This window comes from Haemophilus influenzae, from assembly GCF_900475755.1.
Taxonomy (GTDB): domain Bacteria; phylum Pseudomonadota; class Gammaproteobacteria; order Enterobacterales; family Pasteurellaceae; genus Haemophilus; species Haemophilus influenzae_D.
In genome coordinates, this window is record NZ_LS483411.1 from 288,357 (window position 1) to 346,027 (window position 57,671).

Sequence of the window (57,671 nt, forward strand, 5' to 3'; positions counted from 1 at the left end):
TGAATGCGACTTTCTCGTCAAGTTTAAAACGTATGGAGAAATTTTATGAAATAAAAAAACCGCACTTTCAAAAAGTGCGGTTTAAAATCTATCAATTCTTTAAATTATAAAGAAGCTTGATCAACAGCAACACCTGCCCCCATAGTGGTAGAGATGCTTACTTTCTTGATGAAGATACCTTTTGCAGTAGTTGGTTTTGCTTTGTTTAAAGCAGCCAATAATGCTTGAAGGTTTTCTTTTAATTGAACTTCAGAGAAGTTTGCTTTACCGATAGTGGTGTGGATGATACCGTTTTTATCATTACGATAACGGATCTGACCAGATTTAGCATTTTTAACTGCTTCAGCAACGTTTGGAGTTACAGTACCAACTTTAGGGTTTGGCATTAAACCACGTGGGCCTAATACTTGACCTAATTGACCAACAACACGCATTGCATCAGGAGAAGCGATAACAACATCAAAGTTCATTTCGCCTTTTTTGATTTGCTCTGCTAAATCTTCCATACCGACTAAATCAGCACCAGCTTCTTTAGCTGCATCTGCGTTAGCACCTTGAGTGAACACAGCTACGCGTACTTCGCGACCAGTACCGTGTGGTAACACAGTTGCACCACGCACGTTTTGGTCAGATTTACGAGGATCGATACCTAAGTTTACTGCAACATCAACGCTTTCTACGAATTTAGCCGTTGCGAATTGTTTTAATACCGCAATCGCTTCGTTAATTTCGTATGCTTTAGTAGAATCTACGCCAGCTTTGATTGCTTTCATTTTTTTAGTCAATTTAGCCATCGTATTATTCCTCCACCACTAAGCCCATTGAACGAGCAGTACCAGCGATTGATTTCATTTTAGTTTCGATAGTCGCGCCAGTCATATCTGCTGCTTTAGTTTCAGCAATTTGACGAACTTGATCTAAAGTTACTTTACCCACTTTATCTTTGTTCGGTTTACCAGAACCAGATTTGATACCAGCAGCTTTTTTCAATAATACTGCTGCTGGTGGAGTTTTAGTGACGAAAGTGAATGAACGGTCTGCATATACAGTGATAACAACTGGAATTGGTAAACCTTTTTCTAAGCTCTCAGTACGAGCGTTGAATGCTTTACAGAATTCCATGATGTTCACACCTTGTTGACCTAATGCAGGACCAACTGGTGGTGATGGGTTTGCCATACCAGCTGCAACTTGCAACTTAACGTAGGCTTGGACTTTTTTTGCCATTTTAGTTTTCCTCTAATTGGGTAATAACGCTATTAAATAGCTCCCCGATAATTTTCAGTGCAACATATTGCACCACACAAAAATATGAGCCGCGAACGGCTCATAATGGGTGCGGATTATATAAAAAGTGCGGTTGTTTTTCAAGCACTTCTTAAATCCACTAGAAGATATTATTGCGCATCACCAATTAACACTGAATCTAACGCAATTTCAATCATATCATTGAATGTTAATTGACGTTCTTCTGCCGTGGTTTGTTCGTGAGTACGAATGTGGTCAGAGACGGTACAAATCGTTAATGCTTTCACACCATATTCTGCAGCCACACCATAAATTCCAGCAGCTTCCATTTCCACGCCTAGAATGCCGTATTTTTCCATTACATCGAACATTTCTACATCAGGTGTATAGAATAAATCCGCCGAGAATAAGTTACCAACACGAACGGCTTTGCCTTTTGCTTTTGCAGCTTGAACAGCGGCTTGTGCCATATCGAAGTCGGCAATAGCTGCAAAGTCGTTATCTTTGAAACGAATACGGTTTACTTTTGAATCAGTACATGCACCTAAACCGATAATCACATCGCGCACTTTTACGTCCATACGAACAGCACCACAAGACCCTACACGGATGATTTTTTTCACGCCATATTCAGTGATTAATTCTTTCGCGTAAATAGAGCAAGATGGAATCCCCATACCGTGTCCCATAATAGAAATTTTACGACCTTTGTAAGTTCCAGTAAAACCAAGCATATTACGAACATTCGTTACTTCAACTACATCTTGTAAAAAAGTTTCTGCAATGTATTTTGCACGAAGTGGATCGCCAGGCATTAAAACAACATCAGCAAATGCACCTTCAGGCGCGTTAATATGTGGAGTCATAATTTTTCCTTAATTTTTGATAATGAATAAAAATGAATAAAGTGCGGTCATTTTTACCGCACTTTTTAATTGATTAAGATAAATTAAAGTGCTGCAGCACCTAAGCCGATAAATAAACCAGCAATAGTTGCACTCATTAAGTTAGCGAGAGTACCAGCGATAACGGCTTTGATACCTAAACGAGCAACATCACTACGACGGCTTGGTGCCATACCACCTAAACCACCAATTAAGATTGCAATTGAGCTGAAGTTAGCAAAACCACAAAGTGCGAAAGTAATAATCGCTTTGGTTTTTTCAGTTAATACAATCGCAGAATCTGGTTGTAAGTATTTTGCAAATTCAAGATAACCCACAAATTCATTAACCGCTAATTTCATCCCGATCATTTGTCCTGCGATACCTGCTTCAGCACCATCTGTTACACCGATTAAGTATGCTAATGGTTTGAAAATTAAACCAAAGATAGATTGTAACGTTAAGTCGCCATGGCCAAACCAGCCGCCAACGCCGCTTAAAATACCATTAATTAATGCAATTAAACCAACGAATGCAATAAGCATTGCACCTACGTTTAATGCAAGTTGCATACCAGCACTCGCGCCACCCGCCATTGCTTCAAGTACGTTAGTTGGTTTTTCTGAATCATTGTCTTCTGGTTGTTTATCTGTAAATTGTTCAGTTTGTGGGAACATTAATTTCGCAAATAATAAACCTGCTGGTGCTGCCATAAATGATGCTGCGATTAAGTATGTCAATGGCACGCCCATTCCTGCGTAACCCGCCATTACTGAACCCGCGATAGAGGCTGTTCCACCTACCATAATGGCAAATAATTCAGATTGGGTCATATTTTTAATGTAAGGACGAACAACTAGTGGTGCTTCAGTTTGACCAACGAAAATATTCGCCGCCGCTGACATTGATTCTGCTTTTGACGTACCCAATGCTTTTTGCAATGCACCACCTAATACTTTAATCACGACTTGCATAATGCCGAGATAGTAAAGCACAGAAATTAAGCCAGAGAAGAACACGATAATCGGTAATACTTTCACTGCAAAAATGAAACCTGATGGTTTACTTGGATCTGCTAATCCGCCGAAAACGAAATTAATCCCGTCGTTACCATAGGCAATAACGTTAGATACCATATCCGCAGCGGCACCCAACGCCTGTTTACCTGCTGGCACATATAAAATAAGGGCGGCAAATCCTACTTGGATTGCTAACGCCCCCATTACGGTTCGAATACTAATCGCTTTACGATTATTGGACAGTAACACGGCAATAGCGATTAATACGACCATTCCCAAAATGCTGCTTAACACACTCATTTTTGATTCCCCTAGATTAGTTAAGTTAATAAAATTCGGCTTATTCTACTTGTTTTCTTATGAAAAGTCGGCGAATTTTCACCGCACTTTTTGTAAACGTCTATAAAATAGTCAAAACCTTGTTAATTCCACATTGACGTGCATAAGCAGCTAGGGCATTAGTTTCTTCCACACTTGGAATATATGCTGATAACCCTGATTCATCACGCGCACCTTTACTATGCATACGGATAATTTTTAATGCCACGTCTGGATAATTTCGTAGTAGTTGAGCAACTTTGCTCACTAAATGTTCCGCATCAAAAAAATGCTTTAAAAAAACCAACCGCACTTCTTCCACTTTGTTTAATGGCAATAAGGTAGCTAAATTTTGCAAATTCCGCTCCAGTTTGTCGTTTTTTATATGTAAACGTTCTGGCATCACTTGCTGTGGTACGATTCCTGCTTGATTTTTCCGATCGAAACAAAGTGTTTGCAAGCCAACCCCCTCTCCTTTCAGATCGAATAAAAATTTGTCAGTAACATCTATTAACGAACGAATACGATCAAATTCAAAAAAGCCACTACTATCCAAATAACACGTCAATCCTTGCGAACGTAAAGCCTTAAAGAGTGGCACAAGTTTTTTGTGATGAATAGTGGGTTCTCCACCAGAAACCGTTACACCTCGAATAAAGGGCGTAGCTTCCATCACTTGATCACATAAGTACTGCAAACTGACTAATTTTGCACTTTCCGTATAACGTGGAATGGTTTCTGGATTATGGCAATACAAGCAATTTAGTTTACAGCCTTGTAAAAAAATACTGGTACGATTGCCTTGCCCTTCTACATTTGAAAACGGAATAATCCGATGCAACGGCACAAAAATCTCAGAAAGTGCGGTCATTTTTTCAATTATTTTTCAGCAGTGACATCTTTTTCATCGCGTAATTGGCGATCAAACACGTTGGCACATTCATCCGTACCTGAGCCATACCAAGTTGTATCGCGTAATGCGACTTCGCCTTTGCGATATTTTTCAACTTCGCTTTTCTTCACTAAATAACCTGTAACACGAATTAAATCTGTATTTTTCAAATAGGTGGTAATGTAGCGATAACCTAAGGAAAATGCACCATCAATAATATCTACCACCGCATCGCAGTGATCTACATAGGTTTGATCAAAGGCGAATAAATCCCCTGTACCAGATGGGAAATATTTATGGAACGGTGCAGACTGTTTCAAATGCGCAAGTAAAGTCGGTTCTTCGCCTACACGAATACGATGCGCTGGTGCGTTGCGTTTGTCTTCTTCGTGGTTGCTTGCGCCCACTTGTGCATGTAATAAATAACGATTGCCAGTGCGTTCGGCATAAACTCCTTCGTGCGCATCAGTAATTTCTTTCAATTTATCCATAATCGCTGTGGCAATGTCATCGCCACGAACGCTCTCACCAAAGGTTTCATTTAAGCCTTCACATTGCAATAAGTGATTTGTGGCATCAGCCAAGCCTACAATTGCGAACATCCCCGTAAAATTAGTACGTTTGATAAAGCCTTCTTTTTCGAGGAATGAACTGTTAAAGAAATTACTTTCTTCCACTACAAACTTATGGCGTTTATCCATCGTCGAAAGAGCACATTTTGCCACACGTGGTAATAATTCGTTTACCATTTCATCCGCACTTTTACAGGTGCGAGCAATTGTCCCTAGACGTAAACGCGTTAATGTATAAGCACCGCCACATTCAGGCAGTGCGTTATAGCAACTTGCTACGCCATATTCTTCACCAAGATCGGAAATATAGTAAGCATCGTTCGCAAAAGATGGTTTAGAAACTAATAAACAGGCTTTTGCTGCAAGTTCAGCAAACTCACGGCTCGTTTTGGATTTATCATAACGAATAGTCATATTCGGTGTTGGCGCTTCAAGCTCAATCACCGCGCGTAAAATCAAGCGACCCGCTTTCGTATCATAAGGTCCAATATTGGCATGACAGAATGAATCAGGCACAGTTTTGTCGATATGATTTAAGAAACGTTTAATTTTGATGTAGTCTTTTTCTTCATCAGTAATGAACGGTTCGAGCAATACATCAAGACGACCAACATAAACAGGATAAGTTGTAATGGATGGCACGTGGGAGTAAAGAATCAATAATCCATCAAGTGCCTCATCAAGATCTTTTGGTGGCGGCAGCTCTAAAAATTCGCAGCCTTTTTGGATATATACATTATAATCAGGCAGGATATAGCGAGGGCGATAAATCGCGTAACCTTCACATAAATCACAAATCATCTGATTCTGTAAAAAGCTCCATTCTTCATCGGTATAGCCAAGCAAATCGCGAGGATCAAATAAACGCTCAGCAATATTGCCTAATGTCATTAATTTTTGATGATAAGTCAGATTATTGGCTTTAACCGTATCGAGAATATCTTGAAGTGAAGCTAACATAACGTCCCCTTTAAAAATGGTTTTGTATTGTACGCAATGGTAACAAAATAGACAATTTTGAAAACGTGAGGAAGATCACAGTTTTAGAAAATAAACATTATGCAAACGGTTACTCAAAATAAATAATATGTTTTTGATATAAATGAACTGACAAAATTATTTCTGTTTTTGCGTCTTTCCTTTTATGATAAAACGGAACATAAAAGGTAATAAATATGAAGAAAAAAGCACGCGTTATCCCCCACACATCTTGGGCAGCCACATCATTATGGACAGTGCAATATAAAACCATTTCAATCTTACTTTTTGCTCTTTCTATTTTAGGTATTGGAGATGGGCTTATTGTATTATCAGGTTTAGGATCGACACCTTGGACTGTACTTTCACAAGGTATAGCAATACAGACAAATTTTGACATTGGCTGGTCATCTTTTTTAATTAGTTGCGCAGTAATGTTGGTATGGAAACCACTCAAATTACGCCTTGGGCTTGGGACATTATTAAATATTATCATTATTGCTCTATTTCTAGGGATCACAACAAAAATACTGACGCCGCCAACCGCACTTTTTTCACGAATGATCTTCTGTCTGATCGGTATATTACTCTATGGTTTTGGAACTGCGTTATATCTCACTTGTTACTTAGGTGCAGGCCCTCGAGACGGATTGATGGTTGGTATTTGCCAACGTTTTCATTTAAGCATCAACGTGGTACGCTCAAGCCTTGAAATCTCGGTTTGTTTACTTGGTTTTTTACTTGGTGGTGTCGTTGGATTGGGTACTGTCCTTTTCGCCACCAGCATAGGCAGCGTTGTTCAATTCTTCTTAAATATTATTGCTCGTTTGCCACATATTCCGTATGAAAAGTGATATTTCAGCTAACGCATTGTCTATTGAAATTAACTCTAAATTCATTTGAGTCTCTTTTCCCGCAGGTGGGCAAAATGCAAGATGCTTATCTGCATCATTAATAGGCTTCCAACGTCTCGGCTGAGAAGAACGGCTATTTGGATAAAACCCAATGGTCGGAATATTAAAAGCGCTACTTAAATGCAATGGGCCTGTAGAACCTGCAATAAATAAATCCGCACAAGCCAAAGAATGAGCAAAATCCACTAAACCTTTATTCTTATCGTAAACAACTACGCGTAAATCATTCACAAGAGCTGCCAATTTATGGGCGTTTTCACTTTCGCCAGGCCCTGCTGTCAGCACAACATTGCAATCAAATTCAGCCAATAAGCCTTTAATTAAATCCGCATATTGCGCTAAAGAAAGATTCGTTGCTGAACCACCGGAACCACTATGCACAAAGATCCATTTTTTATTTGCGGAAAGCCCTAAACTCTCTTGCAAGAAAACACGCTGATTTTCCACCGCACTTTTCCCGAAAGTTAAATAAGGCGGTTTAGGTTCAACAATTGACATATTATGCTTTTGCAAAAAAGCCCGAACTAAGTCTTGATTGTATTCAGCCTCCGATTTTTCAGAACGAGAACGGCGTTGTGTTAAGCGGTGATTATAGAGAATTTGAACCCATTTAGTCGCAGGTGCAAGGCGATATTTAATCCCACTTTTCCAAGCAAGTTTTCCATTATGGGTATTAGAAAAGAAACTAATCATTCCATCAAACTGCTGCGCTTTGATTTCCTGCACAAGACGATTGAAATCCGTTTTATCATTTTTTTTGCTATCAATAATAACATCATCAATAAACGGACAAACTTCCGCTAGAGGTGCAGTGTAACTCGGCACAAGTGCGGTTAATTTTAAAGAAGGATTTGATAACTTCAACATTGCAAAAGCAGGCCATGCTTGCATAAAATCGCCTAATTTATCGTTACGAATAACTAAGATCTTTTCCATAATTTCTCCGCTAAAATAAAAAACCGCACTAATAAAGTGCGGTCGTATTTTATGTTATTTTTGTAGATTATAAAACATCAACACAGTTTAAGTCTTCGAAAGATTGTTCTAAGCGTTTAGACATAGATTCTTCCATTTTACGTAACCAAACACGTGGGTCGTAATATTTTTTGTTTGGTGCATCTGGGCCTTCAGGATTACCTAATTGACCTTGAAGATATGCTTCATTTGCTTTGTAGAAGTTCAAAATACCATTCCAAGACGCCCATTGCGTATCAGTATCAATGTTCATTTTGATTGCACCGTAGCCAATTGCTTCGCGGATTTCTTCGCGGCTAGAACCAGAACCACCGTGGAATACGAAATTAATTGGTTTCGCAGGAAGATTGCGTTCTTTCGCAACGAACTCTTGTGATGCACCTAAAATAGATGGTTTTAATTTTACGTTACCTGGTTTGTAAACACCGTGTACGTTACCGAATGCTGCAGCAACGGTAAAGTTAGGGCTTACTGGGCGTAATTGGTCATAAACATAAAGTACGTCAGAGGGTTGTGTATATAAACGTGATTCATCAACATCAGAATTATCTACGCCATCTTCTTCTCCACCAGTAATACCAATTTCGATTTCAAGGGTCATCCCCATTTTATCCATACGCGCAAGATATTCACGGCAAATCGCCATATTTTCTTCCATTGGCTCTTCAGATAAATCGATCATATGTGAAGAGAAAAGTGGACGACCGGTTTCTGCGAAATGTTTTTCGCCTGCATCTAATAAACCGTCGATCCAAGGTAATAATTTTTTCGCTGCGTGATCAGTATGAAGAATAACAGGCACACCGTATTCTTTCGCTAAAGTATGAACCTGTTTCGCACCAGCGATTGCACCAAGTACATCAGGACGAGTACCACTCGTTGGTTTGATACCTTTACCTGCATAGAAAGCTGCGCCACCATTTGAGAATTGAATAATCACTGGCGCTTTTACGCGAGCAGCAGTTTCTAACACAGCATTAACAGAGTCAGAACCCACACAGTTTACCGCAGGAATAGCAAAGTTATGCTCTTTTGCATAAGCAAAAACTTTTTGCACATCTTCGCCTGTTACAACACCGGGTTTCACGATATCTAATAATTTAGCCATACTTGTGTTTCCTTTTTTATGTTTAGCGAGACAAGCCCGCAATTTGAAGAATTTGTATTGATGATGGCATTTTTGATGCCACCATCAATATGTTATAGAGGAAAAGTGCGGTTAGTTTTTCGCACGTTTTTCAAGAATCTCTACTGCAGGTAATACTTTGCCTTCTACAAATTCTAAGAACGCACCGCCACCCGTTGAAATGTAAGAGATCTTGTCAGCAATACCGAATAAATCAATAGCCGCTAAGGTATCTCCGCCACCAGCGATAGAGAATGCATCGCTGTTTGCAATGGCGTGAGAAATAATTTCAGTCCCTTTACGGAAGTTAGGGAACTCAAACACGCCAACTGGGCCATTCCATAAAACAGTTTTTGCATTTTTGATAATTTCAGCCAATTGTTCTGCTGATTTATCGCCAATATCAAAAATAGATTCATCATCTTTCACTTCATTTACCGCTTTTTCTGTTGCTGCTGCCGTTTCAGAGAACTCTAAACCTACACGAACATCAACTGGCACAGGAATATCAGTGCTTTCTGCTAATTCTTTCGCAACTGGGATTAAATCAGCTTCATATAAAGATTTACCTACATTATGGCCTGCTGCCGCAATGAAAGTATTTGCAATACCACCGCCCACAATAATTTGGTCAGCGATTTTTGAAAGAGAATTTAATACTTCTAATTTAGTTGAAACTTTAGAACCACCAACAATAGCCACCATTGGACGAGCAGGTTCTTTTAATGCTTTACCTAATGCATCTAATTCAGCAGCTAATAATGGGCCTGCACAAGCAATTGGTGCAAATTCTGCAACGCCGTAAGTGGAAGCTTGAGCACGGTGTGCAGTACCAAACGCATCCATTACAAATACGTCACAAAGCGCGGCATATTTTTTACCTAATTCAGGATCGTTTTTCTTTTCGCCTTTGTTTACGCGTACGTTTTCTAAAACAACGATTTCGCCTTCTTTAACCTCTACGCCGTTTAAATAATCTTGTTCTAAACGCACATTGAAGCCTGCGTTTTTTAAGTAATCAACAACTGGCTGTAAAGAATCTTCTGGTTTGAATTCTCCTTCAGTTGGACGACCTAAGTGAGAAGTTACCATCACTTTTGCGCCTTTTTCTAAGGCTAATTTTAAAGTGGGAATGGTCGCACGAATACGCGCATCTGAGGTCACTTTGCCATCTTTTACTGGCACATTAAGATCTGCACGGATAAATACACGTTTACCCGCTAAATCTAAATCGGTCATTTTGATTACTGACATAATCTATCCTCTTGTTAAGTTAAAATTAAAATTGAAAACTTTTCGTATTATACCTACTTCGTGCTAGGTTGTAACGATTTAGATCAAAGAAATTCTTATTTGCTTTGGCAATTCATTACCTGCCATTTTTTATCATAACAAATAAATAATTCATTTCGACTTGCCTTCAAATACGCATTTTTTAATTGTGGATTATGTTGTTTCATCCAACCAAAAAGTTCATTACGGCTTAATTTTTGATTCGGTAATTTTAATGCGTTAAATAATTCCTGCTCCTTAGCAAAATATTGCTGGGCAGAATCAAAAGCACAACTACCGTGTTTTTCCCACTCGCCTTGCAATAATTGCTCGCTCGGAGAAATTGCCAAATATTGTGCTAATAAACCTTTTGGCAAAGCAAGTAAATCGCCTTTGCAAAAACGAGGATGATCTGAAACAACGCGAGCATTTGCATTTTGAGGCCATAGCCCATGTACAACCCAACCAAAAGTGCGGTTATTTCCACATTGATATTGGGAGGATGCAGGCAACTGATCGCCATATTTTTCACGCTGAATATCACAAAATCCGGGCGACCAAGATAATGCCAACATATAATAATCAACAGGTGCCTTTGCATTTTGCCCAATATGATCATTGCGCATAATCACATCATAGTTTGCAAAAACATCTGGATTTTTTACCGCACTTTTTTCAATATCTGTCCGCTTTGTCTCAAATTGAGGCTCTAATTTAGGTTCAGGTGCTTTTGTTTGCTTAGCCTGTTCGATTACGGGAGAAGACGATTGATGTTTAGCTTTGGTTGGATTAGTAAAATATTGCCAAATTGCTAATACAACAAGGATAATAAGAGAAAGAATGGAAGTAAGTTTTTTCATAAATTTTGTTTAGTTTTTGTCAATCAAGTTTTTGTCAGCTATAATTCGCCGCTTTCAACTTCTATTAAGGATCACAATGGCATTACTCATCACTAGCAAATGTACCAACTGCGATATGTGCTTACCAGAATGCCCAAACGAAGCCATTTCAATTGGCGATGAAATTTATGTGATCGATCCTGTGCTTTGCACGGAATGTGTCGGTCATTACGACACCCCAACCTGTCAAAAAGTTTGCCCAATCAGTAACTGCATTAAGCCCGATCCTGAACATCAAGAAACCGAAGAACAGCTTTGGGAACGCTTTGTAATGATTCATCATTCCGATAAGTTGTAGAAAATAACTTGCCTTCCCCTACTTGTGGGGGAAGGTGCCCGAAGGGCGGAAGGGGGCTTTCTATATATCTCCTCAACCTTCGGCAGCTCCCCTGCAAACAGAGGGAGAAAAGTGTTTTCTCTAGGGAAAAATCAAATATTACCCCACTACGGCTGGTAAATATCCCCATTGAATTAAAAATGGAATAATCATAATCACGATGCCAATCAATAACGCAATCACCAAAGCAAAATTACCGCCAGCGACTCGATATGGTAATGTTGGATTTTCAATACGTGTACGCCACGCCAAACCAATTGGTAAAATTAAGCAATAGAACGCACACAATAAACCTGCGTAACTTAATGCAGTAATAAATCCTTCGGGATAAAACAATGCGAACACAAGTGGTGGTAAAAATGCGGCAATGGTTAAAACAAAGCGATTATTTGGCAAATGATAACGCTTGAATAAATCCCCCAATCCCTCAAATACACCAAGCATTACGCCTAAGAAAGAAGTGATCAGTGCAAGTGATGAAAACGCACGCACAACCTCTCCCATAAAATGCGAACCTGTGATTTCACGTGTTGCATTCACTAAGCCATTTAGCGTTGGATCAGCTTGTAAAATACGCACAAACTCGCTTTGACTTAATACACCGTGGGTTGCTAACTGCCATACAAAGTAAGCAGCTAATGGAATCGCAGTACCAATCAAAATGGCACGACGAAATTTATCAACACTTCCACCTAAGTAGCTATTTACACTCGCCATAATGACGTGGAAACCGAAAGAAGTAAAAAATATTGGTGCCGCAGAAACCACAAAAGCATAATCCAAAGGCAATGCCATTAAATTATCTGTTGCTACTTTTGGAAGCATCATAAACAGCACAAAAGCAAAGGCGATTAACTTACCAATAAATAATACGCGAGTTAAGCCATCCACGCCTTTCGTTCCTACAACCACAAAAGAACCTAATACCACAGTAAAGATAACAATCGCAGTTTTAAGCGACATAGCTTCCATACCAAAAGCAGTTGGCAAGCCTGAAAGTAAAGAGCCGCCACCCGTAATATAAGCGGCTGAAAGTGCATAAAGTAAAACTAACAAACTCAACGTTGCTAGAATACGTCCTGAAACCCCAAAATATTTTTCAGCGAGCGTGGCGACACCGTCATCCAACTGATCCGCTGTTTGATACACTTCTACAAACAACAATCCGCTGTAAACCAACAAAACCCACAAGCCCACGAGCAATAACACGGTGTAACCAAAACCCATGCCCGCTGATGTAAGCGGCATAGCAAGCATACCTGCTCCAATGGTTGTGCCTGCAATAATCAGCGCACTCCCAAAAGTTTTGTTTTTTAGCATAAAATTATCCTTATAATGTTGTGTTTAAAAACTAATTTAAATTTGACCGCACTTTTCTTTATAGTGTAAACGGCAAACAGAAAGGTAAGAATCATTGCCCCCAATTTGAATTTGCGCGCCTTCTTTAATGACTTCGCCCTGATCATTTAAACGCAAAACAAAGTTAGCCTTGCGACCACAATAACAAATTGTTTTTAATTCTTCGAGTTGATCTGCCCAAGCCAGTAAATATTTACTTCCTTCAAAAAGTTCCGCTTGGAAATCTGTACGCAAGCCATAACAAAGCACAGGAATTTTGAGTTTATCGACGACATTACTCAACTGGTAAACTTGTTGTTTATTAAGAAACTGTGCTTCATCCACCAGCACACAATGTACTTTTTCTTTTTTTAAGTGCGCATTAATTTCATCAAACAAATTGGTTTCCGAGCGAAATAAAAAGGCATCTTGCGAAATGCCAATACGCGATGTGACTTTCCCCACGCCAAAACGATCATCAATCGCAGCCGTATAAACTAATGTGTTCATATCACGTTCACGATAGTTATAGGAAGATTGTAGCAACGTCGTTGATTTTCCAGCATTCATTGTGGAGTAATAAAAGTAGAGTTTTGCCATTTTTTTCCTTCATACCTAGGGTAGGTATACCCTAGGTTCATTTCAGTATTATCCCTTTGGGATAAAGTGATTGTTCTCCAAAAGATAAGTTTATTACTATAATTAGCTGTGGATATACCTACCCACGATAAAACATAAACATTAAATCGCTTCTAATTCCGTCATTGCCCAGCGAGGCTTAACATCAATAGCCAGATCGCTATGCTGACCTTGTTTTAAACGTAAAAAACCTGTGTAAGCAATCATCGCGCCATTATCTGTACAAAATTGAGGTTGAGGATAAAACACTTCACCACCTAAATTCTGCATTAAGTGCGCAAGCGTTTCTCGGAGCTTTTTATTTGCACTCACCCCTCCCGCAATCACTAAACGTTTATAACCTGTTTCTTTCAATGCACGTTTACATTTAATGGCAAGTGTGTCCACCACTGCATCTTGGAAAGCATAAGCAATATCTGCTTTTGTTTGTTCTGTCAGTTTACCCTCGTTTTTAATCGCTTGATTAATCGTATTCGCAGCAAAGGTTTTTAAACCAGAAAAACTAAAATCAAGACCTGCACGATCTGTCATTGGACGTGGAAATGTGAAACGATTTGGCACACCTTTTTCTGCTAAACGAGAAAGTGCTGCACCGCCCGGGTAATCTAATCCAAGTAATTTTGCTGTTTTATCAAAGGCTTCTCCAGCAGCATCATCAATGGATTCGCCAATCACTTCATATTTTCCTACGCCATCTACACGTACCAATTGAGTATGACCACCCGATACCAACAAAGCAACAAAAGGAAAGTGCGGTGAATTTTTATCAAGCATTGGTGCAAGTAAATGCCCTTCCATATGATGAACACCAATCGCTGGCACATTCCAAGCATAGGCTAGAGAACGTGCGATAGTTGCGCCCACAAGCAATGCACCGACAAGCCCAGGGCCACTCGTATAAGCCACGCCATCAATATCACTCGCGGTTAAATTGGCTTCTTCTAATGCAGCCTTAACAAGAGGCGCCGTTTTACGGATATGATCGCGCGATGCCAATTCGGGTACAACGCCACCATAATCAGCGTGCAGGGCAATTTGAGTATAAAGTTGATTAGCAATTAACCCTTTTTCTTCATCATAAATCGCCACGCCCGTTTCATCACAGGAAGTTTCAATGCCTAATATTTTCATTGATTTTCTTCATTTATTACCTAAAATGTTGCGCGATTTTACCCTGTTTAAGCGGTTTTAACCAGTTGAACCACAAATATTAAGGTGAATTGGCATTCTATCCTTTACTTTTTGCCTAAAAGTAGATTAGAATTGCGTCCTTTATTAAATCTGTCATTTGCACACAGGTGCTTTGGCAAAAATAAAATTTTAAATTGCAATTAAATTAAACTCATTGAGGTGATTGGCTTATGCCTGTAATTAAAGTACGTGAAAACGAATCATTTGACGTAGCTTTACGTCGTTTCAAACGCTCTTGCGAAAAAGCGGGAATCTTAGCTGAAGTACGCGCTCGCGAATTTTACGAAAAACCAACTACAATTCGTAAACGTGAAAATGCAACCCTTGCAAAACGTCACGCAAAACGCAACGCTCGCGAAAACGCGCGCAATACCCGTTTATACTAATTTATAGTATTTTCTGACTCGAGTTAAGACAAACCGTGAATCCTTTGGACTCACGGTTTTGTTACTTTAAGCATAACAAAAATCTACGCCAAAAACGACCGCACTTTCACACCACGATCACGGAGGCTCAACAATGAAAGGTTCTATTCCACGCCCCTTTATTGATGATTTACTAACAAAATCCGATATTGTCGATGTGATTAACACGCGCGTAAAACTAAAAAAAGCTGGCCGCGATTATCAAGCCTGCTGCCCTTTTCACCACGAAAAAACGCCATCCTTCACAGTTAGCCAAAAGAAACAGTTTTATCATTGCTTCGGCTGTGGCGCACACGGTAATGCCATTTCCTTTTTAATGGATTATGACAAACTTGAATTTGTCGAAGCTATTGAAGAACTTGCAGCAATGGCAGGACTTGAAGTACCTTACGAAAAACGCGCTAATAACAGCGGAAAACCTCAAGCTAATTATCAAACCAAACGAAATCTCTATGAATTAATGCAAGAGATTGCCAAGTTTTATCAAAACCAATTACCATTAAATACGCAAGCACAAGAATATTTACAACAACGCGGGCTTTCAGCTGAAATTATTAAGCGTTTTCAAATTGGGTTTGTGCCGAATGCAATGGATACTGTACTGCGTAAATTTGGTGTTAATCGTGAAGAACAACAAAAACTCATTGAGTTAGGTATGCTTTCTCGCAATGATCGTGGCAATATTTACGATAAATTCCGCAATCGCATAATGTTCCCGATTCGCGATAAACGTGGTCGTACAGTGGCTTTTGGTGGACGAGTATTAACGGATGACAAACCGAAATATCTGAATTCGCCAGAAACCATTACTTATCATAAAGGTAACGAGCTTTATGGTTTGTATGAAGCCTTACAAGCCAACGATGAACCAAAACAATTACTGGTTGTTGAAGGTTATATGGATGTAGTGGCATTAGCACAATTTGGCGTGGATTATGCGGTCGCTTCTTTAGGTACGTCCACGACATCAGAACAAATTCAACTTATTTTTCGTTCGACCGAACAAGTGGTTTGTTGTTACGATGGCGACCGTGCTGGGCGTGATGCAGCGTGGCGAGCGTTAGAAAATGCGTTGCCTTATTTAGAAGATGGCAGACAACTCAAATTTATTTTCTTGCCAGAAGGAGAAGATCCTGATACTTACATTCGTCAATACGGCAAAGAAAAATTTGAAGAATATATCGAAAGTGCGCAATCTTTAAGCGAGTTTATGTTTGCACATTTAAGTCCTCAGGTTGATTTTTCCACTAAAGAAGGGCGCGGAAAATTAGTTGCGCTAGCTGCGCCGTTAATTCGCCAAATTCCTGGAGAAATGCTTCGCTTATCGCTACGCAATATGCTTGCTCAAAAACTTGGGATTTTTGATCAAACTCAGCTGGAAAATCTTATTCCAAAACAATTAGAACAAGCCAATACACAACAAAAAGTCGCTAATAATAAGATCAAAAAGACACCAATGCGAATGGTCATTTCATTGCTTCTGCAAAATCCTGAATTAGTAAAACGTATGTCTGAAAGTGGCGTGCAAGCATTACGTGCGGAAGCAGGGTTTGAAATTCTGGAAAAATTGACCGCACTTTGTCGCCAACGAGAGGGCATTACTACGGGGCAAATTTTGGAATACTTCCGCAATACATCTTACAGTAATCCCCTTGAAATACTGGCAACTTGGGATCATTTATTAGACGAATCCGATATAATCAACGCATTTTCACAAAATTACCGTCGCTTAAATATTCAAGCTATTGAGCGCGATATTGAAATGCTTATTGCCAAAGAACGAACTGAGGGTCTCACTAATGAAGAAAAAACGGTACTTGTACATCTTTTAGCTGGTAAAGAACAGCAGAAAAAACAGTTAGTGAATCCGCTGTAACAATGGTAGAATCTCAGGTTCATAAAAAATCTTATCTTCTCAATCACATCAAGCAAAACGAGTATAAAAATGGAAAAAAATCAACAATCTACGGCTGAACAATATTCAGAACAAATTGAGCAATTGATGGAGCTAGGTCGTACACAAGGGTATTTAACTTTTGCTGAAATCAATGACTTATTGCCCGAAGATGCTATTGATCCTGAATATTACGACAAGTTGCTACAAACGTTGCAAAATGATGCAGGCATCCCTGTGTTAGATGAAGCACCAGAAAGCGATGATATGATGTTGAGTGATACCATCCCTGATGAAGATGCAGTGGAAGAAGCAACTCAAATTCTTTCTAATGTAGAATCTGAAATCGGTCGAACAACGGATCCTGTCCGTATGTATATGCGTGAAATGGGAACAGTTGATCTTCTTACTCGTGAAGATGAAATCAGCATTGCAAAACGTATTGAAGAAGGGATTGATGAAGTTCAAACCTCTATCGCAGCCTATCCTGAAGCATTAAATGGATTACTAAAAAACTATGATGATGTAGAAAAAGGTAATTTCCGTTTGACCGATTTAATTACAGGTTTTGTTGATCCAAATGCCGAAATAGAAGAACACAACGGACTTGATGAAGACTTTTCTGATGAAGATGAAGATGAAGATGATGATGATGAAGAAGAAGGATCGAGTAATGCAGATGTGGAAGACAATGAATCAGAATCCACATCAGATTCAAGCGACTCTGATAACAGTATTGATCCTGAAGTTGCTCGCGAAAAATTTCAGCAATTAAGAGAACAGCACTCTAAAACCCTTGCTGTTATTGAAAAACACGGTCGCTCTGGAAAACGCGCTCAAGATCAAATTGCACTACTTGGCGAAATTTTTAAACAATTCCGTTTAGTGCCAAAACAATTTGATTTACTCGTTCTATCAATGAAAGAAATGATGAAACGTGTACGTTATGAAGAACGTCAGCTACAAAAAATATTAGTGGATATAGCAGGAATGCCAAAGGATGATTTTGAAAAAATTATTACTACTAATGGCAGTAACAGAGAATGGGTAACAAAAGCATTAAAATCTAGCAAACCTTGGGCTAAACGTTTAATTAAATATGAAGATCGTATTTATGAAGCCTTAAACAATCTAGCGATAACAGAAGAAAATACTAAACTTACCATTACGCAAATGCGTAACATTTGCGATGCAGTCGCACGAGGCGAACAAAAAGCACGCCGAGCTAAAAAAGAAATGGTTGAAGCTAACTTACGTTTAGTAATTTCTATCGCGAAAAAATACACAAATCGAGGTTTACAATTCTTAGATTTAATTCAAGAAGGGAATATCGGTTTAATGAAAGCGGTAGATAAATTTGAATATCGACGTGGTTACAAATTCTCTACCTATGCAACTTGGTGGATTCGTCAAGCAATCACTCGCTCTATTGCGGATCAAGCGCGTACAATCCGTATTCCTGTGCATATGATTGAAACGATCAATAAACTTAATCGTATTTCTCGCCAGTTATTACAAGAAATGGGACGTGAAGCAACACCAGAAGAATTGGCAGAACGTATGGGAATGCCAGAAGATAAAATCCGTAAAGTACTGAAAATTGCAAAAGAGCCAATTTCGATGGAAACACCTATTGGCGATGACGATGATTCGCATTTAGGGGATTTTATTGAAGATTCAACCTTAGAACTTCCTCTTGATTCTGCCACAGCACAAAGTTTAAAAGTTGCAACTCACGAGGTGCTTGAAGGTCTGACACCACGTGAAGCAAAAGTATTACGTATGCGTTTTGGTATCGATATGAATACCGACCATACGCTTGAAGAAGTGGGTAAACAATTCGATGTAACACGCGAACGCATTCGTCAAATTGAAGCAAAAGCATTACGTAAATTACGTCATCCTAGCCGTTCTGAAACACTGAGAAGTTTTTTAGATGAATAGAGAGAAACATAAAAAAGAAACATCAATCTAAACTTAAAAATCAGATACATTTATTTAAGGACTAAGTTCTATAATCCGCAGAATTTAGTCCTTTTATGTTTTACTTAAAACATTTTAACCATAAAAAATCTGCGCCCGAATTAGCTGGTTTATTTATTCAGCTTTAAGGCACAGATTAAAGTGCGGTAAATTTTTTTGATATTTTTACTTAAATTATTTATTTAACTTCGCTTTGTAAGTTGGGTTCATTAAGTTTTCTACAGAAAGAATGTCATCTAATTGTTCTTCTGTTAATAAACCTTTTTCTAACACAACTTCACGTACGCCTTTGCCTGTTTGAGCACAGATTTTACCCACTAAGTCGCCGTTGTGGTGACCGATAAATGGATTTAAGTAAGTCACGATACCGATTGAGTTAAACACATAGTTTTCACAAATTTCTTTGTTTACAGTGATGCCATCCACGCATTTATCGCGTAAGTTCACACAAGCATTGGTTAAGATGTCGATAGATTCGAACATTGCTTGACCAATCACTGGTTCCATTACGTTTAATTGTAATTGACCTGCTTCAGATGCGAAGGTCACCGTTGTATCGTTACCAATTACTTTAAAGCATACTTGATTTACTACTTCTGGAACAACTGGGTTTACTTTTGCTGGCATAATAGAAGAGCCAGCTTGTAATTCAGGTAAGTTAATTTCTTTAATACCAGCACGTGGACCAGAAGAAAGTAAACGTAAGTCATTACATACTTTAGAAAGTTTCACTGCAGTACGTTTTAATGCACCGTGAACCATGACATAAGCGCCACAGTCAGATGTTGCTTCAATTAAATTTTCTGCAGGCACGCAAGGCAAGCCTGTTACTTCAGCAAGATGTTTTACAACTAATTCCGTATAGCCTTGAGGCGTATTTAAACCAGTACCAATAGCAGTCGCACCAAGGTTTACTTCAAGTAATAAACCTGCAGTACGTTTTAAGTTACGCACTTCTTCTTCAAGTAATACAGCAAACGCTTTGAATTCTTGACCAACCGTCATTGGCACCGCATCTTGCAATTGAGTACGCCCCATTTTTAAGATATTCGCAAATTCTTTTGCTTTATTGTCAAAACCATCTTGTAAATATTGAATTTTATCGATCAATTTTAAGATGCTATTGTATACCGCAATACGAAAACCTGTAGGATACGCATCATTGGTTGATTGACTTGCATTAACGTGATCCATCGGATTAATCACGTTATATTCGCCTTTCTTATGACCAATTTTTTCAAGGGCAAGATTAGCAACCACTTCATTAGTATTCATATTGACAGACGTACCTGCACCACCTTGATATACATCTGATGGGAATTGATCTAAGCATTTTCCAGTAGTAAGGATTTCATCACAAGCTGCTACAATCGCTTTTGCAATACCACTTGGAATTGCACCTAATTCGCCATTGGCTAAAGCCGTTGCTTTTTTTACCATTACCATACCACGTACAAACTCAGGCACGTCAGAAATGGTTACGTTAGAAATATTGAAATTTTCTACCGCTCTTAATGTATGAATCCCCCAATATGCTTCTGTAGGCACATCACGTTCGCCGAGTAAATCTACTTCTTTTCTAAATTGAGTCATTTTAATTACCTTTTTGGGTTAGTTAATTTATCGTCATTATAGAAATTTCAAGAAGAAAAAACTTGATGAAGATCACATTTTCAAAAAATGCTCTCAAGACATATTTTCATTTTTCGGATTAGTTTTTTTAGGGAAAAATAAGCTATCCATCAATCTTATGTAGATTTCAAGAGCTTACCAATTTTCTCAAACAAATTCTGAATTTGCTCTGCACGACACCCGAGTATCCGCACCATTAAGCCATATTCATTGAGTTGTGATATGCCTATCAACAAACCTTGTTCTTCCATAAACTGCTGTTGTAAGGCTTGCACCTGTTGCTTAATTTCAAGTGAACTTTTCCCTAAATGCAAATAAATTAGCGAACCTTGATGGGAATAATTTTCCATCTGGCTCAAAGCGGTAAGGTTCATTTTAGACGGCAGCCATTGAATACAATCACTGACAAGCGGTCGTTTTTTGCCATCGTTTTGCAAAGCATAAATCTTCAAATGGGAAGAAAACTGACGGAAAGCAAAACGTTCGTCATTCAACACCCGACCAATCGCCACGATTTCACCGTAAATCAGCTCGCTTTGTTCGTCCATTTCAATCTGGGTTTGCTGCTTAAAAACGGAATCTTTATGCAACACCAGTGGATGCGGCAAATAGAACAAACGGCTGTTTTCGGCAAGGGCAATACGAGTAATTTGCTCTGCACTGTCGCCCTCATTCATCGCCAGCACCCGAGTAAATGCCTGCGTATTGAGCGAAAGAGCGGTCAATTTTGCCAACGAAATGTCAATCTCTAACACATCGCCCGACAGCAACCCAGGGGAGGACGACATCTGCATCGCATTCAAGCCATTAACCCACGCATCATCGTAACTTGGCAACGTTATCACTTTAAACGGTGGCGTCGCAAAGTATTCGGCAAGCTGGGTTTTGCCACTTTGGGAAAGTTTGGTAGAAAGGGATAATTTGCTGTTCATAGATTTTGTAGGGGCTAATTAGATTAGCCCCGATATTTCACCAATAATTGGGCAAATGTAATTTGCCCCTACGATTAACGAACCAAAGATGCGGGTTCTTCCACATTCTTCAACAACGCATATTTTTCAATCCAACCGATCACGCCGTCAAGATTTTCTTTTTTCATCAAATTAGTGAAAATAAACGGCTGACCGTTACGCATACGGCGGGCATCGCGTTCCATCACGCTTAAATCTGCCCCTACAAAAGGAGCAAGATCAGTTTTATTAATGACTAACAAATCTGAACGAGTGATACCCGGGCCACCTTTACGAGGGATTTTTTCGCCTTGTGCCACGTCGATCACGAAAATCGTCACGTCTGCCAAATCTGGGCTGAAAGTCGCTGAAAGGTTATCGCCACCCGATTCAATGAACACGATTTCCACATCAGGGAAACGAGCCACCATTTCGTCCACGGCTTCTAAGTTCATTGACGCATCTTCACGGATCGCCGTATGCGGACAACCGCCCGTTTCCACACCCATAATTCGCTCAGGCGGAAGTAAGCTGTTTTTCGTTAAAAATTCCGCATCTTCTTGGGTGTAAATGTCGTTAGTAATGACTGCCACACTATATTTTGACGCTATTTCACGAGTGAGTTTTTCAATTAACGCCGTTTTGCCCGCACCAACAGGACCTGCCACGCCGATTTTGATGTAATTACGCATTTTTCTTTCCTTTAATTAACCTAGCAACTGTGATTATTTACTACAAGCGGTAAGGTGGACATAAGCCCACGCATTTAGCTCTGAGTTTTTATTTTCCTTCTAAAATGCTCTTTAGAAAAAAGGGAAAAATGCGGTCAAAATTAACCGCACTTTTCATTGTTAAATAAACACGTGGGCTTACGCCCACCCTACCCCTGAAAAATAAAAACACAGCAATCACAGGTTATGACATATATAATCTGGTATAAAGCACCTCGTGTTGCATAGCCCGAATATCATTCGCCAGCGTTGCCGCACCAAGCCATTCTTCGTCGGGGTCAAGGCTTAATTCCACCGCTTGCACGAGTGAGCCTCGCAAGTCAAACAGAATATCTTGCCCATCCATTTGGCTGAGGGGAATTAGCTTCACGCCGTTAGTGATCGCACCGACTGCTGCGTTGTAGTAGAACGCATAGAGCGTATCGGCTTTGGTTAAGCCCATGGCTTGAGCAACCATTGCAAACACTATCGGAAAATAGCCCTGTACTCGTTTTTCGACAATCGCTTGTTGGTAAGTCGTAAGCAGCGTATGTGTTTCATAGCGAATAAAAATTTTCAGCAATCGTACGCCGAGTTTGAAACTCCCTTCTCGGCTTTCACGTGCCACTTTGGTGGCGGAAAGTTGCCAATCCAGTTCGCACAAGCGGTCAAAATTACCCTCATTCATTGCATCGAATGCAAGGGAAAGATATGCCCCGTCGTTGTAAATCCAGTTTTGTAAAAGCTGGGTTTGCACATACTCTTCGAGGCTTGCTTTAGTGGAAACAACGCCTTGCTGCACAAAGGTTTCCAAGCCGTTGGAGTGATTAAATCCACCAATCGGCAAGGTGGGATCGACCAAGTGCAGCAACGCACCTAAATCCGTTAAAGACCGGTTTAATGTTGATGCCAATTGCCGTCTCCGTGATGATGATAACCGTGATGATCGTGCGAATGACTATGTGAATGCCCGTGCCCTTGTACAGAGTTAGCTCTCAACGCTTGGCTTAAACGGCGTTCTGCTTTTTTCGGTTCAAATCCCGCCGCTTGTAACCACTCAAACATTGGCTTATCGTAAGGTAATGTCACTTCATCGCCATCTAAAAACAGCGGCGAATGTTTATTGCCAATTTCATAGCACGCCCGTGCCATTTCAGGCAAGGTTTTCGGAGACAGTACAATTACTTCGCTTGGCAAAATTTCAATCGCAATCACTAATTCATCGCTGATAAACACCACATCATCGTGTTTTAAACGTTGCCCTTCTTTGAGTAGGCGAAAAGCGACTTCACGCCCAGTATTTGTGGTTTTACGCAAAATATTCCGTTCGCTTTCATACCACTGCAATGCCACGCGTTCAATAGTCTGATTAGTAATTTTGCCTTCAGCCTGAAGGCTAGTTAAGTCGCCCAAAATGGTATCCATAATGGGCAAAATGGGGTTGAGGATTTTCATATTTCGTCTTATGCCTGTGGTTTTGTGCTAAACAAAACCTCATATTTTTCATTCATCTCTGCCGCCCAAGCGGTTAAATTTGGAAATTCTTTTGCAAGATCTAATCCAATTTTCTCAGCTCTGAATAAGAACCAATCAATGACTGCGACTGTCGTTAGCGTACCAATGTTTAATTCAGTGCCAAACGGTTTTAAATCTTGCTCAAGTCTTACAAAACTTTGACGATTACGTTCGGTTAGTTGTTGATGGCGAGCTGTCCACCATTCACTTTCAGGGCGAAGCATTTTTTCCGCCATCATTGGCACGGTGTTTTCCATAATGCCATCAGCTAAATTATGCAACGCTAACGTTGCCCAACGTGGCTTGCCACTCTCTGGAATGAGTTTAGGCTCTACCTTGCCTTTTTGATCAAGATATTCGCAAATGAGCAAACTGCCATAAAGCCAATTACCACAATTACGTTCTAACGCTGGCACTCGACCTAGTGGATTTGCCTGATTATGCGGAGAGCTTGCATCAAATGATGAACCAATTTTAATCAGTTCTGTTTTGTCTAAGAGTTGTTGATATTTCAACGTTACCAGCACTTTACGTACATACGGGCTGGTAGTGGAGTACCAAAGTTTCATTATAAATTCTCCTTAAAATTTGACCGCACTTTTCAGCTTAGAACATAAAATATCGTTGTCCTAACGGCACGGTATCCACGGGTTCACAGGTAATTAACTCTCCGTCCACTCGAACTTCATAACGTTCAGCATCAACAGTAATATTTGGTGTTGCATTGTTGTGAACGAGATCTTTTTTACCCACACTGCGGCAGCCTTTCACAGCAATGGTTTCTTTGTGTAAACCGAATTTCGCACGAATATCTGCTTTTTCAGCGGCTTGTGAAACAAAGAATACCGCGGTTTGTGCTGTCGCTAAGCCTTGTGCGCCATACATTGGACGGTAGAATACAGGTTGCGGTGTTGGAATTGAGGCATTTGGGTCGCCCATTTTCGCATAGCTAATAAAGCCTTTTTTAATTACTACTTCTGGTTTTACCCCAAAGAACATCGGTTTCCATAACACAATATCCGCAATTTTGCCCACTTCTAACGAACCAATATGATCTTCAATACCGTGTGCAATCGCTGGGTTGATAGTGTATTTCGCGATATAGCGTTTAATGCGGAAGTTATCGTTTCCTTCATTACCTAGCTCACCACGTTGCATTTTCATTTTATCAGCGGTTTGCCATGTACGAATAACGACTTCGCCAATACGTCCCATTGCTTGAGAGTCAGAACTCATAATCGAGAAAACGCCCATATCATGCAAAATATCTTCTGCTGCAATAGTTTCAGGACGAATACGGCTATCAGCAAAAGCTACATCTTCTGGCACGCGTTTATCTAAATGATGGCAAACCATCAACATATCTAAATGTTCATCAATGGTATTTTTCGTAAACGGGCGAGTCGGGTTGGTGGAAGCTGGCAGCACATTCGGGTACATCGCTGCTTTAATAATATCAGGAGCGTGTCCGCCACCTGCACCTTCCGTGTGGAAGGTATGAATAACACGTCCATCAATCGCTTTCATGGTATCTTCTAAGAAGCCACTTTCGTTCAGCGTATCGGTGTGGATTGCCACTTGAATATCCATTTCATCAGCCACTTTTAATGCTGAATCAATTACTGCAGGTGTTGCGCCCCAGTCTTCGTGGATTTTTAAACCTAATGCGCCTGCTTCAATTTGTTCGCGTAGCGGATCTAAAGTTGAGCAGTTTCCTTTACCAAAAAAGCCTACGTTTACAGGCAATGCTTCTGCTGCTTGGAACATACGCTCCATATACCACGCACCCGGTGTACAAGTAGTCGCGTGTGTACCATCAGCAGGGCCTGTTCCGCCACCAATTAACGTGGTAACCCCACTTTCAATCGCATGCTGTGCTTGTTGAGGGCAAATAAAGTGAATATGCGTATCAATACCGCCAGCGGTCGCAATTAAATGCGCACCGTTATGCACTTCCGTGCTTGCACCGATAATCATATTTGGCGTAACGTTATCCATCGTATCTGGGTTACCTGCTTGACCAATGCCCACAATGCGACCATCGCGAATACCAATATCGGCTTTGATAATGCCTAATTTAGCATCAATAATCATCACGTTGGTAATCACAAAATCCAATACATTTGGATTATCGCGAGTTGCCGTACCACTTTGAGCCATGCCATCACGCACACTTTTACCGCCACCAAATTTACACTCATCGCCTTTGGTCAATAAATCTTGTTCAATAGTTGCCCATAAATTGGTATCGCCTAAACGGACTTTATCGCCAACGGTTGGGCCATAAGTTGCTACATATTGCGCTCTTGAAATTGTTAATGCCATCTTGCCCTACTTTATAATTTGCCATCAATTTGATTATGGAAACCGTAAATAATTTGGTTACCACCAAAAGCCACTAACTCAACGGTTTTGACTTCGCCTGGTTCGAACCGTACCGCATTGCCTGAAGGCACATTTAAACGCATACCGCGTGCCAAAGTGCGGTCAAATTTAAGGGCATTATTGGTTTCAAAAAAATGGTAGTGAGAACCAACTTGAATTGGGCGGTCGCCTGAATTTGTTACTTCAATTGTCACTGTTTTTCTGCCGACATTAGCGAGAATATCGCCTTCGGCTAATTGATATTCGCCTGGGATCATATCTTTGTTCCTTGTAGGGAGGGCTTTAGCCCACCATTGATATTTTTATTTTGGTGGGCTAAAGCCCACCCTACGGTTATCTGATTGGATTATGCACGGTAACAAGTTTTGTGCCATCTGGGAAAGTTGCTTCAATTTGTACTTCGTGTACCATCTCAGCGACGCCTTCCATCACATCATCAACGGTTAAAAGTGTTGAACCATACTGCATGACTTCAGCCACACTCATTCCATCTCTTGCCGCCTCTTGTAAATGACTCGCAATATAGGCAACAGTTTCTGGATAATTTAATTTAACGCCACGTGCTTTGCGTTTTGCCGCCAATTCGCCCACGAGGAAAAGCATCAGCTTTTCTTGTTCTCTGGAAGTTAAGTGCATATTGTCATTCCTTAATTTATTTATTATGCGAAGATCAACGAATTTTACGTAAAAAATCTAAAATAGGAAAAATATTTTGTCAGAATTTTTTGTAACTCCCCTTGAAAGAAAAAAAATCTTCCTTATATAAAGACCGCACTTACAAACTCTTAAGAAGGAAATTAATTATGAATATTCGTCCTTTACACGATCGTGTAATTATTAAACGTGAAGAAGTCGAAACCCGTTCAGCTGGCGGCATCGTATTAACAGGTTCAGCCGCGACCAAATCAACCCGTGCGAAAGTATTAGCTGTGGGTAAAGGTCGTATTTTAGAAAATGGCACTGTTCAACCTTTAGATGTTAAAGTTGGCGATACCGTAATTTTCAACGACGGTTACGGCGTGAAAAGCGAAAAAATCGATGGCGAAGAAGTATTAATTATTTCTGAAAACGACATCTTAGCAATTGTAGAATAATTAGATAAGGAAAAAGAAAATGGCAGCAAAAGACGTAAAATTTGGTAATGACGCACGCGTAAAAATGCTTAAAGGCGTGAATGTATTAGCAGATGCAGTAAAAGTAACCCTTGGCCCTAAAGGTCGTAATGTAATTTTAGACAAATCATTTGGCGCACCAACTATCACTAAAGACGGCGTGTCTGTTGCTCGTGAAATCGAATTGGAAGATAAATTCGAAAATATGGGCGCACAAATGGTAAAAGAAGTAGCATCTAAAGCAAATGATGCAGCAGGCGATGGTACAACCACTGCAACTGTGCTTGCTCAAGCTATCGTAAATGAGGGATTGAAAGCAGTAGCGGCAGGCATGAACCCAATGGATTTAAAACGTGGTATTGATAAAGCAGTAAGTGCGGTTGTTTCTGAGCTTAAAAATTTATCTAAACCTTGTGAAACTGCGAAAGAAATTGAACAAGTAGGGACTATTTCTGCAAACTCTGACAGCATTGTGGGTCAATTAATTGCTCAAGCTATGGAAAAAGTGGGCAAAGAAGGCGTGATTACCGTTGAAGATGGTACGGGTCTTGAAGATGAATTAGATGTGGTTGAAGGGATGCAATTCGATCGTGGCTACCTTTCTCCATATTTCATCAACAAACCAGAAACAGCAACGGTTGAATTAGATAATCCATATCTTCTTCTTGTTGATAAAAAAATCTCTAACATTCGTGAATTACTTCCAGTGTTAGAAGGTGTTGCAAAAGCAGGTAAACCATTATTAATCATCGCTGAAGATGTGGAAGGCGAAGCACTTGCAACCTTAGTAGTGAACACGATGCGTGGTATCGTGAAAGTTGCAGCCGTGAAAGCACCAGGCTTTGGAGATCGTCGTAAAGCAATGTTACAAGATATTGCAATTTTAACAGCGGGTACAGTAATTTCTGAAGAAATCGGTATGGAGCTTGAAAAAGCGACACTTGAAGATCTTGGTCAAGCAAAACGTGTTGTTATCAATAAAGATAACACAACCATTATTGATGGTATCGGAGATGAATCTCAAATCAAAGGTCGTGTGGCTCAAATTCGCCAACAAATTGAAGAATCAACTTCTGACTACGATAAAGAAAAACTTCAAGAGCGCGTTGCTAAATTAGCAGGCGGCGTGGCAGTAATCAAAGTAGGCGCAGCAACTGAAGTTGAAATGAAAGAGAAAAAAGACCGTGTAGATGACGCATTACATGCAACTCGTGCTGCGGTTGAAGAAGGTATCGTTGCCGGTGGTGGCGTTGCATTAGTTCGCGCAGCAGCGAAAGTTGCAGCAAGCCTAAAAGGTGACAACGAAGAACAAAATGTGGGTATCAAACTTGCATTACGTGCGATGGAAGCACCTTTACGTCAAATCGTCACTAACTCAGGCGAAGAAGCATCTGTTGTGGCAAGTGCGGTTAAAAATGGCGAAGGAAACTTTGGTTATAACGCAGGTACAGAACAATACGGCGATATGATCGAAATGGGTATCTTAGATCCAACTAAAGTAACTCGTTCTGCATTACAATTCGCGGCATCCGTAGCAGGCTTAATGATTACCACTGAATGTATGGTAACTGATCTGCCAAAAGATGATAAAGCCGATTTAGGTGCTGCTGGAATGGGCGGTATGGGTGGAATGGGCGGAATGATGTAATTCGCTTATACGAGTAAAAAATCTATCCCAACAGAAAATTTGAGCTCTATATGACTTAGGGCTCAAATCTACTAAAATAAGGGATACTAATTTTAGGCTTAGAAGATATCTGTAATAGTCATAAAAACAACTATATACAAAATGATACCCTTATAAAAATAAGGGTATCTTATGCAACACTAGCTAAATTTCGATCTTTTATGCAGCTACTACATAATCACCAGAAATTTTAACCGCACTTTTAATTAATATTAGATTACTTCGCAGGAATATCGGCAAGTACTCTTGTCAATAAATCCCAATAGGTTTGTACTGTTGCGATTTCCACTTTTTCATCTGGAGAGTGAGCATTTCGGATTGTTGGCCCGATAGAAATCATTTCAATGTGTGGATAATGTTCTTTTAAAAGACCACATTCTAATCCTGCGTGAATGACTTTCACTACAGGCTCCTCGCCTAGCACTTCAGCATAATGTTTGCGAGTAACGTCTAAGATGGTTGAGTCATTTACAGGTTGCCAGCCCGGATAAGGCGCAGAAAACTCAACTTTTGCATTTGCTAAGATTGCAAGTGAGCTAAGCATTTCAGTTACATAATATTTACCGCTTTCAATTAATGAACGAACTAAAATGGTGCTTTTTACAACATTACCTTCTGTTTTCAATACGCCAACGCTTAATGAACTTTCTACAACATTTTTAACTACATCACTATTGCGGATTACGCCGTTTGGCAATACGTTGAGTGCATTAATTACCGTTTGAGTACTTTGTGCTGTGAATACTGTTGCAGATTTTTCTACAAATTCTACAAAAAGTGTGAGATTAGGTTCGGCAATGGCTAATTCTTCTTTAAGCACAACTGCGAGATTTTCTACCGCACTTTCTATGGCTTTTACATCGCCATTAAAGGCTAACACAGCCACAGCTTCTCGTGGAATTGCATTACGAATTGAGCCACCACGAATTTCAGAGAGAGTAAAGTGCGGTTGATTTTGAGAGAGTTTTGCTAATACTCGCGCTAACACTTTAATTGCATTTGCACGTCCTGTATGAATATCAACACCAGAATGGCCGCCACGTAAACCTTTAAGCGTAATTTGTACACTATGCTCAAAGGTATTGGTTTCATATTGAACTGGAATTTCAAAGTTTGCGTTAATGCCGCCCGCACAACCAATGTAAATTTCGCCAATTTCTTCGGTATCTGTATTGATTAAAATTTCAGATTGTAACCAGTTATGACGCAGGTCTTTCGCACCATCCATCCCCGTTTCTTCTGTCATTGTTAAAAGCACTTCAAGAGGTGGATGCGCTAAATCATTGCTTTCTAACACAGCTAGAGTAGAGGCTAAACCGATACCATTGTCAGATCCTAATGTTGTACCTCGCGCTTTTACCCATTCCCCGTCAATATAAGGTTGAATAGGATCTTTGGTAAAATCATGCGGGTTACCTTCATTAGCCTGTGGCACCATATCTAAGTGCGCTTGTAGCACAACAGGTGTGTGATTTTCCATTCCTTTCGTCGCGGGTTTACGAATAAGGACATTCCCCACTTCATCGCGTTCCACAAAAAAATGCTTTTCTTTCGCCCAATTTACAATAAAGTTAGCCAACGTATCTTCATAATGAGAAGGATGAGGGATTGCACAAATTTGATCAAACCATTTCCATAACAGTGAAGGTTGAAGTGTTGTAATTTCAGACATAATTGCTCCTTTTACTGAAAATATTTACGAAATAATAGCATAAAACGCCATTTCGGGTTATCCTTACGCAATTTTTTATTTCTCGATAAATTTAAACTAAGGTGCAATTATGAGCGAAAAATATGTGGTGACTTGGGATATGTTTCAAATGCATGCCCGCAAATTATCAGAACGTTTACTTCCAGCTTCCCAATGGAAAGGTATTATTGCGGTGAGTCGCGGTGGTTTGTTTCCAGCGGCTGTGTTGGCTAGAGAATTAGGTCTTCGCCATATTGAAACCGTTTGTATCGCAAGCTATCACGATCATAACAATCAGGGAGAACTACAAGTTCTGCATGCAGCCCAAGTGCCAAATGGCGGCGAAGGGTTTATCGTAGTAGATGATTTAGTTGATACGGGTAATACGGCGCGTGCAATTCGTCAAATGTACCCTAATGCAAAATTTGTCACTGTATTTGCAAAACCTGCAGGTGCGGAATTAGTAGATGATTACGTGATTGATATTCCACAAAATACTTGGATTGAGCAACCTTGGGATTTAGGTTTAACCTTTGTGCCACCTCTCTCTAGAAAATAATTTTTATACAAAAAAAGTGCGGTTAAAATAAAAGAATTTTTAACCGCACTTTCTTTCATTTTATCGTTTTTCCTAATTTTTCACGGTAAACTGGTTAAAATTTTACTCACAACAAATATCCGTATGCGACTTCTTATTTTAATCCTCCTTTCAGTATTAGTATTGTTTCAATATGATTTTTGGTTTGGCAGTAACGGTTTTTTAGATTATCGTGAAAATGCTGATAAAATTAGGGAAAACCAAGCGGAAAATGAAAAGCTATCTCAACGTAATCAGCGTATTAATGCAGAAATTCAAGGATTAACAAAAGGTTTTGAAGCGATCGAAGAACGCGCACGAATGCAACATGGCTTAGTGAAAGAAAATGAAGTGTTCTATCATATTGTAAAAGAGAGTAAATAATGGCTCGTTCAATTATTGCGGTCTTGCCTGCGGCTGGTGTTGGTTCACGGATGCAAGCGGATAAACCTAAACAATATTTAACGCTGCTTGGCAAAACACTGCTTGAACATACACTCGATGTGATGCTTTCTTATCCTGCCGTATCTAAAATTATTTTGGCTGTAAGCAAAGATGATCCTTATATTTCTACACTATCGCTCGATCCTAAAATTCAGCTAGTAGAAGGTGGCATAACACGAGCTGAATCTGTCTTAAATGGTTTAAATGCAATTGCGGAAAAAAATGCGTGGGTGCTTGTTCACGATGCTGCTCGCCCTTGTTTACAACATGCTGATATTGATAAATTGTTAGCTATTGAAGATGAACAGGGTGCAATTTTGGCAATCCCAGCAACAGATACGATTAAACGGGCGGATAATCAGCAATGTATTGTGAAAACAGAAGATCGTAGCCAGCTTTGGCAAGCAATGACACCGCAGTTTTTCCCAGTAGATATATTAAGAGATGCGCTTTCCACAGGAATTCAACGAGGTGCGAATATAACAGATGAAGCATCAGCAATGGAACTGGCAGGATTTCGACCGCACTTGGTGGCTGGGCGTAGCGATAATTTAAAAGTGACTCGTCCAGAAGATTTAGCATTAGCAGAATTTTATTTAACAAGGAATAAATTATGATCAGAATTGGACACGGCTTTGATGTTCACGCTTTTGGCGAAGATCGTCCATTAATTATTGGTGGTGTAGAAGTGCCTTATCACACTGGCTTTATTGCGCACTCTGATGGCGATGTAGCACTACACGCATTAACTGATGCAATCTTAGGAGCTGCAGCTTTAGGCGATATTGGAAAACTTTTCCCAGATACCGATATGCAATATAAAAATGCGGATAGTCGAGGCTTACTGCGTGAAGCGTTTCGTCAAGTACAAGAAATAGGATATAAAATAGGTAATGTTGATGTTACCATCATCGCTCAAGCACCTAAAATGCGCCCACATATTGATGCAATGCGTGCCAAAATAGCTGAAGATCTCCAATGCGATATTGAGCAAGTTAATGTAAAAGCAACGACTACCGAAAAATTAGGCTTTACAGGAAGACAAGAAGGCATTGCTTGTGAAGCCGTTGCTCTTTTAATCCGACAATAATTTACTATTCTTATATTCTTAAAAGTGCGGTGAAATTTGAAAAGAATTTCATCGCATTTTTATTAGTGAAATAATAAGCGATTGCTCGCTATTATTAAGTGGTCATTGGTGAAAGGAAACGCCCATTTATAGGTGAGGGAGCAATGGAGGGCTTCAGTCCGCTTTTTGCTTACCAACCTTGTTGTTAGGTAATATGTGGTTCATTATTAATTGATGGAATTTATACGTTTTAATAAGAATATTCCATTAACTAAACCATTTAATAAACAAATGTAAAACAGCGAGCTTATTGCCAAATTCGATTTTCTTGTTATACATTTAACCAAAACGTCACAGGCCCATCATTTGTTAAGCTCACTTGCATATCCGCTGCAAATTGCCCTGTTGAAACAGGTAATTTCTCACCGCACTTTTGGATAAAATATTCATATAATTCATTAGCCAATGCTGGGGACGCACCTTTTGAAAAACTCGGGCGTAGACCTTTTTGTGTATCCGCCGCTAATGTAAATTGCGAAACGATAAGTAATTCCCCTTGTACTTGTTGAACATTTAAATTCATTTTGTCATTTTCATCACTGAAAATTCGATAATTAAGCACTTTTTCAGCAAGTTTATCCGCTTTTTCTTGGTTATCTTCTTTTTCTACACCAAGTAAAACCAATAACCCCTTTCCGATTTGCCCTATTGTTTCGCCATTTACATCCACTTTTGCTTGAGACACACGCTGAATTAGGGCAATCATTTCAATCCCTCAATAAAACTCGGTAACCATTCTTCAGCATAACTTTCTTGATCATCCACGTTTAACACGTCAATTTTTAAAGTCTCACAAATTTTGACCGCACTTTTTGCTTGAAGTGTTTGCTCCACTTGTTCCGCAGCATAGCAGAAAGTATCATAATCAGAATTACCTAACCCAACGACCCCAAAACGAACATCTGAAAAATCCTTTTGGCTATTCGCTAATTCATCAAATAGAGGTTTTAAATTGTCTGGTAATTCGCCTGCACCGTGCGTTGAAGTGACAATCAGCCAAATTTTCTCGTTTTCAATGTCAGATAAATTTGGTCCGTGAAAAAGTGCGGTGGAAAAACCTTGAGTTTCTAAAACATCGTTTAAATGCTCGGCAACATATTCCGCCCCACCTAAAGTGCTGCCTGAAAGAATACAAATGTGCATTTTATTATCCTATATTTATTTTCTTTTCAAAGAGAAAAGAAAATTATTGAAATGATTAAAATAAAAAGGCTTAGAAAATCTAAGCCTTTTACTACGATTAAACGTTATCAAACTTACCAAGTAATGAACGAATATGCTCTTGCCAATTACGATGTTCGTTTTTCAACTGTTCATTTTCAGTTTGTAAGTTTTCAATATTTCTTTGAGATTCTGCGTTTTTCTCTTTTAATTCTTCAACTTCTAATTGAAGTAATTGGATAGTTTCTACCGCTTGTTTAATTTTTTCTTCAAGCTGGTCTAAAATTTCTAAAGACATAATGATTTCCTTTTAAATATGGGTAAGTTTAGGGGTATTTTACCCAGTAAATTTACCTTTTTAAAGCATTGAATAAAAATTTATTATGCAAACGATTACTCAGTGATAGAATGATGTTATTTTTGCCATAATCTTGAAAAATAAGCAGAAGGAGAATAATAATGAATCGAGCATTAGCCATTGAATTTTCACGAGTGACGGAAGCAGCCGCTCTAGCAGCTTACACGTGGCTTGGTCGAGGAGATAAAAATGCGGCAGACGATGCAGCGGTAAAAGCGATGCGTTATATGCTGAATTTGATCCATATGGACGCTGAAATCGTTATAGGTGAAGGCGAAATTGATGAAGCCCCAATGCTTTATATTGGCGAAAAAGTCGGCTCTGGCTTAGGGGAATTAGTTTCTATCGCAGTAGATCCTATTGATGGCACACGTATGACCGCAATGGGGCAATCTAATGCCATTTCTGTCTTGGCTGCAGGTGGCAAAAATACCTTTTTAAAAGCACCAGATATGTATATGGAAAAATTAGTGGTGGGTTCAAATGTAAAAGGCATAATTGATTTAAATTTACCACTGGAACAAAATCTTCGCCGCATCGCATCTAAACTAGGAAAATCCCTTTCTGACCTTACCGTAATGGTATTAGCAAAGCCACGTCACGATGCCGTAATTAAACAAATACATAACTTGGGCGTGAAAGTATTGGCAATTCCTGATGGCGATGTAGCAGGTTCTGTACTTTGCTGCTTACCTGATGCTGAAGTCGATCTTCTTTATGGAATTGGTGGTGCGCCAGAAGGTGTGGCAGCTGCTGCAGCCATTCGAGCATTAGGTGGCGATATGCAAGCGCGGTTAATCCCACGCAATGAAGTAAAAGGCGACACCGAAGAAAATAAAAAAATTGCAGCTAATGAAATTCAGCGTTGTGCAGCACTGGGCGTAAAAGTGAATGAAGTGTTAAAACTGGAAGATCTTGTGCGTGATGACAATCTTGTATTTACAGCAACGGGCATTACCAATGGCGATTTGCTTAAAGGTATCTCCCGCAAAGGCAATTTAGCCAATACTGAAACCATTTTAATTCAAGGAAAATCCCGCACAATTCGTAAAATTCAATCCATTCATTATTTGGATGACCTTTATAAAATTTTGAATATTTAGCTCAAGCAAACAACATTTCAATTAATTTAATCTGCTCTCCAAAAAGCTGAACAAATGACTTACTAAACAGGGAGCAGATTTTAAAATGTCATTTTTAAATAATTAAATCATTTTTTCTCAAAAAAATATCAAAAAAGATATTCTAAAAACAAATATATTCATATATGATATAAAAAATATTTTATTAAAAGAAAAGTATCAAATATGAATAACCTTAGTACGCAATTAGAAAATCAAATTGATGAATTAAAAAAGCTTCAGCAAGCTGTTATTGCCTATGAGCAAGCACAGAGACAACAGCTTTACGCAGGAAAAATTACCGATCTCAAAGCCTTTGGAAAAATGCTCAATGATAAGCGTAAATCACTTGGTATTGAGCTTAGTATGCTAGAACTGCAAACTGGCGTGTCTATTTCTACCTTGAATCGCTTATTTCAAGATCCAAGCCAAGTTCGATTTACAACCGTGTTTCTTGTTGCTCAAACATTAGGGGTTTCACTATGCGCGATTTAGTCCGCTCGGGAAAAGTATTTCTCTACGCTGAATATATCGGCGATGATTTTGTCGAGTTTGGGGAAAATATTGGATTAAATAAAAATGTGATTATTCAAAAATTAATACCTGAAATTACACAAGAAAAGGAAAAGGTGGAGCAGATTTATTCACAATCCTTTATGCCGCAACCGCATATTGATTGCGTACTGAAAACTTATCGCAAGCGTTTAGCGTTACTTAACGTATTAAATGAACCTGAACTATAAAATCTAAAGGGAATATTTACCGCACTTTTTCCCTCCAACAAAAAAAATCGCACCTTACCAGTGCGATTTTTTCTTATATTAATTTAGGACATTCTGCCGTTTTCTATGCCAATCACTTGATCGCAAATTGCCATGGTGGATTGGCGGTGGCTGACGAGAATAATCAATTTTTCCGCTTTAACATTGAGTAATGATTTCAAAATCATTGCTTCGTTTAAGCTATCCAAATTGCTAGTTGGTTCATCAAGTAAAATAATCGGTGCATTATGTAAAAATGCTCGTGCAATACCGATACGTTGTTTTTCTCCGTCAGAGAGATTGCCACCCAATTCCGTCATTTTTGTTTGATAGCCTTGTGGCAAACTCAAAATAAAATCATGAATTGAGGCTTTCTTCGCCGCTTCCATAATTTCTTCTAAGGTTGCATCACGGCGTGCAAGGCAAATATTTTCCTCAATAGTTTCGTTGAAAATATAGGTTTGCTGAGTAATGTATGCCATATTGTCACGCAAGCTACGAGTGTTAATATTCGGTAAAGTTTCGCCGTTAATTTTAATGCTACCTGATTTAGGATCGTAAAAACGCATCATCAATTTCAACAAGGTACTTTTACCGCTGCCGCTTCTGCCGTGAATACCTAAAATTTCGCCTTTTTTCACAGATAAGCTGACATCCGATAAAATTTGTTCTTCGACGTAAGCGAAGTTTAAGTTCTCGACATCAATGTGAGAAACCTCTTTTAAATCCACCGCACTTTCTACGTCTTTTAACTCTGGCTCTTCCGCTAATAAACTTAATACTCGTTCGCCAGAAGCCAAAGTTTGTAATAAGTTGCTTGAAAGGTTACTTAAGGCGATAACTGGCCCATAGCTCGACATTAATAAAATCACGCCAATTAAAAAGGCAGCAAAATCAATTTTATCTAAGCTAAACAAAATTAAGCCAGTAAACAGCATAATAATGTTGAAAACAGATACTGCCACTTCAGTATAAACACGTACTTTTGCTTCTTGGTCTTTAATACGTTCAAAAGCTGTATCGATTTTTTGGCTGCGTTGTTGAATTTCATCTAAGCGTTGTTTTGCATAACCAAAAAGCTGAATTTCTTTCATACCACGCACGCTGTCGAGGAAGAAATCATTCATTTCGCCCACTAATTCACGATAACGTCTGCCATCTTCACGTGCCAATTTGGTCGTGATAATCGGTAGGATTACGCCCACTGTTAAATACGCCGCCAATGCCACAAGCACAAACCAACCTGAAAGATGAGCAAAAACCAACAATAAAATCGCAGAGGTAAAGAACGCAATCATAATTGGTGCAATGGTGTGTGCATAAAATACTTCGAGCAATTCAATATCATTGGTTACTAATGACACTAATTGCCCTGCTTGTTTATCTTGCAACTTCACAAAAGCCAAACGACGCAAAGAAGAAAACACTTTGTCACGCAATAATGCGAGTAATTTAAAAGCAATATAATGCCCAGACATTTGCTCTAAATAACGCAATGCACCACGAGCCACCGCCAATACGATAAGTGCGGTCAAAATGCCAGAAAAACTTAAATGGGTGTCAAAGTTTAAGAGATTTACTAACCCCATCGCCCCCAGCGCCATAATAAAGATGGCAGCCAGAAAACCGAGCGTCCCCATAGTAATGGTAAACGCCATAATGTGCGCCAGTGGTGTCACTAATTTCAACAAATGCCCCATTACAACAAAACCATTTTTACGCATTTGCCACCTCTCTAATTTGTTCTAAATCTTTTTGTTGTTGGAACATTTCAGCATACGCACCTTGTTTTGCCATTAAAGTTTCGTGTGTGCCTTGCTCAATCAATTTGCCTTGGTCAAGTACGTTAATACAGTCGGCATTTACCGCATTTGCCAAGCGGTGAGAAATCATCACAATGGTTTTTTGTTGTTTAAATTGTTGAATAAACTGCAAAATAATTTCTTCGCTTTCCACATCAATATTACTGGTCGCTTCATCAAAAATATAAAGCTCGGCATTGTGTAATAAAGCACGCGCTAAAGCTAAACGTTGAATTTGACCGCCCGATAAATTTGTGCCACGGCTTAATAGCTGCATATCTAAGCCGCCATTTTCGCGTACAAATTGGGCGAGATTCACTTGTTCTAAACAAGCATAAATTTGCTCGTCTGTTGCATCAATTTTCGCCATCGTCATATTTTCACGCAGTGTGCCTTTAAACACATAACTGCTGTGGCTTACTAATGATACTTTTTGATAGAAAGAAGTGCGGTCTATATTGAGGGCGTTTTGTCCATTAAACAAAATCTCACCTTGTTGCGCTTGATTAAAGCCCATCAACAACGAAACTAAGGTCGATTTACCGCAACCACTTTTACCCACAAATACCGTAAGCTGATTTGGTAAGATACTCAAATCTAAACCTGTAATTGCTGGTTTTTCTTCACTATAAGAAAAATGCAGATCTTTAATTTCCACTTGAACGTTATTTTTTGCTTCAAAATCCACCGCACTTTGTTGTGTTTCCACTGGCGTATCAAGTAATGTGAAAATCTTATCTGAAGCCGCTTTGCCATTCATCGCCACATGGAAGAATGAACCAAGCAAACGAAGGGGAATAAAGAACTCGGAGGAAAGTAGAATAAATAAAATCACGCCTAACACGCTGAGTTGTGCATTTTGGAATTGCAATAGTGCGGTTAAAATCCCGATAGCTGCGCCACCATAAGCGAGTAAATCCATCAGTGATACCGAGTTAAGCTGCATAGTAAGTACTTTCATGGTAATTTTGCGGAAATGCTCAGCCTCTTTATCCATCGCTTTCGCTTTATAAGCGTCGTCTTGATAGATTTTTAGCGTAATTAAACCTTGTAAGTTATCTAAAAAGCTGCTGCCTAATCCCACATAAATCGACCAATATTTTGCCAAGAGTTTTTTCGCGATTTTATTTACTGCGATAATCGACATTGGGATAAGCGGCACGCAAATCAACAAAATCACGGCAGTTTTAAAACTGAAAAAAATCAAGAAAGCAAAGAGGGTAAGCGGTGCAAGCAAGCTATAAAAAAGCTGCGGCAAATAACGCCCAAAATAGATTTCAAGCTGTTCCACACCTTCTGATGCCACTTGAATAATGCTTGAGGTGGATTGCTGGTTCACTTGGTTAAGCGGCATAGAAGCCAATTTACGATAAATAAGGCTACGCAATTCATGCTTCACTTTTGTGCTGGCAAAATAAGACGCCTGCACCGATTTTTTCCCTGCAAAAGCACGCAATGCCAATGCTGCAATCAAAACGATGCCAAAAATGACCGCACTTAACAGGCTTAATTCGTGAAAATAAGCCGCCTGTAAAATATAAGAAAACACGACGGCACTAATAATCCCGCCAACTAACGCCACCCAATTCCACAACACCGTGACGCCAATCCATTTTTTGCTATCAGCCACCGTGTTAATTAGGCGTTTATCTATCATCATAATGATTACTCCTAAAATAAAAAGAAGTACGCATAGAAAGAATTATGCGTACTTAATGTAGGGTGGGCTTTAGCCCACCAAAATATCTCACGATTGTTTGATGGTGGGCTGAAGCCCACCCTACAATTACTAATATCAACAATCAACGGCTCGCATTATAGGAAACAAGCTCGTTTAAATACAGAAAATAATGAGAATAGTTTTTATTTCTTGATTTTGATCAAAAATACACTTTTAGTATTGTGAGAGAATGCTTTTTTCTATAATATATTTGAGAATTATTATTATTTTTTTATGGGATTAAATATGACCAATTTTAGATTAAACCTACTTGCCTATTCCGTTATGCTTGGGCTAACGGCAAGTGTTGCTTATGCTGAACCAACCAACCAACCAACCAACCAACCAACCAACCAACCAACCAACCAACCAACCAACCAACCAACCAAAATAGTAATGTTTCTGAACAACTAGAGCAAATTAATGTATCTGGTTCTACCGAAAATAGTGATACAAAAACACCGCCAAAAATTGCCGAGACGGTAAAAACAGCTAAAACGCTGGAAAGAGAACAAGCAAACAATATTAAAGACATCGTTAAATACGAAACGGGCGTTACTGTTGTTGAAGCTGGGCGTTTTGGGCAAAGCGGTTTTGCCATTCGTGGTGTAGATGAAAATCGTGTAGCGATTAATATTGATGGATTACGTCAAGCTGAAACATTATCTTCTCAAGGCTTTAAAGAGCTTTTTGAGGGTTATGGTAACTTCAATAACACGCGTAATGGTGCAGAAATTGAAACTTTAAAAGAAGTAAATATTACAAAAGGGGCAAATTCAATCAAAAGTGGTAGTGGTTCCTTAGGTGGATCTGTAATTTATAAAACAAAAGATGCGAGAGATTATCTCATAAACAAGGATTACTATGTAAGCTACAAAAAGGGATACGCTACGGAAAATAATCAATCATTCAATACCCTTACTCTTGCAGGACGTTATAAAAAGTTCGATGTGCTAGTGGTTACAACAAGCAGAAATGGACATGAACTTGAGAACTATGGTTATAAAAATTATAACGATAAAATTCAAGGTAAACGCAGAGAAAAAGCAGATCCATATAAAATTGAACAAGACAGTACATTATTAAAATTATCTTTCAATCCTACAGAAAATCATCGTTTTACCTTTGCCGCTGATTTATATGAACATCGTTCTCGTGGGCAAGATTTATCCTATACATTAAAATATCAACGTAGTGGTAATGAAACCCCTGAAGTTGAATCTAGACACACCAATGATAAAACAAAGAGACGTAATATTTCATTTAGTTATGAAAATTTCTCTCAAACTCCATTTTGGGATACATTAAAAATCACTTATTCTGATCAACGTATTAAAACTCGTGCACGCACAGATGAGTATTGTGATGCTGGTGTCAGACATTGTCAGGGAACAGAAAATCCTACGGGACTAAAATTAACAGATGGGAAAATAACACGTCGAGATGGTTCACCACTTGAATTTAAAAAAATTGACGAAACTGGAAAATATGACTTCAATAAATTTATTGATACTGATAAGAAAGAAATAGAAGGTAAACTAACCCTAGGAAACGCCGGTGACACTTGGTATGATTGTTCACTATTTGATTGTGAAAATAAAACAAAAATGAAAGTTTTTGAAGGTGAAAAATCTTATGGCCATAAAGGAACATGGAAAGAAGTTGAACTTGAAAAAAAAGACTTAAATGGCAAAACATTCGCTAGAATAAAGGATAAGGATAATAAGAATTATAATTATGGTAAAATAAAATCTATTCTTCCCTCATCTCCGGGTTATTTAGAACGCCTCTGGCAAGAGAGAGATTTAGACACCAACACCCAACAATTAAATTTAGATTTAACCAAAGACTTCAAAACTTGGCGTGTTGAACATAATCTACAATATGGTAGCTCATATAATACAACGATGAAGCGAATGGTTAATCGTGCTGGTAATGATGCTTCTGATGTTCAATGGTGGGCGAAAAGAACATTAGGGACGAGATATGATTATTTTAAAAGTCAAGAAATTGTAGAAACTTGTGCAACTACTTCTGGGTGGAATGCCTTTCTTTGCCCTCGAGTTGATCCTGAATTTTCTTACTTATTACCCATTAAAACAAAAGAAAAATTAGTCTATCTCTTTGATAATGTTGTTATAACTGATTATTTATCATTTGATTTAGGTTATCGTTATGACAATATCCATTATCAACCAAAATATAAACACGGCGTTACACCGAAATTACCTGATGATATTGTGAAAGGATTATTTATTCCATTACCTAAAGGTTCGCCATGTTATTACTGTACGGGTGGATATTCTTCGCCTGATGAGAATCAGATAAAACAGAATGTTATAGATAACATAAATTATATTGCAAGCCAAAAGAAAAAATATAAAGCACATTCTTACAGTTTTGCTTCAACGATTGATCCAACGAGTTTTCTTCGTTTACAACTAAAATATTCAAAAGGTTTTAGAGCACCAACTTCAGATGAAATGTATTTCACCTTTAAACACCCTGATTTCACTATTTTGCCAAATACTAATCTAAAACCAGAGATAGCAAAAACAAAAGAAATTGCTTTTACATTACATAATGATGATTGGGGTTTTATCTCGACAAGTCTATTTAAAACCAACTATAAAAACTTTATCGACCTAATATTTAAAGGAGAACAAGATTTTGCAGTAGGCGGTGGTGGAGGTCGCTCATTATCATTTTCTCTTTATCAAAATATTAATAGAGATAGTGCGGTAGTAAAAGGAATAGAAATTAATTCCAAAGTATTCCTTGGTAAAATGGCAAAATTTATGGATGGATTTAACCTAAGCTATAAATATACCTATCAAAAAGGAAGAATGGATGGCAATATTCCTATGAATGCAATTCAGCCTAAAACGATGGTGTATGGCTTAGGCTATGACCACCCAAGCCAAAAATTTGGATTTAATTTCTACACTACCCACGTAGCCACTAAAAATCCAGAAGATACTTATGATATTTATGCGAAAGATAAAAAACAAATGAACACTAGCATAAAATGGCGCAGTAAATCTTATACTATTCTAGATTTAATTGGATATGTGCAACCAATTAAAAACTTAACCATAAGAGCTGGCGTATATAATCTTACAAACCGTAAATATATTACTTGGGATTCTGCGCGTTCAATTCGTTCATTTGGAACAAGTAATGTTATAGAACAATCAACAGGATTAGGCATTAACCGTTTCTACGCACCAGGTAGAAATTATAAGATGTCAGTGCAGTTTGAGTTTTAAACCTGTCTAAAATCAAAAGTGCGGTAAATTTTTACCGCACTTTTTCTTGAGAAAGAATCTACCTTTTACTCTCTCTTTCAAAGCCAATGTTCAAACATCGGCATTTGTGCAAAATCTCCTTGAAAATCAAGCTCTTTTTGCTATTTTTGCGATCTCGATCGAAAGATTGAAATGACTATCTCGCCAAATTTTTAGTTTCTATTTATGATTACACATTAAAAATTAATAACTTATTAGTTATTGAAATAAGTAAGTAAATAGGATAAATTATGTACGAGATTCTCTTTTACAGAGACCAAAATGACATTGAGCCAGTGAAAGAGTATCTGCTATCGCTGGCTCAAAATGAAAGCAAAGATAGTCGAATTAAACTGAATAAAATTCGAGATTATGTAAAGTTATTAAGCGAACTCGGGACGTCTGTTGGCAAACCCTATGTTAAACATTTAGACGGTGAAATTTGGGAACTTCGCCCAATTAGGGATCGCATCTTGTTTGCAAGATTAATGGACGGTCGCTTTGTCTTACTACATCAATTTATGAAGAAAACACAAAAAACGCCAAAACGAGAAATCCAAACAGCCCAACAACGCTTAAGTGAATTAAAAGAGAGATTGAAAAATGAATAAAATCAGCCCATTAGGTTCAAATTGGAATGAGTTTGAACAGCAAATTTTCAATGAAGAAGAAATCCGCGAAAGTAATTTACGTGTAGCCTTAATTAAAGAATTGATTACTTCTCGCCAACAACTTGGGATTTCCCAAAAACAACTTGAAACCTTAAGCGGTGTGAAGCAACCTATGATTGCACGCATTGAAAAAGGACAAACGAATCCTCAACTTGAAACGTTGTTAAAATTGCTCGCTCCTTTAGGGAAAACCCTGTCGATTGTGCCTCTAAGGGTAAAAAATGCCTAAGATATACCCATTATTTTCATATTGACTTGTTATATTTTCATTAAGTTTTCTCAATAAATAGTTTTTATTGCACCTTATTATACGTGGCTTTTTTGACTAGAAAATCGATAAAATCGGAATAGACTGTTCCGAGAAAAGAAAAAATATTGCAAAATAGCCTCAAATTAAGACCTATGTAGAAAAATGATTATATTTAGTAACTTATCCTTAAAACGAGGGCAAACGGAACTTCTCGAAAATGCTTCTGCTACCATTAATCCTAAGCAAAAAGTCGGTTTGGTGGGGAAGAATGGTTGTGGAAAATCTTCGCTTTTTGCCTTATTGAAAAAAGAATTAACGCCAGAGGGCGGAGAGGTAAATTACCCAGCAAATTGGCGAGTATCTTGGGTGAATCAAGAAACGCCTGCATTGGATATTTCTGCGATTGATTATGTAATTCAAGGGGATCGTGAATATTGCCGTTTGCAACAAGAGCTTGAACAAGCAAATGAACGCAATGATGGTAACGCTATTGCACGTATTCACGGGCAATTAGAAACCTTGGATGCGTGGACAATTCAATCTCGTGCCGCGTCTTTATTGCATGGTTTAGGATTCAGTCAAGAAGAAACAACTCAGCCAGTGAAAGCCTTTTCGGGCGGTTGGCGGATGCGTTTGAATTTGGCACAAGCTCTGCTTTGTCCGTCAGATTTATTGTTACTTGATGAGCCAACCAACCATTTGGATTTGGATGCGGTTATTTGGTTAGAACGTTGGCTAGTACAATATCAAGGCACTTTGGTATTAATTTCTCACGACCGTGATTTTCTCGATCCGATTGTGACAAAAATCCTCCATATCGAAAATCAGAAGCTTAACGAATACACAGGCGATTATTCTTCCTTTGAGGTGCAACGAGCCACTAAATTGGCTCAACAAACAGCGATGTATCGTCAGCAACAACAAAAAATTTCCCATTTACAAAAATATATTGATCGCTTTAAAGCCAAAGCCACCAAAGCCAAACAAGCACAAAGCCGTATGAAAGCCTTAGAGCGCATGGAACTGATTGCGCCTGCTTATGTGGATAACCCTTTTACCTTTGAATTTCGTCCGCCACAATCTTTGCCAAATCCCTTAGTGATGATTGAGCAAGCGAGTGCAGGTTACGGCAGTGGAGAAAGTGCGGTAGAAATTTTGGGTAAAATTAAGTTGAATTTAGTGCCAGGTTCGCGGATTGGTTTGCTCGGTAAAAATGGTGCAGGTAAATCAACCTTGATTAAACTTTTAGCGGGAGAACTGACCGCACTTTCAGGCACAGTGCAGTTGGCTAAAGGTGTGCAGCTTGGCTATTTTGCTCAGCATCAATTAGATACTTTACGTGCAGATGAATCTGCCCTGTGGCATATGCAAAAACTCGCACCAGAGCAAACGGAGCAACAGGTTAGAGATTATTTGGGTAGTTTTGCGTTCCACGGCGATAAAGTAAATCAAGCAGTGAAATCCTTTTCTGGAGGAGAAAAAGCTCGTTTGGTGTTGGCTTTGATTGTTTGGCAACGACCGAATTTGCTATTACTTGATGAACCGACCAACCATTTGGATTTGGATATGCGTCAGGCATTAACGGAAGCGCTGGTGGATTACGAAGGTTCTTTGGTGGTGGTGTCTCACGATCGTCATTTACTGCGCAATACTGTGGAAGAATTTTATTTAGTTCACGATAAAAAAGTGGAAGAATTTAAAGGCGATTTAGAAGACTATCAAAAATGGCTGAATGAACAAAACAGTACGTCTGAAAATAAAGTCTCAGAAAAAGTAGGTGATAATGAAAATTCGGTTCAAAATCGTAAGGAACAAAAACGCCGTGAAGCAGAGTTACGCCAACAAACTGCACCATTGCGTAAAAAAATCACGCAATTAGAAGAAAAAATGAATAAATTTTCTTCTGAGCTTGCGAGCATAGAAAATCAACTAGCAGATGCTGAATTATATAATGCCGAAAATAAAGAAAAATTAACCGCACTTTTGGCTCAACAAGTGGATGTGAAGAAAGCATTAGATGATGTGGAAACGGAATGGATGACTGCACAGGAAGAATTGGAAGAAATGCTTCAAGCATAAGGATAGATTATGAATCAAAGCCTTTTTCATCATAGCAAACAACAGGAATATTGCCCTCAATGTGGTGCGCCTTTGCAAATTAAACAAGGCAAAAAAGGGCTGTTTTTAGGTTGCTCTGCTTATCCTGAATGTGATTATTTGCGTCCTTTGCAACGATCGGAGCATAAAGTATTAAAAACACTTGATGAAATTTGCCCGAAGTGCGGTAATTTATTGCAGTTGAAACAAGGCAGTTTTGGGATGTTTATTGGTTGTAGCCATTATCCTGAATGCGATTTTGTAGTGCGGGAAGAATCTGAATCTGAGGAAAAAATTGCTTGTCCTGAATGTAAAACGGGGTATTTGATTTCTCGTCGAGGTCGCCAAGGAAAAATTTTTTACGGCTGTGATAATTTCCCTAAATGTAAATTTTCTTTGCCTACCAAGCCTTATGCCGTGCCTTGCCCAACCTGCCATTTCCCACTTTCTTGGTTAAAAAGTAAAGATGGGGAAAAACAAATTTTCCAGTGTGCAAATAAAACTTGCCGTCATATTTTTGAGCAATAAAAGTAAAAGAGTGAAATGAATAGAGAACAAATCGCCGAAGCACTTCGACAAAATCAAGTGGTCGCTTATCCCACTGAAGCTGTGTTTGGCTTGGGCTGTAATCCGCAAAGTGAAAGTGCGGTAAAAAAATTACTTGATTTGAAGCAACGCCCAGTGGAAAAAGGGCTGATTTTAGTGGCACCGAGCTTGGATTTTTTCCGTCCTTTTGTTGATTTTGAGCTGATTAACGATGAACAGCTTTCTCGCCTGCAAGGTAAATATGAACGTCCAACGACTTGGATTGTGCCAGCTAAATCGACCACCTCGTATTTTCTCACAGGCAAATTTGATAGTATTGCGGTACGTTTGTGCGATCATCCTTCTGTGAAAGCCTTATGTGAACTCACGGGTTTTACATTAACTTCAACGAGTGCAAATCTGACAGGAGAGCCACCTTGCCGCACCGCTGATGAAGTGCGATTACAATTCGGTGCAGATTTTCCAGTATTAGATGAAACTGTGGGAGATGCACGCAATCCATCTGAAATTCGAGACTTACGTACAAATCAACTTTTTAGACAGGGATAATTTATGGATCTTTATGCTGTGTGGGGCAATCCGATTACGCAAAGTAAATCCCCATTAATTCAAAATAAGTTAGCAGCGCAAACCCATCAAACTATGGAATACATCGCAAAATTAGGCAATCTTGATTCTTTTGAACAACAGCTTTTGGCATTTTTTGAGGAGGGTGCGAAAGGTTGCAATATTACTTCGCCTTTTAAAGAACGTGCCTATCAACTGGCAGACGAATATAGCCAACGAGCAAAATTGGCGGAAGCCTGTAATACTCTCAAAAAACTCGATGATGGAAAACTTTATGCGGATAACACTGATGGGATTGGCTTAGCGACGGATTTACAACGTTTAAATTGGCTTCGTCCAAATCAACGCATATTAATTCTAGGAGCAGGCGGAGCAACAAAAGGCGTATTATTGCCACTTTTGCAAGCTCAACAAAATATTGTGCTTGCCAACCGCACTTTTTCCAAAGCCAAAGAATTAGCTGAAAGATTTCAGCCTTACGGCAATATTCAAGCCACCTCAATGGATTCTATTCCGTTACAAACTTATGATGTAGTGATTAATGCGACTTCTGCTGGATTAAGTGGTGGAACGGCTCCAGTTGATGCTGAAATTTTAAGATTAGGTTCAGCTTTTTACGATATGCAATACGCGAAAGGCACAGACACGCCATTTATTGCATTATGCAAAAGTTTAGGTTTAACCAATGTTAGCGATGGCTTTGGAATGTTAGTCGCGCAAGCAGCACATTCTTTCCATTTATGGCGAGGCGTAATGCCAGATTTTGTCGCGGTTTATGAACAGCTTAAAAAGGCGATGTTATGACTACTCGATGCCCTTGGGTTGGTGAACAGCCTATTTATATTGATTATCATGACAAGGAATGGGGAAAGCCTGAATTCGACAGCCAAAAGCTATTTGAAAAAATTTGTTTGGAAGGGCAGCAAGCGGGGCTTTCGTGGATTACGGTTTTGAAAAAACGTGAATCTTACCGTGCAGCCTTTCATCAATTTGATCCCCAAAAAATCGCAAAAATGACCGCACTTGATATTGATGCTTGCATGCAAAATGCAGGATTAATTCGTCATCGAGCCAAGTTAGAAGCCATTATTAAAAATGCGAAAGCTTATTTGGCGATGGAAAAGTGCGGTGAAAATTTCAGTGATTTTGTTTGGTCATTTGTAAATCATAAACCGATTGTCAATGATGTGCCTGATTTGCGAACTGTACCAGCTAAAACAGAAGCATCTAAAGCACTTTCTAAAGCCTTAAAAAAACGTGGTTTCGTCTTTGTTGGCGAAACCACGTGCTATGCGTTTATGCAATCTATGGGGCTGGTGGACGATCATTTAAATGATTGCCCTTACAAAACTCGCTAGTGTTTATGCTGATCGCGCTCCCATAAATCGGCGTATTTTACAAAGGTTGAATGCGCTGATAACACCGCTAATAAAAATCCTTGTTTGCCATCTAAAAAACCCGCTTTTAACAAATACATCTTCATAAAACAACCAAGTGCGTGCGAAATTCCTTGCCAAAGTGTGGCTTTTTTTCCTTTAGCTTGGCGTTGGTCTGCCCATGCTTTGGCATAACCTGCGGATTTCACTAGATAATGATGAATGCTTTTATAAGTGAAATGCTCTAAATCCCCTGTTAATTTTTCTACTTTTGTGCCAGCTGGAAATTCCACTTTTTCATGCACAAGTGAATCGTTATATTGTGCATAGTTTGTGCGATAGAGACGAACCACATAATCGGGATACCAGCCTGAATGGCGAATTTCACGTCCAAAGACTTTACTCACTCGTGGAATTTCATAAACGGTATTTTCTCGATCATTTTTAACCGCACTTAAGATAGCCTGTTGTAGCTTGGGTGTAACGCGTTCGTCAGCATCTAACCAGAGTACATAATCACTGGTTACATATTGTTGGGCTAATTGGCGTTGTTTACCAAAGCCTTGCCAGTTGCTATTTTCATAGAATTTCGCCCCATAACTGAGCGCAATTTCTTTAGTGTTATCTGTGCTGCCAGAATCTAGAATAATAATTTCATCCACCCAATTTTTCACAGTGTCTAAGCAATTCGCTAGATCTTGTGCTTCATTTTTTACAATCATTGCAACGCTAATTGTAGGCATATTTTCAATCCTTTTTTTGCTATACTAGCCGAAATTTTTTCAAGTATAACCGAATTTCATTTATGTGGCGTTTTTTTTATACCAGCTTGCTTTTAATTTGCCAGCCGTTGATATTGTGTTTTATTGGCTTGCTCAGTGTTAAATCTCCACGTTATCGTCAGCGTTTGACTGAACGTTATGGTTTTTATGGTAATGCGCCTTGTCCACCACCACAAGGGATCTTTATCCACGCAGCCTCCGTAGGAGAAGTGATTGCTGCGACACCGCTAGTTCGCCAATTACAACAAGATTATCCGCATTTATCCATTACTTTTACGACTTTTACTCCCACAGGTTCAGAACGCGTAAAAGCCACTTTTGGAGACAGTGTTTTTCATTATTATTTACCCTTTGATTTGCCTTTTTCGATCCATCGTTTTATTAATTTTGTACAACCTAAATTATGTATCGTGATGGAAACAGAACTTTGGCCTAATCTTATTCATCAATTATTTTTGCGCAATATCCCATTTGTCATCGCTAATGCTCGTTTATCCGCACGTTCTGCACATCGTTACGGAAAAATAAAAGCGCGCTTACAAACAATGTGGTCGCAAATTAGTTTGATTGCAGCACAGGATCATATTAGCGGAAAACGCTATGCCACTTTGGGGTATCCAAAGGAAAAATTGAATATCACGGGCAATATTAAATATGATCTCTCGATCACTGATGAATTACGTGAAAAGATTGATGATTTACGATCTCTTTGGGTAAAAAATCGTCCAATTTGGATTGCAGCCAGTACGCATAACGGAGAAGATGAAATCATTTTAAAATCTCACCGCGCTTTGTTAGCAAAATACCCAAATTTATTGTTATTGCTCGTTCCACGCCATCCAGAGCGTTTTAATGTGGTGGCTGATTTACTTAAAAAGGAAAAATTTCAATTTATTCGTCGCTCCACAAATGAATTACCAAATGAAAATACCCAAGTGATTTTGGGCGATAGTATGGGCGAGCTTATGTTGATGTATGGCATTTCCGATATTGCTTTTGTGGGTGGAAGCCTTGTAAAACACGGGGGGCATAATCCTTTAGAACCTCTTGCATTTAAAATGCCAGTGATTACTGGCAAGCATACTTTCAATTTCCCCGAGATATTTCGAATGCTGGTGGAAGTGCAAGGTGTGTTGGAAGTTAATTCAACCGCAGATTCCTTAGAACGCGCGGTAGAAGCCTTATTAAATTCAAAAGAGGCTAGCGAACGTTTAGGCAATGCAGGCTATGAAGTGCTGATGGAAAACCGTGGTGCATTACAGCGTTTGTTAGATTTATTAAAACCTTATTTGGAGCATAATGTATGACGAGCGTGATTTATCCTGGCACTTTTGACCCGATTACAAACGGTCATTTAGACATTATTGAAAGAAGTGCGGTAATTTTTCCTCGTGTTTTAGTGGCGGTGGCAAATAGCCCAAGCAAAAAAACGCTATTTTCTTTGGAGGAACGCGTGGAGCTTGTTCGTCAATCTGTTACGCATTTATCCAATGTGGAGGTGTTTGGCTTTTCTGATTTGTTGGCAAATGTGATTAAGCAGCACAATATTTCTGCCATTATTCGTGGCGTACGCACAACAACAGATTTTGAATATGAACTTCAATTAGCTGCCCTTAATCGTTTACTCACAAAAGGCGTAGAGAGCTTGTTTTTCCCACCAGCAGAAAAATGGGCGTTTGTTTCTTCCACCATTGTGCGTGAAATTTATTTGCACGGCGGTGATGTGGCGGAGTTAGTTCCTGTGCCTGTATTTAATGCGTTAAAAGCACGATGATAAAAACCTTTATTTTTTTAACCGCACTTATCGCGTTATCTGGTTGTGGTTCCGTGGTCAAACTTATCGATCCAACGGAAAAATATACTGCCTATGCAGGGGTTGCTTATGATCTTGAAATGGCTCAACAATGGGGATTGCCAATCTTAGATTTGCCCCTCTCATTTTTATTAGACACCGTATTACTGCCCTATGCGTGGGCTCAATAATTTTTATGAAACTCAATCCTCAACAACAACAAGCCGTTGAATATGTAACAGGCTCTTGTCTTGTGCTTGCTGGCGCAGGCTCTGGCAAAACTCGCGTAATCATTAATAAAATCGCCCATTTAATTGAAAAGTGCGGTTATTCTCCGAAACAAATTGCTGCCGTCACTTTTACGAATAAAGCCGCACGCGAGATGAAAGAGCGTGTGGCACATTCCATTGGCAAAGAGCAATCTAAAGGCTTGCTCGTTTCCACTTTTCATACGCTCGGTTTTGACATTATTAAGCGTGAATATAAAGCGTTGGGCTTTAAATCAAATATGACCTTGTTTGATGAACAGGATCAATTTGCGTTGTTAAAAGAGCTAACCGCTGATGTGTTAAAAGAAGATAAGGATTTATTGCGTGAGTTAATTTCAGTGATTTCTAACTGGAAGAATGATTTGATTTCGCCAAAACAGGCGTTTGCGTTGGCGCGTGATGCAAAATATCAAACTTTTGCAAAATGTTATGAGCGTTATACCACACAAATTCGAGCTTACAATGCCCTTGATTTTGATGATTTGATTATGCTGCCGACGTTGTTGTTCAAGCGAAATGAAGAAGTGCGGTCAAAATGGCAGGCAAAAATTCGTTATTTGTTGGTGGATGAATATCAAGACACTAACACCAGCCAATATGAGCTGATTAAACTTTTAGTGGGTGATCGTGCTTGTTTCACTGTGGTGGGCGATGATGACCAATCTATTTATTCGTGGCGTGGTGCACGACCAGAAAATATGGTGCGTTTACGCGATGATTTCCCTCGTTTGAACGTGATTAAGCTAGAGCAAAATTACCGTTCAACCCAGCGTATTTTGCATTGCGCCAATATTTTAATTGATAACAATGAGCACGTGTTTGATAAGAAACTTTTTTCAACCATTGGAGAAGGAGAAAAATTGCTTGTTATCGAAGCAAAAAATGAAGAACACGAAGCAGAGCGGATTGTCGCAGAGTTGATCGCCCATCGTTTTAGCCGTAAAACCAAATATAAAGATTACGCGATTTTATATCGAGGCAATCATCAATCCCGATTACTCGAAAAAGTACTGATGCAAAACCGTATTCCTTACAAAATTTCGGGCGGTACTTCTTTTTTCTCCCGTGCAGAAATCAAAGATATGATGGCGTATTTACGCTTGGTGGTGAATCAAGATGATGACGCCGCATTCCTGCGTATTGTGAATACACCGAAGCGTGAAATTGGCACCGCGACGTTACAAAAACTTGGTGAGCTGGCTCAAGAAAAACATATCAGTTTGTTTGAAGCTATTTTTGAGTTTGAGCTTATTCAACGCATCACGCCAAAAGCCTATGATTCATTGCAAAGATTTGGCCGTTGGATTGTAGAACTTAATGATGAAATTCAACGTTCTGAACCAGAACGTGCGGTACGTTCAATGTTATCTGTGATTCATTATGAAGAATATTTGTACGAATACGCAACAAGCCCTAAAGCGGCAGAAATGCAAAGTAAGAATGTTGCCACGCTATTTGACTGGGTTGCGGATATGTTAAAAGGCGATGAAACCAATGAGCCGATGAACCTTAATCAAGTAGTAACCCGCCTGACATTACGCGATATGTTGGAGCGAGGCGAAGACGATGATGAGAGCGATCAAGTTCAACTGATGACATTGCACGCCTCTAAGGGATTGGAATTTCCTTATGTTTATTTGATTGGTATGGAAGAGGGTATTTTGCCCCACCAAACTAGCATTGATGAAGACAACGTGGAAGAAGAACGCCGCTTGGCTTATGTGGGTATCACAAGAGCACAAAAAGAGCTCACTTTTTCCTTGTGTCGAGAACGCCGTCAATATGGAGAATTAATTCGTCCAGAACCCAGCAGATTTTTAGCTGAATTACCCAATGACGATGTGTTATGGGAACGCGATAAACCAAAACTAACCACCGAGCAAAAACAAGAAAAAACACAAAACCAACTTGATAGATTGAGGGCGATTTTGAAAGGAGACTAGAAAATCTGGCTCGGAATGAAAAGACAAGAGGGGAAAAGTGCGGTCAGGTTTTAAAGTATTTTTACAAATGGACTTTAAAATTTGATGCTTATGAATTTTAATTATCCCCTCAGCTTTTCTGCTAAAAAGTCTAAAAACACACGTAGGCGAAGGTTGACAGCTTTATCACTGTAATAAACAGCGTTGAAAGGGAGTGTTTCATCGGTGATGTGATTAGAAAATAGGGGAATTAATTTTCCTTCAGCGATGTCATTGTCTACCAAAAAATCTGATAAGCAAGCAATACCACAACCTGAAAGGCACAATGACCGTAAGATTTCACCGCTGCTGGCGGTAAAGTGCGGTGAGATTTTATAGGGATTTCCTTGAGCATCTAGAACCGCCCATGTATTTAGAGAACTAGGTTCAGTGAAGCCTAAACATTGATGGTTGGCAAGATCTTCAGTTGATTGTGGTGTGCCGTGTTTTGCCAAGTATTCTGGACTGGCGACTACGCGGAAGTGGCTATCAAACAGATGACGAGCACGCAACCCAGAATCATTCAATTCTCCAGCTCGTAAGGCAATATCGACTTTGCGTTCAATCAGATTGATATAGCCTTCGGAAGAAACTAGCGAAAGTTGGATATGCGGATAACGTTCGTTGAATTTCGCTGCTAATGGCACTAGCAGATGTAACACCATCGGCATGGCGGAATCTACGCGTAGTACGCCTTGTGGTACTTCGTGCACAGCCAACATTTCAGCTTCTGCTGCAGCCATTTCTTGCAGAATTTTCTGCACTCGGCGAAAATATTGTGAACCTTCTTCTGTTAGTCTTAGCTGTCGCGTGGTGCGGTTGATTAGGTTAACGCCTAATTTTTCTTCTAACCTTTTCACCACACGGCTTACAGCAGAATTTGCCATCGCTAGCTGTTTGGCCGCACGGCTGAAACTACCATTTTCGACTACTTGTACAAATACGGTTAATTCTTCAGAAGTTGTTTTCATTTTATTATTCTGTTTAACGCAAAAGAGTTTTTTTATTTTTGCACTTTTTAAGTATAAAGTAAAACAGCATAATAAAGCTCTCTTTGGATTATTGCTTTAGGAGCAAAAAGATGAATATTTTATTATTAGACGGCGGTAAAGCGTTTGGACATTCACATGGCGAGTTGAACCACACACTTCACAAAAAAGCGAAAGAAGTTTTGACCGCACTTGGACACAATGTAAAAGAAACTGTGATCGATGCTGGCTATGATGTTGAAGCAGAAATCGAAAAATTTTTGTGGATGGATGCCGTGATTTGGCAAATGCCGAGCTGGTGGATGCACGAACCTTGGACAGTGAAAAAATACATAGACGAAGTATTAACCAGTGGACACGGCAAGTTATATCACAACGATGGCAGACACAGCGTCAATCCAACTGAAGGCTATGGCACAGGCGGCTTGTTGCAAGGCAAAAAACATATGCTTTCACTTACTTGGAATGCACCGATTGAAGCCTTTACTCGCGAAGGCGATTTCTTTGAAGGCAAAGGTGTGGATGCTGTGTATATGCCTTTCCACAAACTCAACGAGTTCATCGGCTTGACCCGTCTGCCGACATTCTTATGTAACGATGTGGTTAAAAATCCACAAGTAGAACAATATTTATCAGACTACCAAGCACATTTGGAAAAAGTGTTTGGCTAATAAAAAATCCATCTTCAATACGAAGATGGATTTTTTGTTTATTTCCTTGAGATTGTTGTTATTTAACAACTTCCCCACAAATCATATTCATCAGAATTTATGATGGTTACTTTAATCACGTCGCCCACTTTGACATTGATTCCGCTTAAATTATCTACATAAACTAAACCATCCACTTCAGGGGCATCTGCTTTGGAGCGGCCAATAATGCCTTCTTCGTCAATTTCATCCACTAATACATCAAGAGTTTTACCGATTTTTTGTTTTAAACGGTTTGCAGAAATTTCTTGTTGTAATTGCATGAAACGATGGAAACGTTCTTCTTTCACATCTTCTGGCACTTGGTCAGCCATATCTGTTGCAGGTGCGCCTTCAACGGGGCTGAATTTGAAACAGCCTACGCGATCAAGCTGGGCTTCTTTTAAGAAATCGAGCAATAATTGGAAATCTTCTTCTGTTTCTCCTGGGAAACCTACAATGAAAGTGGAGCGTAATGTTAAATCTGGGCAAATTTCACGCCATTTTTTAATGCGTTCTAAAGTGCGGTCAATACTGCCCGGTCTTTTCATTGCTTTTAAGATTTTCGGGCTGGCGTGTTGTAATGGAATGTCTAAATACGGTAAGAGTGTGCCGTCAGCCATTAATGGAATTAAATCATCCACATGTGGATAGGGATACACATAATGTAAGCGAACCCAAATGCCAAGTTTGCCAAGCTGTTTACAAAGCGTCATTAAATCATTTTTAATTGGCATGCCATTCCAAAAAGCCGTTTTTACACCGCCCTCTTGGCGTTTTAAATCCATGGAATAAGCGGAAGTGTCTTGTGATACCACAAGTAATTCTTTTACGCCTGCTTCGGCTAAACGTTTTGCTTCGTCCAAAACTTGCGTAATAGAGCGGCTTTCCAAATCGCCACGCATAGATGGAATAATGCAGAACGTACAACGGTGATCACAGCCTTCAGAGATTTTCAAATAGGCATAATGTTTTGGTGTCAGTTTTACGCCTTGTTTTGGTACTAAGCTGGTGTAAGGGCTATGTGTCGGTTTTGACACGTATTTGTGAACTTGAGCCATCACTGTTTCATAACTATGTGGGCCGCTAACTTCCAAAACTTTAGGATGCACTTCACGAATTTGGTCTTCTTTTGCCCCTAAACAGCCAGTCACAATGACGCGCCCATTTTCTTCTAATGCTTCGCCAATCGCTTCGAGGGATTCCTGCACCGCGCTGTCAATAAATCCACAAGTATTCACAATCACTAAATCAACATTTTCATAGCTTGGCACAATGTTGTAACCGTCGGTGCGTAGTTCCGTTAAGATTCGTTCAGAATCTACTAAGTTTTTTGGGCAACCAAGGCTTACAAAGCCAATGCTTGGAGTTGAATTTTGCATAAAAATAACCGTTTTTTCGCTCTATAAAATTTCAAGCGCAAGATTTTACTCAATTTTCGCAAGAAAGGCGATAAATTAAAGGCTTAGAAGAGTAAAGATTTTAAGCTAAGTGATGTAGAATAGATGGTTATGTCGGAATCATTTTTATCATTATGGAAAATTCATCTTTACTTTTAACCGCACTTTTCGATCCTGATCACTTAATTATTTTTAGCAAAATGCTATTGGCGATGGTGCTTGGTAGTATTATTGGCTTAGAGCGTGAACTTAAACGTAAACCTGTGGGTGTAAAAACCTGCGCTATTATTGCCGTCACCACTTGTGTGCTAACCATTGTTTCGATTCAAGCCGCAGAGCATTATGCGCAAGTTTCAGACAATATTCGTACAGATCCAATGCGTCTTGCGGCTCAAGTGATTAGCGGTATTGGTTTTTTAGGTGCTGGTGTGATTTTGCATAAGAAAAATGATGCGATTTCAGGTTTAACCACTGCGGCGATTATTTGGGCTTCTGCGGGGATCGGTATTGCTGCTGGAGCAGGTTTCGTATTCGATGCGGTCATTGCAACTGTGATGATTTTGGTGTCTATTCGATTAAGTCCGTTGGTACAACGTTGGGTACATCGTAAATCGCAACGTCGTCGGACAAAATTCAATATTCTTGTCAATGGTGCGGAAAGTATTGGAAAAGTCACTCAATTGTTAGTAAACAATCAGTATCGTATTGAACATATACAAGTGAAAGATCAAAGTAGTGGTGAAGTGCGGTTACAAATCTGTTGTTTTTCCATTGATTCCACAATGTTGAAAGATGCGTATGCGTTGTTGAAAGCGGAAGAAGGTGTAATGAGTGTGGAAGTAGATAACTAGAAAAAGAGTGATTAAATTAAATTTTCTTTTAAATTAACCACACTTTTTTATTTTTTATTTAATTTCTTTCACAACAGATCAATTTTCATTAAAAATACTTGATTTTGATAACGCTATCTTGTAATTAGTAATTCTATTCAAACACAACAAACTAAGGAAACAACAATGAAAAATGTAGGCTTTATCGGTTGGCGCGGAATGGTCGGTTCCGTATTAATGGATCGTATGTCGCAGGAAAATGATTTTGAAAATCTTAATCCTGTATTTTTTACAACTTCACAAGCAGGTCAAAAAGCCCCTGTATTTGCAGGTAAAGAAGCGGGTGAGCTTAAAAATGCATTCGACATTGATGAACTTAAAAAATTAGACATTATCGTGACTTGCCAAGGTGGCGACTATACCAATGAAGTCTATCCAAAATTAAAAGCAACAGGTTGGGACGGTTATTGGGTTGATGCCGCGTCTGCACTACGTATGAAAGATGAT

The 57,671-nt window shown here is 39.1% G+C and carries 58 protein-coding genes and 2 pseudogenes (1 of these 60 only partly in view); 29 read left to right on the forward strand and 31 right to left on the reverse strand.

All coding sequences use genetic code 11. The features are described from left to right. Positions 1-104: 104 nt before the first annotated feature. The 6 genes from rplA to DQN24_RS01450 form a co-directional block, all read right to left on the reverse strand. A complete protein-coding gene (rplA, locus tag DQN24_RS01425; RefSeq protein WP_005649467.1) occupies positions 105-794 on the reverse strand; it encodes a 50S ribosomal protein L1 in 690 nt (229 codons plus the stop codon). A gap of 4 nt (positions 795-798) precedes the next feature. Continuing rightward, positions 799-1,227: a 50S ribosomal protein L11 gene (rplK, locus tag DQN24_RS01430; RefSeq protein ID WP_005630840.1), complete on the reverse strand. Its 429-nt coding sequence runs from the start codon at positions 1,225-1,227 to the stop codon at positions 799-801. A 170-nt stretch (positions 1,228-1,397) separates the two neighbouring features. Then, the gene (deoD, locus tag DQN24_RS01435; RefSeq protein WP_005651974.1) at positions 1,398-2,114 is read right to left on the reverse strand and encodes a purine-nucleoside phosphorylase; all 717 of its coding nucleotides are present in this window, start codon (positions 2,112-2,114) and stop codon (positions 1,398-1,400) included. An 83-nt stretch (positions 2,115-2,197) separates the two neighbouring features. After that, positions 2,198-3,451: a NupC/NupG family nucleoside CNT transporter gene (locus DQN24_RS01440; RefSeq protein ID WP_111695287.1), complete on the reverse strand. Its 1,254-nt coding sequence runs from the start codon at positions 3,449-3,451 to the stop codon at positions 2,198-2,200. Between the two features lie 100 nt (positions 3,452-3,551). Beyond that, positions 3,552-4,340, reverse strand: a complete 789-nt coding sequence (locus DQN24_RS01445) for a 4Fe-4S cluster-binding domain-containing protein (protein ID WP_111695288.1) — start codon at positions 4,338-4,340, stop codon at positions 3,552-3,554. Positions 4,341-4,348: 8 nt separating this feature from the next. After that, positions 4,349-5,893 (reverse strand): YjjI family glycine radical enzyme, encoded by a 1,545-nt coding sequence (locus DQN24_RS01450; protein WP_111695289.1) that lies wholly within the window; start codon positions 5,891-5,893, stop codon positions 4,349-4,351. A 215-nt stretch (positions 5,894-6,108) separates the two neighbouring features. Here DQN24_RS01450 and DQN24_RS01455 point away from each other — a divergent pair, with 215 nt between their 5' ends. Continuing rightward, positions 6,109-6,765 (forward strand): YczE/YyaS/YitT family protein, encoded by a 657-nt coding sequence (locus DQN24_RS01455; protein WP_111695290.1) that lies wholly within the window; start codon positions 6,109-6,111, stop codon positions 6,763-6,765. Here the strand turns inward: DQN24_RS01455 and DQN24_RS01460 are convergent. The 4 genes from DQN24_RS01460 to DQN24_RS01475 all read right to left on the reverse strand — a co-directional run bounded on the left by DQN24_RS01460 (position 6,721) and on the right by DQN24_RS01475 (position 11,058). Beyond that, positions 6,721-7,761 carry a glycosyltransferase family 9 protein gene (locus tag DQN24_RS01460; RefSeq protein WP_021034607.1) on the reverse strand — a complete coding sequence of 347 codons (1,041 nt, stop codon included), beginning with the start codon at positions 7,759-7,761 and terminating at the stop codon, positions 6,721-6,723. The genes DQN24_RS01455 and DQN24_RS01460 overlap by 45 nt on opposite strands. 67 nt (positions 7,762-7,828) lie before the next feature. Beyond that, positions 7,829-8,908 (reverse strand): class II fructose-bisphosphate aldolase, encoded by a 1,080-nt coding sequence (fbaA, locus tag DQN24_RS01465; RefSeq protein ID WP_021034606.1) that lies wholly within the window; start codon positions 8,906-8,908, stop codon positions 7,829-7,831. Between the two features lie 111 nt (positions 8,909-9,019). After that, the gene (gene pgk, locus DQN24_RS01470) at positions 9,020-10,180 is read right to left on the reverse strand and encodes a phosphoglycerate kinase (protein WP_021034605.1); all 1,161 of its coding nucleotides are present in this window, start codon (positions 10,178-10,180) and stop codon (positions 9,020-9,022) included. Between the two features lie 95 nt (positions 10,181-10,275). Beyond that, complete coding sequence (locus DQN24_RS01475) at positions 10,276-11,058, reverse strand: ribonuclease T2 family protein (protein WP_111695291.1); 783 nt, start codon at positions 11,056-11,058, stop codon at positions 10,276-10,278. Between the two features lie 76 nt (positions 11,059-11,134). On the opposite strand from DQN24_RS01475, the gene DQN24_RS01480 reads away from it, so the two are divergent. After that, the gene (locus DQN24_RS01480) at positions 11,135-11,395 is read left to right on the forward strand and encodes a YfhL family 4Fe-4S dicluster ferredoxin (RefSeq protein WP_084999920.1); all 261 of its coding nucleotides are present in this window, start codon (positions 11,135-11,137) and stop codon (positions 11,393-11,395) included. Positions 11,396-11,533: 138 nt separating this feature from the next. On the opposite strand, the gene DQN24_RS01485 is transcribed toward DQN24_RS01480, so the two are convergent. The 3 genes from DQN24_RS01485 to tsaD form a co-directional block, all read right to left on the reverse strand. Then, positions 11,534-12,754 carry an aromatic amino acid transport family protein gene (locus DQN24_RS01485; RefSeq protein WP_111695292.1) on the reverse strand — a complete coding sequence of 407 codons (1,221 nt, stop codon included), beginning with the start codon at positions 12,752-12,754 and terminating at the stop codon, positions 11,534-11,536. 36 nt (positions 12,755-12,790) lie between these two features. Then, positions 12,791-13,372 carry a thymidine kinase gene (locus DQN24_RS01490; protein ID WP_111695293.1) on the reverse strand — a complete coding sequence of 194 codons (582 nt, stop codon included), beginning with the start codon at positions 13,370-13,372 and terminating at the stop codon, positions 12,791-12,793. Between the two features lie 141 nt (positions 13,373-13,513). Continuing rightward, positions 13,514-14,542 carry a tRNA (adenosine(37)-N6)-threonylcarbamoyltransferase complex transferase subunit TsaD gene (gene tsaD / locus DQN24_RS01495; RefSeq protein ID WP_111695294.1) on the reverse strand — a complete coding sequence of 343 codons (1,029 nt, stop codon included), beginning with the start codon at positions 14,540-14,542 and terminating at the stop codon, positions 13,514-13,516. A 230-nt stretch (positions 14,543-14,772) separates the two neighbouring features. Between tsaD and rpsU the strand changes: the two genes are divergently transcribed. The 3 genes from rpsU (at position 14,773) to rpoD (ending at position 18,865) form a co-directional block, all read left to right on the forward strand. After that, positions 14,773-14,988, forward strand: coding sequence for a 30S ribosomal protein S21 (gene rpsU, locus DQN24_RS01500; protein WP_005627632.1), 216 nt, complete (start codon positions 14,773-14,775; stop codon positions 14,986-14,988). Between the two features lie 133 nt (positions 14,989-15,121). Continuing rightward, positions 15,122-16,903 carry a DNA primase gene (gene dnaG / locus DQN24_RS01505; protein ID WP_111695295.1) on the forward strand — a complete coding sequence of 594 codons (1,782 nt, stop codon included), beginning with the start codon at positions 15,122-15,124 and terminating at the stop codon, positions 16,901-16,903. 69 nt (positions 16,904-16,972) lie between these two features. After that, positions 16,973-18,865, forward strand: coding sequence for an RNA polymerase sigma factor RpoD (rpoD, locus tag DQN24_RS01510; protein WP_111695296.1), 1,893 nt, complete (start codon positions 16,973-16,975; stop codon positions 18,863-18,865). A 213-nt stretch (positions 18,866-19,078) separates the two neighbouring features. On the opposite strand, the gene aspA is transcribed toward rpoD, so the two are convergent. The 9 genes from aspA to ureA all read right to left on the reverse strand — a co-directional run bounded on the left by aspA (position 19,079) and on the right by ureA (position 26,732). Beyond that, entirely contained in the window at positions 19,079-20,497 is a 1,419-nt protein-coding gene (aspA, locus tag DQN24_RS01515) for an aspartate ammonia-lyase (protein ID WP_111695297.1), read from the reverse strand. A gap of 155 nt (positions 20,498-20,652) precedes the next feature. Beyond that, complete coding sequence (locus tag DQN24_RS01520) at positions 20,653-21,468, reverse strand: urease accessory protein UreD (protein ID WP_111695298.1); 816 nt, start codon at positions 21,466-21,468, stop codon at positions 20,653-20,655. 74 nt (positions 21,469-21,542) lie between these two features. Then, on the reverse strand, positions 21,543-22,178 hold the full coding sequence (gene ureG, locus DQN24_RS01525; protein ID WP_005664465.1) for an urease accessory protein UreG: 636 nt from the start codon (positions 22,176-22,178) through the stop codon (positions 21,543-21,545). 223 nt (positions 22,179-22,401) lie between these two features. Beyond that, complete coding sequence (locus tag DQN24_RS01530) at positions 22,402-23,109, reverse strand: urease accessory protein UreF (RefSeq protein ID WP_111695299.1); 708 nt, start codon at positions 23,107-23,109, stop codon at positions 22,402-22,404. Continuing rightward, complete coding sequence (gene ureE, locus DQN24_RS01535; RefSeq protein ID WP_054249333.1) at positions 23,094-23,651, reverse strand: urease accessory protein UreE; 558 nt, start codon at positions 23,649-23,651, stop codon at positions 23,094-23,096. The genes DQN24_RS01530 and ureE overlap by 16 nt, the downstream gene beginning before the upstream one ends. An 8-nt stretch (positions 23,652-23,659) precedes the next feature. Beyond that, entirely contained in the window at positions 23,660-24,280 is a 621-nt protein-coding gene (locus DQN24_RS01540; protein WP_021034593.1) for a glutathione S-transferase, read from the reverse strand. A gap of 37 nt (positions 24,281-24,317) precedes the next feature. Then, positions 24,318-26,036: an urease subunit alpha gene (gene ureC / locus DQN24_RS01545; RefSeq protein WP_050847474.1), complete on the reverse strand. Its 1,719-nt coding sequence runs from the start codon at positions 26,034-26,036 to the stop codon at positions 24,318-24,320. A gap of 11 nt (positions 26,037-26,047) precedes the next feature. After that, complete coding sequence (ureB, locus tag DQN24_RS01550) at positions 26,048-26,353, reverse strand: urease subunit beta (protein WP_021034591.1); 306 nt, start codon at positions 26,351-26,353, stop codon at positions 26,048-26,050. Between the two features lie 76 nt (positions 26,354-26,429). Further along, positions 26,430-26,732 (reverse strand): urease subunit gamma, encoded by a 303-nt coding sequence (gene ureA, locus DQN24_RS01555; protein WP_111695300.1) that lies wholly within the window; start codon positions 26,730-26,732, stop codon positions 26,430-26,432. Positions 26,733-26,899: 167 nt separating this feature from the next. On the opposite strand from ureA, the gene DQN24_RS01560 reads away from it, so the two are divergent. Both DQN24_RS01560 and groL read left to right on the forward strand, forming a co-directional pair. After that, the gene (locus DQN24_RS01560; RefSeq protein ID WP_005629492.1) at positions 26,900-27,190 is read left to right on the forward strand and encodes a co-chaperone GroES; all 291 of its coding nucleotides are present in this window, start codon (positions 26,900-26,902) and stop codon (positions 27,188-27,190) included. A 19-nt stretch (positions 27,191-27,209) separates the two neighbouring features. Then, positions 27,210-28,856 carry a chaperonin GroEL gene (groL, locus tag DQN24_RS01565; RefSeq protein ID WP_021034589.1) on the forward strand — a complete coding sequence of 549 codons (1,647 nt, stop codon included), beginning with the start codon at positions 27,210-27,212 and terminating at the stop codon, positions 28,854-28,856. Positions 28,857-29,112: 256 nt separating this feature from the next. Here the strand turns inward: groL and DQN24_RS01570 are convergent, their stop codons facing one another. Further along, positions 29,113-30,567: an aminoacyl-histidine dipeptidase gene (locus DQN24_RS01570; RefSeq protein WP_111695301.1), complete on the reverse strand. Its 1,455-nt coding sequence runs from the start codon at positions 30,565-30,567 to the stop codon at positions 29,113-29,115. A 109-nt stretch (positions 30,568-30,676) separates the two neighbouring features. Here DQN24_RS01570 and gpt point away from each other — a divergent pair, with 109 nt between their 5' ends. The 4 genes from gpt to ispF all read left to right on the forward strand — a co-directional run bounded on the left by gpt (position 30,677) and on the right by ispF (position 32,696). Continuing rightward, a complete protein-coding gene (gene gpt / locus DQN24_RS01575; protein ID WP_005632242.1) occupies positions 30,677-31,144 on the forward strand; it encodes a xanthine phosphoribosyltransferase in 468 nt (155 codons plus the stop codon). A gap of 123 nt (positions 31,145-31,267) precedes the next feature. After that, positions 31,268-31,546, forward strand: coding sequence for a cell division protein FtsB (gene ftsB / locus DQN24_RS01580; RefSeq protein ID WP_005692412.1), 279 nt, complete (start codon positions 31,268-31,270; stop codon positions 31,544-31,546). Next, positions 31,546-32,223: a 2-C-methyl-D-erythritol 4-phosphate cytidylyltransferase gene (gene ispD, locus DQN24_RS01585; protein WP_111695302.1), complete on the forward strand. Its 678-nt coding sequence runs from the start codon at positions 31,546-31,548 to the stop codon at positions 32,221-32,223. The genes ftsB and ispD overlap by 1 nt, the downstream gene beginning before the upstream one ends. Further along, positions 32,220-32,696, forward strand: coding sequence for a 2-C-methyl-D-erythritol 2,4-cyclodiphosphate synthase (ispF, locus tag DQN24_RS01590; protein WP_048942806.1), 477 nt, complete (start codon positions 32,220-32,222; stop codon positions 32,694-32,696). Before ispD ends, ispF begins: the two co-directional genes overlap by 4 nt. Positions 32,697-33,006: 310 nt before the next feature. On the opposite strand, the gene dtd is transcribed toward ispF, so the two are convergent. The 3 genes from dtd to DQN24_RS01605 form a co-directional block, all read right to left on the reverse strand. Continuing rightward, complete coding sequence (gene dtd / locus DQN24_RS01595; protein WP_021034583.1) at positions 33,007-33,441, reverse strand: D-aminoacyl-tRNA deacylase; 435 nt, start codon at positions 33,439-33,441, stop codon at positions 33,007-33,009. Further along, positions 33,438-33,878: an FMN-binding protein MioC gene (gene mioC / locus DQN24_RS01600; protein WP_005665669.1), complete on the reverse strand. Its 441-nt coding sequence runs from the start codon at positions 33,876-33,878 to the stop codon at positions 33,438-33,440. The genes dtd and mioC overlap by 4 nt, the downstream gene beginning before the upstream one ends. A 97-nt stretch (positions 33,879-33,975) precedes the next feature. Further along, a complete protein-coding gene (locus DQN24_RS01605) occupies positions 33,976-34,194 on the reverse strand; it encodes a cell division protein ZapB (protein ID WP_005650820.1) in 219 nt (72 codons plus the stop codon). A 161-nt stretch (positions 34,195-34,355) separates the two neighbouring features. On the opposite strand from DQN24_RS01605, the gene glpX reads away from it, so the two are divergent. The 3 genes and pseudogenes from glpX to DQN24_RS01620 all read left to right on the forward strand — a co-directional run. After that, on the forward strand, positions 34,356-35,357 hold the full coding sequence (gene glpX / locus DQN24_RS01610) for a class II fructose-bisphosphatase (RefSeq protein ID WP_111695303.1): 1,002 nt from the start codon (positions 34,356-34,358) through the stop codon (positions 35,355-35,357). A 204-nt stretch (positions 35,358-35,561) separates the two neighbouring features. Next, positions 35,562-35,870, forward strand: coding sequence for a helix-turn-helix domain-containing protein (locus DQN24_RS01615; protein WP_005658984.1), 309 nt, complete (start codon positions 35,562-35,564; stop codon positions 35,868-35,870). Between the two features lie 23 nt (positions 35,871-35,893). Then, a pseudogene (locus DQN24_RS01620) lies at positions 35,894-36,118 on the forward strand (type II toxin-antitoxin system HipA family toxin); the annotation flags it as partial. Between the two features lie 83 nt (positions 36,119-36,201). Here the strand turns inward: DQN24_RS01620 and DQN24_RS01625 are convergent. Beyond that, entirely contained in the window at positions 36,202-37,860 is a 1,659-nt protein-coding gene (locus tag DQN24_RS01625; RefSeq protein ID WP_111695304.1) for an amino acid ABC transporter ATP-binding/permease protein, read from the reverse strand. After that, on the reverse strand, positions 37,853-39,598 hold the full coding sequence (locus DQN24_RS01630; RefSeq protein ID WP_111695305.1) for an ABC transporter ATP-binding protein/permease: 1,746 nt from the start codon (positions 39,596-39,598) through the stop codon (positions 37,853-37,855). The genes DQN24_RS01625 and DQN24_RS01630 overlap by 8 nt, the downstream gene beginning before the upstream one ends. A gap of 306 nt (positions 39,599-39,904) precedes the next feature. On the opposite strand from DQN24_RS01630, the pseudogene DQN24_RS01640 reads away from it, so the two are divergent. The 8 genes and pseudogenes from DQN24_RS01640 to DQN24_RS01675 all read left to right on the forward strand — a co-directional run bounded on the left by DQN24_RS01640 (position 39,905) and on the right by DQN24_RS01675 (position 48,434). Next, positions 39,905-42,927: pseudogene (locus tag DQN24_RS01640) on the forward strand (TonB-dependent hemoglobin/transferrin/lactoferrin family receptor). A 269-nt stretch (positions 42,928-43,196) separates the two neighbouring features. Continuing rightward, positions 43,197-43,556 (forward strand): type II toxin-antitoxin system RelE/ParE family toxin, encoded by a 360-nt coding sequence (locus tag DQN24_RS01645; RefSeq protein WP_005694481.1) that lies wholly within the window; start codon positions 43,197-43,199, stop codon positions 43,554-43,556. Then, on the forward strand, positions 43,549-43,845 hold the full coding sequence (locus DQN24_RS01650) for a helix-turn-helix domain-containing protein (protein WP_005650837.1): 297 nt from the start codon (positions 43,549-43,551) through the stop codon (positions 43,843-43,845). The genes DQN24_RS01645 and DQN24_RS01650 overlap by 8 nt, the downstream gene beginning before the upstream one ends. Positions 43,846-44,028: 183 nt before the next feature. Further along, the gene (locus tag DQN24_RS01655) at positions 44,029-45,945 is read left to right on the forward strand and encodes an ABC transporter ATP-binding protein (RefSeq protein ID WP_111695306.1); all 1,917 of its coding nucleotides are present in this window, start codon (positions 44,029-44,031) and stop codon (positions 45,943-45,945) included. 9 nt (positions 45,946-45,954) lie between these two features. Beyond that, positions 45,955-46,491 (forward strand): topoisomerase DNA-binding C4 zinc finger domain-containing protein, encoded by a 537-nt coding sequence (locus DQN24_RS01660; RefSeq protein WP_111695307.1) that lies wholly within the window; start codon positions 45,955-45,957, stop codon positions 46,489-46,491. Between the two features lie 15 nt (positions 46,492-46,506). Continuing rightward, positions 46,507-47,058 (forward strand): Sua5/YciO/YrdC/YwlC family protein, encoded by a 552-nt coding sequence (locus DQN24_RS01665; RefSeq protein WP_042593999.1) that lies wholly within the window; start codon positions 46,507-46,509, stop codon positions 47,056-47,058. 3 nt (positions 47,059-47,061) lie between these two features. Beyond that, entirely contained in the window at positions 47,062-47,880 is an 819-nt protein-coding gene (gene aroE, locus DQN24_RS01670) for a shikimate dehydrogenase (protein WP_111695308.1), read from the forward strand. Next, a complete protein-coding gene (locus tag DQN24_RS01675; protein WP_111695309.1) occupies positions 47,877-48,434 on the forward strand; it encodes a DNA-3-methyladenine glycosylase I in 558 nt (185 codons plus the stop codon). The genes aroE and DQN24_RS01675 overlap by 4 nt, the downstream gene beginning before the upstream one ends. Here DQN24_RS01675 and DQN24_RS01680 read toward each other — a convergent pair. Next, positions 48,431-49,195 carry a glycosyltransferase family 2 protein gene (locus tag DQN24_RS01680; RefSeq protein ID WP_111695310.1) on the reverse strand — a complete coding sequence of 255 codons (765 nt, stop codon included), beginning with the start codon at positions 49,193-49,195 and terminating at the stop codon, positions 48,431-48,433. The two genes, DQN24_RS01675 and DQN24_RS01680, sit on opposite strands and share 4 nt — an antisense overlap. Positions 49,196-49,257: 62 nt before the next feature. On the opposite strand from DQN24_RS01680, the gene waaA reads away from it, so the two are divergent. Genes waaA through rep form a run of 4 tightly spaced genes read left to right on the forward strand, consistent with a single transcriptional unit; the run spans position 49,258 to position 53,238 of the window. Continuing rightward, entirely contained in the window at positions 49,258-50,541 is a 1,284-nt protein-coding gene (waaA, locus tag DQN24_RS01685; protein ID WP_111695311.1) for a lipid IV(A) 3-deoxy-D-manno-octulosonic acid transferase, read from the forward strand. After that, on the forward strand, positions 50,538-51,008 hold the full coding sequence (coaD, locus tag DQN24_RS01690) for a pantetheine-phosphate adenylyltransferase (protein WP_005650857.1): 471 nt from the start codon (positions 50,538-50,540) through the stop codon (positions 51,006-51,008). Before waaA ends, coaD begins: the two co-directional genes overlap by 4 nt. Continuing rightward, positions 51,005-51,217, forward strand: coding sequence for a YceK/YidQ family lipoprotein (locus tag DQN24_RS01695; protein WP_111695312.1), 213 nt, complete (start codon positions 51,005-51,007; stop codon positions 51,215-51,217). The genes coaD and DQN24_RS01695 overlap by 4 nt, the downstream gene beginning before the upstream one ends. Positions 51,218-51,222: 5 nt before the next feature. Next, on the forward strand, positions 51,223-53,238 hold the full coding sequence (gene rep / locus DQN24_RS01700) for a DNA helicase Rep (RefSeq protein WP_111695313.1): 2,016 nt from the start codon (positions 51,223-51,225) through the stop codon (positions 53,236-53,238). A 101-nt stretch (positions 53,239-53,339) separates the two neighbouring features. Here rep and yafC read toward each other — a convergent pair whose 3' ends face one another. Beyond that, entirely contained in the window at positions 53,340-54,227 is an 888-nt protein-coding gene (yafC, locus tag DQN24_RS01705) for a DNA-binding transcriptional regulator YafC (protein WP_048942748.1), read from the reverse strand. Positions 54,228-54,337: 110 nt separating this feature from the next. Here yafC and DQN24_RS01710 point away from each other — a divergent pair, with 110 nt between their 5' ends. After that, positions 54,338-54,916: an NAD(P)H-dependent oxidoreductase gene (locus DQN24_RS01710; protein WP_111695314.1), complete on the forward strand. Its 579-nt coding sequence runs from the start codon at positions 54,338-54,340 to the stop codon at positions 54,914-54,916. Positions 54,917-54,978: 62 nt separating this feature from the next. Here the strand turns inward: DQN24_RS01710 and rimO are convergent, their stop codons facing one another. Then, a complete protein-coding gene (rimO, locus tag DQN24_RS01715; protein ID WP_111695315.1) occupies positions 54,979-56,316 on the reverse strand; it encodes a 30S ribosomal protein S12 methylthiotransferase RimO in 1,338 nt (445 codons plus the stop codon). Between the two features lie 152 nt (positions 56,317-56,468). Between rimO and DQN24_RS01720 the strand changes: the two genes are divergently transcribed. Beyond that, complete coding sequence (locus tag DQN24_RS01720; protein ID WP_005650876.1) at positions 56,469-57,185, forward strand: MgtC/SapB family protein; 717 nt, start codon at positions 56,469-56,471, stop codon at positions 57,183-57,185. A gap of 165 nt (positions 57,186-57,350) precedes the next feature. Continuing rightward, on the forward strand, positions 57,351-57,671 hold the start of the coding sequence (asd, locus tag DQN24_RS01725; protein ID WP_046067649.1) for an aspartate-semialdehyde dehydrogenase. It continues 795 nt past the right edge of the window; 321 of the gene's 1,116 nt are visible here — the first part of the coding sequence; its start codon is at positions 57,351-57,353; the stop codon falls past the right edge of the window.

Coding starts and splice junctions, on each gene's coding strand:
- rplA (WP_005649467.1), bottom strand. CDS start 794: ATGGCTAAATTGACTAAAAAAATGAAAGCAATCAAAGCTGGCGTAGAT.
- rplK (WP_005630840.1), bottom strand. CDS start 1,227: ATGGCAAAAAAAGTCCAAGCCTACGTTAAGTTGCAAGTTGCAGCTGGT.
- deoD (WP_005651974.1), bottom strand. CDS start 2,114: ATGACTCCACATATTAACGCGCCTGAAGGTGCATTTGCTGATGTTGTT.
- DQN24_RS01440 (WP_111695287.1), bottom strand. CDS start 3,451: ATGAGTGTGTTAAGCAGCATTTTGGGAATGGTCGTATTAATCGCTATT.
- DQN24_RS01445 (WP_111695288.1), bottom strand. CDS start 4,340: ATGACCGCACTTTCTGAGATTTTTGTGCCGTTGCATCGGATTATTCCG.
- DQN24_RS01450 (WP_111695289.1), bottom strand. CDS start 5,893: ATGTTAGCTTCACTTCAAGATATTCTCGATACGGTTAAAGCCAATAAT.
- DQN24_RS01455 (WP_111695290.1), top strand. CDS start 6,109: ATGAAGAAAAAAGCACGCGTTATCCCCCACACATCTTGGGCAGCCACA.
- DQN24_RS01460 (WP_021034607.1), bottom strand. CDS start 7,761: ATGGAAAAGATCTTAGTTATTCGTAACGATAAATTAGGCGATTTTATG.
- fbaA (WP_021034606.1), bottom strand. CDS start 8,908: ATGGCTAAATTATTAGATATCGTGAAACCCGGTGTTGTAACAGGCGAA.
- pgk (WP_021034605.1), bottom strand. CDS start 10,180: ATGTCAGTAATCAAAATGACCGATTTAGATTTAGCGGGTAAACGTGTA.
- DQN24_RS01475 (WP_111695291.1), bottom strand. CDS start 11,058: ATGAAAAAACTTACTTCCATTCTTTCTCTTATTATCCTTGTTGTATTA.
- DQN24_RS01480 (WP_084999920.1), top strand. CDS start 11,135: ATGGCATTACTCATCACTAGCAAATGTACCAACTGCGATATGTGCTTA.
- DQN24_RS01485 (WP_111695292.1), bottom strand. CDS start 12,754: ATGCTAAAAAACAAAACTTTTGGGAGTGCGCTGATTATTGCAGGCACA.
- DQN24_RS01490 (WP_111695293.1), bottom strand. CDS start 13,372: ATGGCAAAACTCTACTTTTATTACTCCACAATGAATGCTGGAAAATCA.
- tsaD (WP_111695294.1), bottom strand. CDS start 14,542: ATGAAAATATTAGGCATTGAAACTTCCTGTGATGAAACGGGCGTGGCG.
- rpsU (WP_005627632.1), top strand. CDS start 14,773: ATGCCTGTAATTAAAGTACGTGAAAACGAATCATTTGACGTAGCTTTA.
- dnaG (WP_111695295.1), top strand. CDS start 15,122: ATGAAAGGTTCTATTCCACGCCCCTTTATTGATGATTTACTAACAAAA.
- rpoD (WP_111695296.1), top strand. CDS start 16,973: ATGGAAAAAAATCAACAATCTACGGCTGAACAATATTCAGAACAAATT.
- aspA (WP_111695297.1), bottom strand. CDS start 20,497: ATGACTCAATTTAGAAAAGAAGTAGATTTACTCGGCGAACGTGATGTG.
- DQN24_RS01520 (WP_111695298.1), bottom strand. CDS start 21,468: ATGAACAGCAAATTATCCCTTTCTACCAAACTTTCCCAAAGTGGCAAA.
- ureG (WP_005664465.1), bottom strand. CDS start 22,178: ATGCGTAATTACATCAAAATCGGCGTGGCAGGTCCTGTTGGTGCGGGC.
- ureE (WP_054249333.1), bottom strand. CDS start 23,651: ATGAAAATCCTCAACCCCATTTTGCCCATTATGGATACCATTTTGGGC.
- DQN24_RS01540 (WP_021034593.1), bottom strand. CDS start 24,280: ATGAAACTTTGGTACTCCACTACCAGCCCGTATGTACGTAAAGTGCTG.
- ureC (WP_050847474.1), bottom strand. CDS start 26,036: ATGGCATTAACAATTTCAAGAGCGCAATATGTAGCAACTTATGGCCCA.
- ureB (WP_021034591.1), bottom strand. CDS start 26,353: ATGATCCCAGGCGAATATCAATTAGCCGAAGGCGATATTCTCGCTAAT.
- ureA (WP_111695300.1), bottom strand. CDS start 26,732: ATGCACTTAACTTCCAGAGAACAAGAAAAGCTGATGCTTTTCCTCGTG.
- DQN24_RS01560 (WP_005629492.1), top strand. CDS start 26,900: ATGAATATTCGTCCTTTACACGATCGTGTAATTATTAAACGTGAAGAA.
- groL (WP_021034589.1), top strand. CDS start 27,210: ATGGCAGCAAAAGACGTAAAATTTGGTAATGACGCACGCGTAAAAATG.
- DQN24_RS01570 (WP_111695301.1), bottom strand. CDS start 30,567: ATGTCTGAAATTACAACACTTCAACCTTCACTGTTATGGAAATGGTTT.
- gpt (WP_005632242.1), top strand. CDS start 30,677: ATGAGCGAAAAATATGTGGTGACTTGGGATATGTTTCAAATGCATGCC.
- ftsB (WP_005692412.1), top strand. CDS start 31,268: ATGCGACTTCTTATTTTAATCCTCCTTTCAGTATTAGTATTGTTTCAA.
- ispD (WP_111695302.1), top strand. CDS start 31,546: ATGGCTCGTTCAATTATTGCGGTCTTGCCTGCGGCTGGTGTTGGTTCA.
- ispF (WP_048942806.1), top strand. CDS start 32,220: ATGATCAGAATTGGACACGGCTTTGATGTTCACGCTTTTGGCGAAGAT.
- dtd (WP_021034583.1), bottom strand. CDS start 33,441: ATGATTGCCCTAATTCAGCGTGTGTCTCAAGCAAAAGTGGATGTAAAT.
- mioC (WP_005665669.1), bottom strand. CDS start 33,878: ATGCACATTTGTATTCTTTCAGGCAGCACTTTAGGTGGGGCGGAATAT.
- DQN24_RS01605 (WP_005650820.1), bottom strand. CDS start 34,194: ATGTCTTTAGAAATTTTAGACCAGCTTGAAGAAAAAATTAAACAAGCG.
- glpX (WP_111695303.1), top strand. CDS start 34,356: ATGAATCGAGCATTAGCCATTGAATTTTCACGAGTGACGGAAGCAGCC.
- DQN24_RS01615 (WP_005658984.1), top strand. CDS start 35,562: ATGAATAACCTTAGTACGCAATTAGAAAATCAAATTGATGAATTAAAA.
- DQN24_RS01625 (WP_111695304.1), bottom strand. CDS start 37,860: ATGCGTAAAAATGGTTTTGTTGTAATGGGGCATTTGTTGAAATTAGTG.
- DQN24_RS01630 (WP_111695305.1), bottom strand. CDS start 39,598: ATGATGATAGATAAACGCCTAATTAACACGGTGGCTGATAGCAAAAAA.
- DQN24_RS01645 (WP_005694481.1), top strand. CDS start 43,197: ATGTACGAGATTCTCTTTTACAGAGACCAAAATGACATTGAGCCAGTG.
- DQN24_RS01650 (WP_005650837.1), top strand. CDS start 43,549: ATGAATAAAATCAGCCCATTAGGTTCAAATTGGAATGAGTTTGAACAG.
- DQN24_RS01655 (WP_111695306.1), top strand. CDS start 44,029: ATGATTATATTTAGTAACTTATCCTTAAAACGAGGGCAAACGGAACTT.
- DQN24_RS01660 (WP_111695307.1), top strand. CDS start 45,955: ATGAATCAAAGCCTTTTTCATCATAGCAAACAACAGGAATATTGCCCT.
- DQN24_RS01665 (WP_042593999.1), top strand. CDS start 46,507: ATGAATAGAGAACAAATCGCCGAAGCACTTCGACAAAATCAAGTGGTC.
- aroE (WP_111695308.1), top strand. CDS start 47,062: ATGGATCTTTATGCTGTGTGGGGCAATCCGATTACGCAAAGTAAATCC.
- DQN24_RS01675 (WP_111695309.1), top strand. CDS start 47,877: ATGACTACTCGATGCCCTTGGGTTGGTGAACAGCCTATTTATATTGAT.
- DQN24_RS01680 (WP_111695310.1), bottom strand. CDS start 49,195: ATGCCTACAATTAGCGTTGCAATGATTGTAAAAAATGAAGCACAAGAT.
- waaA (WP_111695311.1), top strand. CDS start 49,258: ATGTGGCGTTTTTTTTATACCAGCTTGCTTTTAATTTGCCAGCCGTTG.
- coaD (WP_005650857.1), top strand. CDS start 50,538: ATGACGAGCGTGATTTATCCTGGCACTTTTGACCCGATTACAAACGGT.
- DQN24_RS01695 (WP_111695312.1), top strand. CDS start 51,005: ATGATAAAAACCTTTATTTTTTTAACCGCACTTATCGCGTTATCTGGT.
- rep (WP_111695313.1), top strand. CDS start 51,223: ATGAAACTCAATCCTCAACAACAACAAGCCGTTGAATATGTAACAGGC.
- yafC (WP_048942748.1), bottom strand. CDS start 54,227: ATGAAAACAACTTCTGAAGAATTAACCGTATTTGTACAAGTAGTCGAA.
- DQN24_RS01710 (WP_111695314.1), top strand. CDS start 54,338: ATGAATATTTTATTATTAGACGGCGGTAAAGCGTTTGGACATTCACAT.
- rimO (WP_111695315.1), bottom strand. CDS start 56,316: ATGCAAAATTCAACTCCAAGCATTGGCTTTGTAAGCCTTGGTTGCCCA.
- DQN24_RS01720 (WP_005650876.1), top strand. CDS start 56,469: ATGGAAAATTCATCTTTACTTTTAACCGCACTTTTCGATCCTGATCAC.